The organism is Kitasatospora sp. NPDC054939 (assembly GCF_053610105.1).
On record NZ_JBSGXP010000032.1, the window covers coordinates 1 to 57,123 of the forward strand.

Sequence of the window (57,123 nt, forward strand, 5' to 3'; positions counted from 1 at the left end):
ACATTCCGAACCCGGAAGCTAAGCCTCACAGCGCCGATGGTACTGCAGGGGGGACCCTGTGGGAGAGTAGGACGCCGCCGAACAATCATTCAGAAGAGCCCCCGCCGGGTGAACCGGACGGGGGCTTTTCTGTTGTAAGGTCATCGTGCAAAGTCGTCGTACCGTACAGGAGGCCCCCGGGTGGAGGTCCAGGAGACGCGGGTCCAGACCGATCGCGTCCTCACCATCCCCAACCTGCTGAGCATGGGCCGGCTGGTCGGCGTGCCGGTCTTCCTGTGGCTGATCCTGTGGCCGGTGTTCGGCGGGCCGAACAACGACGGCTGGGCTCTGCTGATCCTGATGCTGAGTGGGATCAGCGACTACCTGGACGGCAAACTGGCCCGCAGGTGGGGGCAGATCAGCCGGGTCGGGCAGCTGTTGGACCCGCTCGCGGACCGGCTGTACGTGCTGTCGACGCTGCTCGGCCTCACCTGGCGGGAGATCCTGCCGTGGTGGCTGACGGCGATCCTCCTCGCGCGCGAGCTGTTCATCGCGGCGCTGCTGCCGATTCTCAACCGGTACGGGTACGGGCCGTTGCAGGTGAGTTTCCTGGGGAAAGCCGCGACATTCAATCTGATGTACGCGTTTCCGCTTCTCCTGCTGGGGACCGGCGACAGCTGGATCGCCGAGCCGGCGGAGACCGTGAGTTGGGCGTTCATCTGGTGGGGGACGGTGCTCTACTGGTGGGCCGCCATTCTGTACGCGGTGCAGGTGCGGCAGATCGTCCGGGCCGCGAGTGCCCGCCCGTCGGCGGCCTGATGTCCACCCCCTGAGACGCGTGCGCTGAGAGAAGTACCACGACGCCACGGTGAGTCGGACGAAATCTTCCGGGTAGACAACCTCTGGAACGGTTTGATGGACCTCTAGGTCCACCACCGCGAAGGAGGACGCACCCGTAATGAAAGCCGTTGTGATGGCAGGGGGCGAGGGCACCCGACTCCGCCCGATGACGTCGAGCATGCCGAAGCCGCTGCTTCCGGTGGCCAACAGGCCGATCATGGAGCACGTCCTGCGGCTGCTGAAGCGGCACGGCCTGTCCGAAACCGTCGTGACCGTCCAGTTCCTGGCCTCGCTCGTGAAGAACTACTTCGGCGACGGCGAAGAGCTGGGTATGCATCTGACCTATGCCAATGAGGAGACCCCGCTCGGTACGGCCGGGAGCGTCAAGAACGCCGAGGACGCGCTCAAGGACGACTCCTTTCTGGTGATCTCCGGCGACGCGCTCACCGACTTCAATCTCTCGGAATTGATCGCCTTTCACCGGGAGAAGGGCGCGCTGGTCACGGTCTGTCTGACCAGGGTGCCGAATCCGCTGGAGTTCGGAATCACGATCACCGACGAGGAGGGCCGGGTCGAGCGCTTCCTGGAGAAGCCGACCTGGGGCCAGGTCTTCTCGGACACGGTGAACACCGGTATCTACGTGATGGAGCCCGAGGTCTTCGGCTACGTCGCGGCCGGCGAGTCGGTGGACTGGTCGAGCGACGTGTTCCCGCAACTGCTCAAGGAGGGCAAGCCGGTCTACGGCTACATCGCCGAGGGCTACTGGGAGGACGTGGGCACCCACGAGAGCTACGGCAAGGCCCAGGCGGACGTGCTGGAGGGCAAGGTCGAGGTCGAGCTCGACGGCTTCGAGATCTCGCCGGGCGTCTGGGTGGCCGAGGGCGCGGAGGTGGATCCGGAGGCGGTGCTGCGCGGGCCGCTGTACATCGGGGACTACGCCAAGGTCGAGGCCGGGGTGGAGATCCGCGAGCACACCGTGCTGGGCAGCAACGTGGTCGTCAAACGCGGTGCCTTCCTGCACAAGGCCGTGGTGCACGACAACGTGTACGTGGGCCCGCAGAGCAACCTCCGCGGGTGCGTGATCGGCAAGAACACCGACGTCATGCGGGCGGCCCGGATCGAGGACGGCGCGGTCATCGGGGACGAGTGCCTGATCGGCGAGGAGTCGATCATCGCGGCGAACGTCCGGGTGTACCCGTTCAAGACGATCGAGGCCGGTGCGGTCGTCAACACCTCGGTGATCTGGGAGTCGCGCGGGCAGGAGCACCTGTTCGGGGTGCGCGGGGTCTCCGGCATCCTCAACGTGGAGATCACCCCCGAGCTGGCCGTCCGGCTGGCGGGGGCCTATGCGACGACCCTGAAGAAGGGCGCGACCGTCACCATTGCGCGTGACCACTCGCGTGGTGCGCGAGCACTCAAACGGGCGATGATCTCGGCGCTGCAGACCAGCGCGATCGACGTCCGGGACCTGGAGAACGTGCCGATGCCGGTGGCCCGGCAGCACACCGCGCGGGGGAGCGCCGGCGGGATCTTCCTGCGGACCACCCCCGGGGTGCCGGACTCGCTCGACATCCTGTTCTTCGACGAGCGGGGCGCCGACCTGTCGCAGGCCGGGCAGCGCAAGCTGGACCGCGTCTACGCCCGCCAGGAGTACCGCAGGGCCTTCCCCGGCGAGATCGGCGATCTGACCTTCCCGTCCAGCGTCTTCGACTCCTACGCCGGCAACCTGCTGCGGGCGGTGGACACCAGCGGGGTCCGGGAGGCCGGGCTGAAGGTGGTCGTCGACACCGCGCACGGCAGCGCCGGGCTGGTCCTGCCGAGCATCCTCGGCCGGCTCGGGGTGGAGACGCTCACCGTGTCCAGCGGACTGGACGAGGCGCGGCCCACCGAGGACGCCGAGGAGCGGCGGGCCGGCCTGGCCAGGCTCGGCGAGCTGGTGGCGTCCTCCCGGGCGGCCTTCGGGGTGCGGTTCGACCCGGTCGGCGAGCGGGTGGCCTTCGTGGACGAGCTGGGCCGCGTGATCGACGACGACCGGGCCCTGCTGGTGCTGCTCGACCTGGTCGCGGCCGAGCGCCGCAGCGGGCAGGTGGCGCTGCCGGTGACCACGACCCGGATCGCCGAACAGGTCGCCGCCTACCACGGCACCCAGGTCATCTGGACCACCACGACGCCGGACGACCTGGCCAAGGCGGCCGCCGCCGAGGGCACGGTGTTCGGCGGCGACGGACGCGGCGGCTTCGTGGTGCCGGAGTTCAGCGGGGTGCTGGACGGGGCCGCGGCCTTCGTCCGGCTGGTCGGCCTGGTGGCCCGCACCCAGCTGACGCTCAGCCAGATCGACGCGCGCATCCCGCAGGCCCACATCCGCCGCCGGGACATCGCGACCCCGTGGGCGGCCAAGGGCATGGTGATGCGCTCCGTGGTCGAGGCGGCGGGCAGCCGACGGCTGGACACCACGGACGGCGTGCGGGTGGTCGAGGCGGACGGGCGCTGGACGCTGGTGCTGCCGGACCCGGCCGAGGCGGTCACCCACCTGTGGGCGGAGGGCCCGGACGACGAGGCGACCGACGCCCTGCTCGACGAGTGGGCGGCGGTGGTGGACGGCGCCGGACGGTGACGGACGCGTGCTGACGGCGGGGTGGGACGGCGAAGGCCCTCCCACCCCGCTGTCCGTTTCGTGCGATTGGTCGCTTTTGAAGTGTTCGCAGGTCAGGGGCTGTGCGCCGGTCCGTCCGCGGGCATGGGACGATGGTCCGCATGCCAGCGACGCCGACGCCGAGTGCCCGCGACGGACGGTTCGACCGTCCGGACGCGTCGATGTCCCTGCTGACCAACGTGATGGACCACAGTCTCGACGAGGGCTACGCCGAGGCGGCCGCGGCGCGCGGAGGCGCGCGCGACAGCCGGATACCCACCACGACCCGCGGCCTGGTGACCCTCGGGGCCGGGCTGGCGCTGGTCGGCGGGATCCTCACGGTCGGCGCGGTGAACGCGCAGGAGGCGGCGCCGACGCTGGCCAAGGAGCGGGACGCGCTGATCCACCGGGTCAATGACGCCAACGGCTCGGTCGACCGCCTGCAGAAGCAGGTCCAGGACCTGCGGCGGCGGGTCGACACCACCCAGCAGCAGGCGCTGAACTCCGGCGACGGCGGGCTGGCCGGCCTGGCGGCCGGGGTGGGCCTCTCCGAGGTCAGCGGGCCGGGCGTGCGCCTGGTCCTGGAGGACGCGCCCGGTACCGGCGCCGGCGGGGCCGTCGATCCGCGCGCCGAGGGCTTCGCCAACAGCGGGCGGCTGCGCGACCGGGACCTGCAGCTGGTGGTGAACGGCCTCTGGCAGACCGGCGCCGAGGCGGTATCCATCAACGGACAGCGGCTCACCGCCCTCTCCGCGATCCGCAACGCCGGCGACGCGGTCCTGGTGGACAACCGGCCGCTGGTGCCCCCGTACACGGTGCTGGCGCTGGGCGACGGATCGAAGCTGGTGTCCGGCTTCGAGCGCAGCATGGCGGGGGAGTACCTGCGGATCCTGCAGGAGAAGTACGGCATCAAGTCGACGATCTCGACGCAGAAGAACCTGACGCTGCCCGCCGCGGTCGGCATGACGCTCCGCACCGCGCAGCCGGTGTCGCCCGAGCCCACCGAGGGGCCGGACGCCACGCCCTCCGCCGCCGGGAGCGCCTCGGGAACGCCGTCCGGGAGCCCCTCCCCGAGCCCGTCCAGAACCCCCGGCGGGACGGGCTCGCCGAGCCCGTCCGCCAGTAGATCGACGCGTCCTGCGGCGCCGCCCAGCACGCCGAAGAAGACCACCACCAGCCACGCGCCCCCGGCGACCACGACCGGGTCGCCCGCCACAGGGACAGGAGCAGCCAGACCGTGATTGCCGTACTGGGTCTTGCGATCGGGGTGGTCGTCGGCCTCTTCGTCCAGCCCGAGGTGCCGGACGCGTTCGTGCCGTACCTGCCGATCGCCGTCGTGGCGGCGCTGGACGCCGTGTTCGGCGGTGTCCGGGCGATGCTGGACGGGATCTTCAACGACAAGGTGTTCGTCGTGTCGTTCCTGTCCAACGTGGTCGTCGCGGCGCTGATCGTCTTCCTGGGCGACCAGCTCGGCGTCGGCTCGCAGCTGTCCACGGGTGTGGTGGTCGTCCTCGGCATCCGCATCTTCTCCAACGCCGCAGCGATCAGGCGCCATGTCTTCCGCGCCTGAGACGGGGCGGGGGCCCGCGGACGAGGGGAAGCCGGGGAACGGATCGCCGGACGAACGGGCAGGAGAAGCGGTGCGCGAGGGCACGGACCAGGCCACGGACGGGCGCGCCGGCGCGAGCGGGCGCCGGGACGGGGCGGCGGAGCAGCGGGCCGGGAAGCCGGACACCGCGTCGGCCGACGCGCCGGGCGAGCGCGAGCCGGGCGGGCCCGCGGCACCGGCCGCGGAGACCGCCGGGGCGGCGGAGCCCGTCGAGGAGGCCGCGGACCCGGCGGCGTCGACCGAGCGGGTCGAGGAGGTCGCGGACGCCCTGGAGGGCGCGGAGGCCGCGGAGGCGTCGAGGCCTGCGAAGGTCGAGCGGGCTGCGGCGGAGTCGGCCGGGGATCCGCGTGAGGGCGGCGGCGAGGAGGAGGTCCGGGTCGGGCCCGCGGCTGCGGCCGAGCCCGCGGAGCCGCGTACAGCCGAGCCGCGGACAGCGGAGCCCCGTACAGCGCAGCCCGTCCGCGGGCCGGAGCCCGTACGGGCTGCCGAGCCGGCGCGGCCCGAGCCGGACCCGGCGCTGGATCCGGCGACGCTGGTGCTGTCGAAGGCCGCGCCCAAGCCGATACCCGCTGCTGCGGCTGCTCCCGCTCCTGCACGGCGGCCCGAGCCTGCAGCGGCGCCCGAGGCCGAGCCCGATCGCGAGCCCGAGGGTGCGGCCGAGGCCCCGGCCGCGGACGCCGACGAGCCCGCGGCGGAGTCCGCGCCGGACCCGCGCAACGCCGGGCGGCGCCGGCTGCAGTCGGCGCTGTGGCCGCCGCGGCTGTCGCGCGGTCAGCTGGTCGTGGCGCTGCTGCTGTTCTCGCTCGGGCTGGCGCTGGCGATCCAGGTGCGCTCGACCAATGACCACCACAGTCAGCTGCGCGGGGCGCGCCAGGAGGACTTGGTGCGCATCCTCGACGAACTGGACAGCCGTCAGCAGCGTCTCCAACAGGAGAAGGCGGAGTTGGAGCAGTCCCTGGCCAAGTTGGAGAACAGCTCCAACCAGGCCAAGGAGGCCCAGGAACAGACCAGGAAGAAGGTGACGGAACTCGGTGTGCTCGCCGGTACCGTCAAAGCCACTGGTCCGGGCATCGTACTCACGGTCGATGATCCCCAAGGGCAGGTGAAGGCAGATATGCTGCTGGACACCCTGCAGGAACTCCGAGCGGCGGGGGCGGAGGCGATTCAGATCAACGATGTGCGCGTGGTGGTCAGTACCCACTTCACCGACGTCTCGGGCGGCGGTGTGCAGATCGACGGGAAGAAGGTCTCGCAGCCCTACCGCTTCACCGTCGTGGGCAACCCGCAGGACCTGACGCCCGCGTTGAACATCCCGGGAGGTGTGGTCCGGACGCTGGAGAGCAACGCGGCCAGGGCCACCATCTCCCAGCAGCAGAAGGTCGTCGTCGACGCCGTCGTCGAGTTGAAGACACCGCAGTACGCCAAACCGGCGCCGAAGTGACGGGGCACCCGCCGCACGGCCCGTCAGCTGAGGTCAGCCCCCGGTGGGGGTCACCGCAGTCGGGTCGGCGAGACTGGTCCCCGGCATCACATGCCGGAGCACCACCCGTCGGAGCACCGCTCCCGCCGGCCCGGTCCGCAACCGGGTCCGCAGCCTGTACGAGGTCCTCACCCTGCCCCGCGGGCGGGTCTGTCACACGCAAGGGGATTCGCCCGTGAGTTTCTTCTCCAAGTTGTTCGGTCGTAACAAGGACCGGGACGCGGCGGCGGTCGAGGCGCCGACCGCGTACCACCGCCAGCCGGAGGACCCGGCCGTGCCGGGCATGCGTCCCGCCCCCGAGGCGGCCGGCTACCCCGGCGAGCGGCCCCTCTTCCGGGACGGCGCCGGCGCCCAGTACGCGGGTAATCCGGTGGGCTACGGCGCGTCGGTTGACCCCTCCGCCGACCCGCGCATAGGTTTCCAGTCAGGACCCTCAACCTCTGGTGGAGGGTTTGCCCCGGACCCGTACGCCGGCCACCACCCGGCGGGTGTGCCGCGCCAGGAGGCTGCGAACATGGCTGGCTACGCTCCGTGTCCCCGCTGCGGGAACCAGAACCCGGCCTCGGCCCGATTCTGCTCCAACTGCGGAACGGCGCTGCGGGGCGGCGCGCTGCCCGAGGGGGCGGCGGAGACCACGTCGACCATCTCGATCTCCGGCCTGGAGTCGTACGACCCCAACGCCACCACGGGGACCGGCACCACGCCGGCGCTGTCGCCCGAGGTGCTGGCCGCGATCGACGCACTGCCCCCGGGCTCGGCCCTGCTGATCGTCCAGCGCGGCCCGAACTCCGGCAGCCGCTTCCTGCTGGACTCGGACATCACCACGGCCGGCCGCCACCCGCAGGGCGACATCTTCCTCGACGACGTGACGGTCTCGCGCCGGCACGTGGAGTTCCGCCGCACGCCGATCGGCTTCACGGTGGCCGACGTGGGCAGCCTCAACGGCACCTACGTCAACCGGGAGCGGATCGACGAGGTGTCGCTGAACAACGGCGACGAGGTGCAGATCGGCAAGTACCGGCTGGTCTTCTTCGCCGGCCACAACCGGGGGTACTGACCACGACTTCGGCAGGAGCCCGAGTGAGCGCGCATACTCCTTCGTCTCTCGGGGCGGCCAACCCCGCGCCGTCCGGCCCGCAGACGGGCCAGGCACGCGGGGTGGTCGCGGCCCCCAGGCAGCCGGTCCGGGCAGTGGACCGGCTGGCCGGGGAGGCCCGCCGGCGCGGCGGCAACGAGCTGCTGAGCATCGGTGCGGTGCTGGCCTTCCTGCGCGACGACTTCCCCGAGGTCACCATCTCCAAGATCAGGTTCCTGGAGTCGGAGGGCCTGGTCGAGCCCCAGCGCACCCCCTCGGGCTACCGCAAGTTCAGCCCGGCCGACGTCGAGCGGCTGGCGTACGTGCTGCGCATGCAGCGCGACCACTACCTGCCGCTGCGGGTGATCCGCGAGCACCTGGACGCCATCGAGCGCGGCGAGAACCCGCCCGCCCTGCCGCCCGCCGAGGCCAGGCCCGGCCCGCTGGAGGAGGCGGACCGCGAGCTGGTCGCCGCCGCCGAGTCCGCCGCGGGTGTCCGGCTCGGCCGGGCGGAACTCCTCGCGGCGGCCGAGGCCGGCGAGGGCGAACTGGTCGAGTGGGAGGCCTACGGACTGCTCCGGTCCGGCCCGGACGGCGGCTACGACGGCGAGGCGCTGCAGGTCGCCCGGCTGGTGGCGGAGCTCGGCCGGTACGGGTTCGAACCGCGCCACCTGAGGGCCATGAAGGCTGCCGCGGACCGCGAGGTCGCCCTGGTTGAGCAGGTCGTGGCGCCGCTGCGCCGCCACCGCAACCCGCAGACCCGGGCACACGCCGAGGCCACCGCGCGCGAGCTCGCCACCCTCTCGGTGCGGCTGCACGCGGCCATGGTCCAGGCCGGTCTGAAGACCCGGTCGTAGCGCATCGCCGGGTGCGGTCCGCAGGGGCCCCCGCCGGCCGCCCCGGGGGCGCTGACCTGCACCGTCGGGCCTGCGCTTTCATATCCGGGTTGTGGGCCATAGGGTTGCCTGTGTGAATGAGCTCGACGTCGTGGGTGTCCGGGTGGAGATGCCTTCCAACCAGCCGATCGTGCTGCTGCGGGAGGTAGGGGGCGATCGGTACCTGCCGATCTGGATCGGCCCCGGCGAGGCGACCGCGATCGCCTTCGCCCAGCAGGGCATGACGCCGGTGCGCCCGCTGACGCACGACCTCTTCAAGGACGTCCTGGAGGCGCTCGGCCAGCAGCTCACCGAGGTGCGGATCACCGACCTGCGCGAGGGCGTGTTCTACGCGGAGCTGGTGTTCTCCGGCGGGGTGGAGGTGAGTGCCCGGCCGTCCGACGCGATAGCCCTGGCGCTGCGCACCGGTACCCCGATCTACGGGAGCGAGGAGGTGCTCGCCGAGGCGGGCATCGCGATCCCGGACGAGCAGGAGGACGAGGTCGAGAAGTTCCGCGAGTTCCTCGACCAGGTGTCGCCGGAGGACTTCGGCGGTGGCGGGCCGCAGTAGGCGGTGTGCGGTGCGTGACCCGGTGGCCGGTGGAGCCCGGCGACCGTCGTAGATCATTCCGTTTTGCCAAAAGACGTCCACCTACCCACACTGGGGGCACGAAAAACCACTCTCCTGAGTGATGCGGTTTGTGCGGCTCGGCGTGGCGATCGTTGACGGGTCATGGGCTACTGCCTACCGTCAGGAGTGGCTGCCCGGGTGCCTTCACCCGTGTGCCGGTTTGCCCGCAGCACGAGTGGACGGAGGTAGGCATGACCAGTACCGGCGACGAAGCGGCCGTGGGAGGCCTGTGCTCCGTGCACCTGCCCCGCGCCGCCCGTCCGGTGGCGGAGCTGCCGAGGCCCGAACTGCCCCGGATGGCCCGGTTCCCGGCCGTCCAGCCGGGCCAGCCCGCCATCGAGCGGCTCGCCCCGACCTCCGCGCTGATCGGCTACCGCGGCCCGACCGCCTGCGCCGCCGCCGGGATCACCTACCGCCAGCTGGACTACTGGGCCCGGACGGGCCTGCTGGAGCCGAGCGTGCGCTCGGTGTACCCGGCGAGCAGTCAGCGGCTGTACAGCTTCCGGGACATCCTGCTGCTGAAGATCGTCAAGCGGCTGCTGGACGCCGGGGTCTCGCTGCAGAACATCCGGGTGGCCGTCGCCCATCTGCAGGCCGCCGAGGTGGCCGACCTGGCCGGGCTGACCCTGATGTGCGACGGTGCGACGGTCTACGAGTGCACCACGCCGCAGCAGGTGGTCGACCTGCTGAAGGGCGGCCAGGGCGTCTTCGGCATCGCGGTCGGCGCGGTCTGGCAGGAGCTGGAGTCGGCCCTCGGCCGGCTGCACGCCGAGCGCACCGACACCGGCGAGACGCTGCTCGGCCACGACCCGGCGGACGAACTGGCGCAGCGCCGCAACCGCGCGGTCTGACCGCACCGCCGGTCCGCCGGCGCCACCGGATCCCGGCACGGGCCCGGACGGGGAACCGTCCGGGCCCGTCGCGTCGTCAGCCCTGGTGATTCGATCAAGGCCGTGGCGGGGATGCAGCCCCGGCGGGCGGATCGGTGCCCAGGCAGGCGGATCAGGGGAGGACGGGTGCGGTTCGGCACCGGGACGGGCGGCGCGTCAGGCACGGCGGACACCTCGGACACCTCGGACACCGCGGACACCGCGGACACCTCCGGCATACCCGCACTGCTCCGGCGGCGGGCACGGCGGCTGGTGCTGCGCGCGGCGGACCGGCTGCGGCGGCGCCGGGTGCAGCGGCGGCTCGTCCGGCTGGCCGTGCTGCTCTGCGTGCTGGCCCTGGCGCCGAGCGCCTGGCTGCGGTTCACCACCGACCGGCAGGTCGGCACCGTGGAGAGTGCGCCGCACGCCCCGGTGGCGGTGGTGTTCGGGGCCGGTCTGGTCGACGGCAGGCCCTCGCCCTACCTGGCGCACCGGCTGGACGCGGCGCTGGAGCTGTACCGGCTGCAGAAGGTGCAGGCGATCCTGGTCACCGGTGACAACAGCCGGGTGGCGTACGACGAGACCCGCGCGATGCGGGAGTACCTGATCGAGCGCGGGGTGCCGGGGATCCGGGTGGTCGGGGACCACGCGGGCTTCGACACCTGGGACTCGTGCATCCGGGCCAAGCGGGTCTTCGGGGTGGACCGGGCGGTGCTGGTCAGCCAGACCTTCCACGTCCGCCGGGCGGTGGCGCTCTGCGAGGCGGCGGGGATCGACGCGTACGCGGTCGGGGTGGAGGAGTGGCACGACCTCACCTGGCGGTACGGGGAGCTGCGGGAGATCCCGGGCGCCGGCAAGGCCGCCCTGGACGCGCTGCTGCGGCCGGACCCGGTGTTCCTCGGCCCGCGCGAGCCGGGCATCCCGCGGGCCCTCGCGGACGCCGCGGGGCGCTGACGGGGCGCTGACGCGGCGGGATTGTCGTACCCGTGCGGGATGATCGGCGGGTGCGGTCACTGCCCAGCATCATCCATCTCGACATGGACGCCTTCTTCGCCGCGGTGGAGCAGGCGGCCAAGCCGAGCCTGCGCGGGAAGCCGGTGGTCGTCGGGGGGCTGGGCGGGCGCGGGGTGGTCTCCACGGCCTCGTACGAGGCGCGCAGGTTCGGGGTGCACTCGGCGATGCCGATGGCCCAAGCGCGCCGGCTCTGCCCGAACGCGGCCTTCCTGTCGGGGCGGTTCGAGGCGTACCGGCAGGTCAGCGAGATCGTCATGGGCCTGCTGCGGGAGCTGTCGCCGCTGGTGCAGCCGCTCAGCCTGGACGAGGCGTTCGTCGACCTGGAGGCCGGGCCGTACGGGCCGGCGCTGGTGGAAGCCGAGCACGGGACGGGCGAGCGGATGGTGCTCGCCGTGGCGGAGGACCTCCGCGCCGACATCCGGTCGCGCACCGGGCTGACCGCCTCGGTGGGCGCGGCCGGGTCCAAGCTGATGGCCAAGATCGCCTCGGAGCGGGCCAAGCCGGACGGCCTGGTGCTGATCGAGCCCGGGCAGGAGCGGGCCGTGCTCGGCCCGATGCCGGTCCGGGCGCTGCCCGGGGTCGGCCCGGCCACCGAGCAGGTGCTGCGGCGGGCCGGGCTGAGCACGGTGGCGGACATCGAGGCGGCGGGGGAGACCGAGCTGGTGCAGCTGCTGGGCCGGGCGCACGGCGCGGGCGTGCACCAGATGTCGACCGGCTTCGACGACCGGCCGGTGGTGGCGGACCAGGACGCGAAGTCGGTCTCGGTGGAGGACACCTTCGAGGTCGACCTGGCGGACCGTGAGCGGGTGCTGCGGGAGGTGGACGAGCTGGCCGTGCGGTGCGTGCGGCGGCTGCGCGCGGCCGGGCGCTCGGGGCGGACGGTGGTGCTGAAGGTGCGGCGCTTCGACTTCTCCACGCTGACCCGTTCCGAGACGCTGCGCGGGCCGACGGACGACGAGGCCGTGGTGGTCGGGACGGCCCGCCGGCTGGCCGCGCAGGTGGACATCACCGGCGGGGTGCGGCTGCTCGGGGTCGGGGTCTCGCAGCTGGCCGACTACACGCAGGAGGACCTCTTCGCGCAGGCCGAGCGCGAGTCCGCGGCCCGGGAGGCGGCGGCTGCCGGCTCGGACACGGCGGACCCGGAGGCGCCGGCGGCGTCCGAGGAGGAGGCCGAGCACTCCGCGGGGGAGGCCGCCCCGGGGCGGCGCTGGTCGCCGGGGCAGGACGTGCGGCACGCCGAGCACGGTCCCGGCTGGGTGCAGGGCAGCGGGGTGGGCCGGGTGACCGTGCGGTTCGAGACGCCGTGGAGCGGGCCGGGCCGGGTGCGGACCTTCGCGGTGGACGATCCGGCGCTGGAGCCCTCCCGGCCGCTGCCGCTGCGCGGGGGCCCGGAGGACGGGTGAGCGCCCGGCGGGTAGGCCGGGCGCTCGGGGTACTGCGGTCGGGGGCGCCCCGGGGCGGCGGGCGGACCGCCGGAGACGTGCAGCGGCCCCGCCCGGAGGGGGTACCGGGCGGGGCCGCGTGTCGTGCCGGCCGTCGGCGGTCGCGATGCCCTCGTCGACCGCCGGGGCCGGCTGCCTCGCGCCCTGTCCCTGGGCGCGAGGGGGGACGCCTCGTCAGGCGTCGGTCTTGGCCAGCACGGGGCTGGGGGTCTCGGTCGCGTCGCCGACCACGGCGGGGGCCGGCTTGATCCGGCGGATCATGAACGGGACGGCGCCGGCGACCAGGCAGACCGCGGCGGCGGTCCAGAAGGCGTGCTCGTAGGCGTCCAGGGTGGGCAGCGAGACCGGGATCGGCAGCTTCATGGTGTCGCCGGTGAGGATGGCGGCCATGACGGCGGTGCCGATCGCGCCGCCGACGGTGCGCAGCACGGCGTTCATGCCGTTGGCGATGCCGCTCTGCTCGACCGGGACGGCGCCGTTGATGTAGGCCGGCATGGCGGAGAAGGCGAGGCCGATGCCGAGGCCGAAGACGGCGGCGGAGAGGTAGATGTCGCCCTCGGCGTCGTGCCGGACGGCGATGTAGGCCATCGCGGCCGCGCCGAGCACGCCGCCGAGGACCAGCGGCAGGCGGGGGCCGCGGCGGGCGATCAGCAGGGCGCCGACCGGGGCGGCGACCATCGAGCCGAGGGCGGACGGCAGCAGCATCACGCCGGCGTGCAGCACCGAGGCGGTGAAGCCGTAGTGGGCGAGCTTCTCCGGGGTCTGGGCGAAGTTGCTGATGACCATGAACGAGCCGTACATGCCGAAGCCGATGAGCAGGCCGGCCAGGTTGGTGAAGGCGACGGCCGGGCGGGACATCATCGTCATGTCGACCAGCGGGTGCTTGACCTTGACCTCGATGATGCCCCAGACCAGGGCGAGCACCGCGGCGACGGCGAACAGGCCGAGGGTGCGGTTGGAGGTCCAGCCCCAGTTGTTGCCCTGGCTGACGGCGACGAGCAGGGCGGAGAGCCAGCCGGCCAGGGTGAGCGCGCCGAGCGGGTCGGCGCCGCCGTCCTTGTCGGTGACCGGGTCGGTGGGCACCCGCAGGGCGACCAGGGCGACCGCGATCAGGCCGAAGGCGAGGCCCATCCAGAAGATCGACTTGTAGCTCCACTGCTCCAGGAGCAGGCCGGTGGCGACCAGGCCGAGGCCGCTGCCGACGCCCATCGAGGCGCTGATCGCGGCGACGCCGGCGGTGACCTTCTCCTTGGGCAGCTCGTCGCGGACGATGCTGATGGCCAGCGGCAGTACACCGCCGCCGGCGCCCTGGAGGACGCGGGCGACGACCAGCCAGGTGAAGGAGTGGGTGCTCACCGCGAGGGCGGATCCGAGGACCAGTCCGGCGAGCGAGATCAGCAGCATCGGCTTGCGGCCGCGCAGGTCGCCGAAGCGGCCCAGCAGCGGGGTCAGCACGGCGGCGGACAGCAGGTTCGCCGTCATCAGCCAGGTGATGCTGGAGCCGGAGACGTCCAGTTCCTTGGCGAGCGAGGGCAGGATCGGCACGACCGCGGTCTGCACGACGCTGAACGACAGCATCGCCACGAGCAGGGCGGGCAGGACCCGTGCACTGCTCTGGTTACCGGCCGCGACGGTGGGCTGTGGTGCCTCACTCACGGTTGGTTCCTCCCGTACATAGTGAATGAACTGAAATAACCATGCAGGGAGATACTTCAGTGTGTCAAATATCGATTGGTGAAGCTTTGGCAAAGTGGCGGGGCCCCGGACCGTGACCGGTCCGGGGCCCCGTGCCGCTCGCGCGCCGCGCCGTCAGACCAGCGGCCGCAGCGGCGCCGGCCGGCCCTCGCCACCGGTGGGCGGAGTGGACTCCGGGGCGCTGTGCCCGGACGCGGGCATGGGCGCCGCGGCGGCCGTGTTGTCGTGCACCTCGACGTGCTCGCGGCGCAGTTCGTCCCGCACCACCTCCTCCGCCGTGTAGCGCTCGACCACCAGGCGGACCCGCTCGATCGGGGCCAGGTACTTGCGCACCACCGGACGCTCCTCGCGCAGCGTGACCTCCTCGACCGCCTCGGCGATCTCCTTGTCGGTCAGCGCCGCCCGCTCGGCCTCGCCGACCGGCATCCGCTCCACCCGGACCCGCTCGCGGACCACCGCGACCCGGCGCTCCACCGCCTCGCTGGTGACGTACTTGCGCAGCTTGGCCGTGCCCAGGATGTGCCACTCGGTGGTGATGTCCAGCCGCTCCTCGCGGCAGGTGATCTCGACCGGGCCGCCGGGCGCGGACCCGGCCGGGCCGACGGCGTGCACCGGCTCGGCGGCCCGGACCGGTTCGGCGGTGCGGCCCTGCTCGGGGGCGGCGACCGGGCGGACGTTGGCCTCGGCGGGCCGGTCGAGACCGGGCTTGTCGAGGCCCGGCTTGTCGGTCAGGGGGACGGCGGGGGAGATCGGGGCGGACGCGGGCGGGGCGGTCTCGGTGACCTGGGGGACGGGCATGGTGGTCGCATTCGACGAGGTGGTGAAGGCCGCCGTCCGGGCGGTGGCGGCCGGGTCCGCGGCGCCGGCCGCGGAGTCGGAGGGGACGGAGCGGGGCGGCTCCGTCGGACGGGCGGCTGCGGCGGCGGTCCCCGCGGCCGCAGCGGCGGCGGGGACCCCGGTGCCGGAACCGAAGTCCAGGTCGGCGGGCTGCGAACCGGAGCCGTCGCCGGCCGCCGGGCGCCCGTCCGCGGGGGTGTCCAACCCGTAGTAGCGGTACAGCTGGAGCTCCTGGGCGGGCGACAGGTGCTGGCCGACCCCGAAGTCCGGGGACTCCTTGACCAGCGACTTGTCGTACGGCACCCGCAGTTCGTCGCCGGAGAACTCGCTGGTGGTCAGCGGGACGAAGGCGTCCCGGCCGAAGATGCCGGTCCGGACGGCGGCCCACTCCGGCTGGCCGGTGGCGTCGTCCAGGTACACCTCGTCGACCGTGCCGATCTTGTCTCCGTTGCGGTCGACCGCCTTGTGGCCGATGAGGTCCCGCGGGTCGATGTCGGTCTGCACTCTGTTCCTCCAGTGCGCTGCTCCTGCGGAACCCCCGCAGGCTGACGGCTGGAGGGCCCTTCCCATCCGCCACTTCACACCAAAAGCCATCAACCGGACGCGCGCGAGCCGGGAGCGCTCCTCGGGGCCGGGCACTGGGCCGTCCGGGTCACCCGCGGGAACGGCCGAGTGACGAGGCGCACCCGTGATCCGAGGGGCTTGCGCTGGTACCCTGGGCGCGACTGCCGAGCCCGCTCGGGAGAGTCCCCGCCGGCGGAAGCCGCTGGTCGGGGCGCCGAAGGAGCAAACCCTCCCCGGAATCTCTCAGGCATCCGTACCGTGCGGGGTAGGTCACTCTGGAAAGCAGGGCAGGACCGACGGCGAGGGAGCCGACGGCCACCACCCTCACCGACGGTGCAAGCCGGCGGCGCGCAGACCGTGCGCCGTGCGGGCGAAGCTCTCAGGTCCCGATGACAGAGGGGGAGGCCTGTCGGGTTCGTTCGCCCGGGTCGATTTGCCGCCCCCCAGCGGTGACGGCCGTCCGGCGTGCGTACCCCCGCCGGTCCGTGACCAGGAGGCCTCGACCACCATGAACGCCCAGCCGAACCCGGGACGTCCCACCAGCCCCGCGACCCTCAGCGAACTCGAACAGGCCAGCCCCTTCGAGAACCGCCACATCGGACCCGACGCCGCCGCGCAGGAGAAGATGCTGGCCCACATCGGCTACGGCTCCCTGGACGAGCTCGCCGCCACCGCCGTCCCCGAGGCGATCCGCTCCATCACCGCCCTGGACCTGCCCGCCGGCCGCAGCGAGGCCCAGGTCCTCGCCGAGCTGCGCGAGCTGGCCGGCCGCAACACCGTCCTCCAGCCGATGATCGGCCTGGGCTACTACGGCACCTTCACTCCGCCGGTGATCCTGCGCAACGTGCTGGAGAACCCGGCCTGGTACACCGCCTACACGCCGTACCAGCCGGAGATCTCGCAGGGCCGCCTGGAGGCGCTGCTCAACTTCCAGACCCTGGTCTCCGACCTGACCGGCCTGCCCACCTCGGGCTCCTCGCTGCTCGACGAGAGCACCGCCGCCGCCGAGGCGATGGCGCTCGCCCGCCGCGTCACCAAGGTCAAGGGCGGTGTCTTCCTGGTCGACGCCGAGACCCTGCCGCAGACCGTCGCCGTCATCGAGACCCGCGCCGAGCCGACCGGCGTCGAGGTCGTCGTCGCCGACCTGTCCGCGGGCATCCCGGCCGAGATCGCCGAGCGCGGCGTCTTCGGCGTGCTGCTGCAGTACCCGGGCGCCACCGGCGTGGTCCGCGACCTCACCGCCGTCATCGAGCAGGCGCACGGCCTCGGCGCGATCGTCGCCGTCGCCGCCGACCTGCTGGCGCTGACCCTGCTGAAGTCCCCGGGCTCGCTCGGCGCCGACATCGCCTGCGGCACCTCGCAGCGCTTCGGCGTGCCGATGGGCTTCGGCGGCCCGCACGCCGGCTACCTCTCGGTGCGCGCCGAGTACGCCCGCTCGCTGCCCGGCCGCCTGGTCGGCGTCTCCGTCGACGCGGACGGCAACCGTGCCTACCGCCTCGCCCTGCAGACCCGCGAGCAGCACATCCGCCGCGAGAAGGCCACCTCCAACATCTGCACCGCCCAGGTGCTGCTCGCCGTGATGGCCTCGATGTACGCCGTCTACCACGGCCCGGACGGCCTGGCCGACATCGCCCGCCGCACCCACCGCTACGCCGCCGCGCTCGCCGAGGGCCTGCGCGCCGGCGGGGTCGAGCTGCTGCACGGCGAGTTCTTCGACACCGTCACCGCGGTCGTCCCCGGCCGCGCCGCCGAGATCGCCGCCGCCGCCCGCGCCAACGGCGTCAACGTCCACCAGGACGGCGAGGACCGCATCTCGGCCTCCACCGACGAGACCACCACCCGCGAGCACCTGGCCGCCGTCTGGGCCGCGTTCGGCGTCGAGGGCGTCGAGGTGGCCGAGTCCGCCGACGCGCTGCCCGTCGGCCTGCTGCGCGAGGACGACTACCTCACCCACCCGGTCTTCCACAGCCACCGCTCCGAGACCGCCATGCTGCGCTACCTGCGCCGCCTGTCGGACCGCGACTACGCGCTGGACCGCGGCATGATCCCGCTGGGCTCCTGCACCATGAAGCTCAACGCGACCACCGAGATGGAGCCGGTGACCTGGCCCGAGTTCGGCCAGCTGCACCCGTTCGCGCCGGTCGACCAGGCCGCGGGCTTCCTCACCCTGATCCGCCAGCTGGAGCAGCAGCTGGTCGAGGTGACCGGGTACGACGCGGTCTCCATCCAGCCGAACGCCGGCTCCCAGGGCGAGCTGGCCGGTCTGCTGGCCGTCCGCGCCTACCACCGCGCCAACGGCGACACCGGTCGCGACGTCTGCCTGATCCCGTCCTCCGCGCACGGCACCAACGCGGCCTCCGCCGTGATGGCCGGCATGCGGGTCGTCGTGGTGAAGACGCTGGTCGACGGCGACGTGGACGTCGAGGACCTCAAGGCGAAGATCGAGAAGCACCGCGACGAGCTGTCGGTGCTGATGGTCACCTACCCGTCCACGCACGGCGTGTACGAGACCGAGATCACCGAGATCTGCGCCATGGTGCACGAGGCCGGCGGCCAGGTGTACGTCGACGGCGCCAACCTGAACGCCCTGGTCGGCCTCGCCAAGCCGGGCAAGTTCGGCGCGGACGTCTCGCACCTGAACCTGCACAAGACCTTCTGCATCCCGCACGGCGGCGGCGGCCCGGGCGTCGGCCCGGTCGCGGTCCGCGCCCACCTGGCGCCGTACCTGCCGAACCACCCGCTGCAGGCGGAGGCCGGCCCGGCCACCGGCGTCGGCCCGATCTCGGCCGCGCCCTGGGGCTCGGCGGCGATCCTGCCGATCTCCTGGGCGTACGTGCGCCTGATGGGCGGCGAGGGCCTCAAGCGCGCCACCCAGGTCGCGGTGCTGAACGCGAACTACATCGCCAAGCGCCTGGCCCCGCACTTCCCGGTGCTCTACACCGGCCCCGGCGGCCTGGTCGCGCACGAGTGCATCATCGACCTGCGCACGCTCACCAAGGAGACCGGCGTGACGGTGGACGACATCGCCAAGCGCCTGATCGACTACGGCTTCCACGCGCCGACGATGTCCTTCCCGGTGGCCGGCACGCTGATGATCGAGCCCACCGAGTCCGAGGACCTGCACGAGATCGACCGCTTCTGCGAGGCGATGATCGAGATCCGTGCGGAGATCGACAAGGTCGGCTCCGGCGAGTGGGCCGCGGACGACAACCCGCTGCGCAACGCCCCGCACACCGCCGCCACCCTGGCCGGCGACTGGGCGCACGGCTACTCGCGCCAGGAGGCGGTCTTCCCGGCCGGCGTCAACCCGGCCGACAAGTACTGGCCGCCGGTGAGCCGGATCGACGGCGCGTACGGCGACCGCAACCTGGTCTGCTCCTGCCCGCCGCTGGACGAGTACGGCGCCTGACGCCACCTGCCGCCCGACCCGGACGGCATGCGACAGGGCCCCGGCGGAACGTTCCGCCGGGGCCCTGCCCGTGTGCCGGTACTGCGGTCGCGGCCCCCTGTGGTGACGGCTGCCCCCGTCGGCGCGGCGCTCAGGCCGCGAAGGCGGCGGGGCGGCGCGGGGCGATCACCCGGCCGTCGGGCAGCAGCTCGCCGGTGTCCTCGAAGAGCAGGACGCCGTTGCAGAGCAGGCTCCAGCCCTGCTCCGGGTGGCAGGCCACCGGCTCGGCCGCCTCGCGGTCCTCGGACTCGGCCGACGGGCACTCAGGACGGTGCTGGCACATACGCGTACCCTCGCTTCGCGTTGCGATCCTCCCCGTGGACGCGGTCGCCGCCGGTTCAACCGTCGCCGCCGCCGCGGTAGTCGGACCTGTCCGGCCGGCCCAGGTGTGGACCGGCTCTCCTGTGGGTAGGACAGGTGGTCCTTCCACGCTGGTTCCCAGTGTCGGCATCCGGGGACGTTCGCGCAGCAATTTCGTGACATGCGCCACAACTCCCGGGCAGAGATCACCCGTTCAGATGGCTTTGGGCCGAAAGCAGTACCGGACGGGCCATCCGGTGACTGACCCCTTCGGGTCATACCGGATGGCCCGTCCGGGTGGCGGGCTCACAGGTGCACGGACGGGAGGGACTCCCGGGACTCAGGAGAAGCCGAGCAGCATCGGCTTTTCGAGCGCCGGACGGGCCAGCAGGGCGAGCAGATCGTCGGCGGGGTAGGCCCGGTGCGCGGTGACGCCGAGCGGGGCGGGCGCCAGCGGGATCAGCAGGTCGCCCTCGGTGCCGGTGTCCGGCCCGTGCAGCCACAGCGCGGTGGCGTACTGGCCGGGGAAGGTCAGCAGCCGGGGCTGCCGGCGCACCCGGGAGGACTGGGCGAGCTGCCAGGCCTGCCGCAGCGCCCGGACGGTGGAGTCCAGGTAGGGGCCGGCGGTGAAGTGGGAGAAGGCGTGCCCCTCGACGGCCTGCACCACCTCGGCCGCGGCGACCACCTCGGCGCCGTCCTTGATCAGGAAGCGCCAGCCCGTCCGCCGGGCCGCCGCGAGCGAGGGCCGCGGCCCCTCCAGGACGTGGACGGCGAGCGGGTGTGCGGGGAGCAGGGAGCCGACCGGATGGCGCAGCGCTGCGGCGGCCGGTTGGCGCAGGGCGGTCTCCGAGTCGAGCGCGGCGAGCACCGCGCGCAGGGCGCTGGGTGGGGGCTGGGGGGTCTGCAGAGTCATGGCGGGGTCGCCTCTCCGTGCGAGATCGGCGTGCGAGTGCGGCATACCGGCGTGGCGCGGTGTGTCTTCGGTGACGGGACCTGGCCGTGTCCGGTTGTGCATGATCGCGGTGCGGGCGCGGGGCTGCCGTCGACGAGGGTCTCGGATCGGCAGTGGGACCGGGCCGGAGCGCGCAGTGCGAATTCAATCGAACAGGTGCGCAGGGTGACCTGTTTATCACAGGCGGTGGCGTCGGGCAAGTCGGCAGTTGCGCTGAAACACCATCAGATTCCTTGCATTGCAAGCCGTTCGAAGCTCTCGGGTATCGATCTTCGGGGTGGGCATGATGCTTGCACGGTCGGCCGGTCGGCCGGCCCCGGAGGAGGGGACCCATGGGCGAGAAGGTCGTGGCGACGCGGGCGGACCTGTCGGACCGGCAGCTCTACCGGCGCAAGCTGCAGTCCTGTCTCGACGCGCTGGCACGGATGCTGCGCGAGGACCGCTTCGACCGACCGCGGGGCGTGATGGGGCTGGAGATCGAGCTCAACCTGGCCGACGAGCAGGGCCTGCCGGTGATGCGCAACGCCCAGGTGCTCAGTTCGATCGCCTCCAGCGACTTCCAGACCGAGCTGGGCCAGTTCAACATCGAGGTCAACATCGCCCCCCACCGGCTCTGCGGCCACGTGCTGGACGAACTGCGGGAGGAGATCGACACCGGCCTGCGCTACGCCGACCGCAAGGCCGCCGAGGTCGGCGCGCGGATCGTCATGGTCGGCATCCTGCCGACCCTGGAGAACGACCACACCGGGCTCGACGCGATGTCCCACAACCAGCGCTACAGCCTGCTCAGCGACCAGATCCTGGCCGCCCGGGGCGAGGACATCACGCTCGACATCGAGGGCGTCGAACGGCTCCAGCTGGAGTCCATCACGATGGTGGCCGAGGCCGCCGCGACCTCCTTGCAACTGCACCTCCAGGTCACCCCCGAGCGGTTCTCCTCGGTCTGGAACGCCGCCCAGGCGCTCTGCGCACCGCAGCTGGCACTGGGCGCCAACTCGCCCTTCCTGTTCGGCCGGGAGCTGTGGCGGGAGACCCGGCCGGTGCTGTTCCAGCAGGCCTGCGACACCCGTTCGGCGGAGCTCAAGGCCCAGGGCGTGCGCCCGATCACCTGGTTCGGCGAACGCTGGGTCGATTCGGCGTACGACCTGTTCGAGGAGAACCTGAAGTACTTCCCGGCCCTGCTGCCGATCTGCGACGACGAGGACCCGGTCAAGGTACTGGCCTCCGGCGGAGTGCCCCGGCTGGCCGAGATGCGGCTGCACAACGGGACCATCTACCGGTGGAACCGCCCGGTCTACGACGTCAGCGGCGGCGTGCCGCACCTGCGGGTGGAGAACCGGGCGCTGCCGGCCGGGCCGACGGTGGTCGACACCCTGGCGAACGCCGCCTTCTACTACGGGCTGGTACGGGTGCTGGCCGAGCAGTCCCGGCCGATCTGGACCCGGCTGCCCTTCGCCCAGGCCGACGCCAACTTCCAGCAGGCCTGCCGCCACGGCATCGACGCGGTGCTGCAGTGGCCGCGCTCCGGCCGGGGTGCGCGCGGCGCCGGACCGGCCGCCGTCCCCGCGGTCGACCTGGTGCTGAACGAGCTGCTCCCGATGGCGTACCAGGGCCTGGACGAGTGGGGCGTGGAGCCCGCGGACCGGGACCGCTACCTGGGCATCATCGAGCAGCGCTGCCTGCGCCGCACCAACGGCGCGGCCTGGCAGAGCGCCACCTTCCACCGGCTGCGCGAGCAGTTCGGGATGGACCGCCCGGCGGCGCTGGCGGCGATGACGCGCCGCTACATCGAGCACATGCGCAGCGGCGAGCCGGTGCACACCTGGCCGGTGGGGTAGCGCCCGCCGCGGGCCGCCGGCCGGCCGCGGGCGGTGTGGAAGGATGATCGCTCCGGCGGTCGGCCGACGGCCGGAGCGACACCGGCCCGCTGGAGCAGCCCGTGACCACCGCCTCGACCGAACCGGGGACCGCGAAGCCGACGCGCCGGCTGCTCGGCATCGAGCTGCTGATCGTCCTCGGGCTCTCGCTCGGGGCCAGCGGCATCGGCGCGCTGATCAGCTTCACCGGTTCGCTGACCGAGGAGTTGAAGCTCGGCCAGCAGGTCGCCACCCTGAACGCCTCGCGCGCCCCCGACCGGCCCTGGCTCGACCTCGCCTGGCAGCTCTACTACATCGGCCGCGGACTGATGCCGGTCGTCCTGGTCGGCTACCTGCTGGTGCGCGAGGGTACGGCACTGAAGGTGCTCGGCTTCGACCTCGGGCAGAAGCTGCGCGACCTCGGCCGGGGCGCCGTGGTGGCCGCCGCGATCGGCGGCTCGGGACTGGCGCTCTACCTGGCCTCCCAGACGGCCGGCTACAACCTCACGGTGGCGCCCTCCGGACTGCCCGACGTCTGGTGGCGGATCCCGGTGCTGGTCGCGGCCGCCTGGCAGAACGCCATCCTGGAGGAGGTCCTGGTCGTCGGCTACCTGCTGCGCCGCCTCGGGCAGTTGGGCTGGTCCTGGCCGGCGGCCGTGGTGGCCAGCTCGGTGCTGCGCGGCTCGTACCACCTGTACCAGGGCGTCGGCGGGCTGGTCGGCAACATGGTGATGGGCGCGGTGTTCTGCCTGCTGTACCGGCGCTGGGGGCGGGTGATGCCGCTGGTGGTCGCGCACGCGCTGATCGACACCGTGGCCTTCGTCGGGTACGCGCTGCTGGCCGGCCACGTCAGCTGGCTTCCGACGGACTGAACCCGCTGCGCAGCGCGTCGCCGCGCGGCGGGCGGGCGAGCAGCCGGTCGACGTGCCGGCGCTCCAGCCCTTGGCCCGGGTCGATCGGCAGCAGCAGCCGGTCGCGGCGCCAGAGCGAGCGGCGCACCAGCCGGGCCGGGATGACGTCGTCCACCCAGGCGAACGGCCGTCCGGCGGCGTGGCGCAGCAGCGGCGCCCACTTGTGCGCGGAGAACAGCTCCATCAGCGGCACCCGGGGGTCGCCGGGCTGCGGGACGTACCCGGTGAAGCGGACGTACGGCAGGTCGGGCAGGCCGATCGCCGGGGCGATGTGGGTGTTGGCGTGCTCCTCCCACGTGGTGGCCCACACCAGTTCGTAGGTGGCGGCGAGTTCGTGGAGCCACGCGCCGTGCCGGGCGGAGAGCAGCACGGTGTAGCCGAGCAGCGTGTGGCTGTCGAACCCGGCCTCGGGTCTGGGGCAGACCGGGTTGAGGGACCCCGTCGACATCCAGGAACAGCAGTGGCTTCGGCACCGGGAGCCCCCCACGTACGACAGTGTTGTCACCTGGTCGGACGAGCGCGACCCTCCGGAGGTTGCCCACCGGAGGGCGCACAAGGGGGCGCACGCAGGGCGCGCGGGCTCGGGTCGCCGGGGGTGCGGCTCAGCGGGCCCCGGCCGGCCGGGCGCTGTCGTCCGGGGCGGCGAGCGGCTGTACCGCGGCCGGGGCGGCCTTCCGGGACAGCCGGCGGACCTCGGGTTCCAGCAGCACCACGGCGCTCAGCAGCAGGCAGAGCGCGGCGCAGGCCCAGAGCGCCCCCGACAGCCCGAGCAGGCCCGCCAGCGGACCGGCCAGCGCGGTGCCCACCGGCGACAGCGAGAGCGAACCCAGGTGGTCGTACGCGGCGACCCGGGAGAACATCTCCGGCGGGATCTCCTGCTGCAGGGCGATCATCCAGTTCACGCCGAAGACCGTCACCCCGGCGCCGGACAGGAACATCGCCACCACCAGGACCGGCAGCGGCGCCGCCGGCGCGAGGGCCGCAGCCGGGACGCCGAACAGGAAGACGCCCCAGTTGCCCGCGTACAGCAGGCGGCGCGGCCGCCAGCGGGCCATCAGTACGCCGGTGACCACCAGGCCGACGCCGTGCGCCGCCAGCGCCAGGCCCCAGGCGCGCGCCCCGCCGAGCTCCTGCTTGGCCACGATCGGCCCGTACACCGCGTCGACGGCGGTGATGCAGGCCATCAGCACCGAGAACTGGAGCACGACCACCCAGAGCCAGCGGCGGGAGGTGAACTCGTGCCAGCCCTCGCGCAGGTCGCGGAGCATGCTGCCACCGGTGGCGGCCGGGGCCTGCTCGGGTTCCAGGAAGAAGCGCAGGCCGGCGGCGACCAGGAAGCAGCCCGCGTCGATGGCCAGCACCCAGCCCGGGCCGACCGCGGCGGTAAGCGCGCCGCCCAGCGCCATCCCGCCGATCTGGGCGGAGTTGAGCGCCATCCGGAAGACCGAGAAGGCCCGCGGGGCGTGCTCGGGGGCCACGCTCTGCATGATCATGCCCTCGGAGGCGGGCGCGTAGAAGGCGTGGCCCGCGCCGCCGGCCGCCGACAGCACGACCAGCTGCCAGAGCCGGGCGTCCCCGGCGAGGACGAGGACCGCCAGGACCGCCTGGGAGAGCGCGTTGAACAGGTTGGCCGCGACCATCATGTGGTGGCGCGGCAGGCGGTCGGCCAGCGCGCCGCCGACCAGCAGGAGCAGCACCACCGGGACCAGCCGGGCGGCCGTGACCCAGCCGACCTCGGTGGCGGTGCCGCCGTTCTCCAGGACGGCGAAGGCCGTCGCGATGGGGGCGCCCGCGTTGCCCAGCCCGCTGACCACGGTGGCGGCGGTCTGGATGCGGTAGTTGCGGCCGGCCCAGGGTAACCGGCGGCGGGGGTGGAAGGTTCGGCTGCGCACCACGCGAACTATGGCGCCGGGGCGGCCCGCTGTCCACCGGTTTTGCCCGCTACCCCATCTCCTCCAGGGCGCGGCCCTTGGTCTCCCGGATGCAGAAGGCCACGAAGGGGATGGAGAGCAGGGCGAAGCAGGCGTAGATGACGTAGGTGGCGGCCAGGTTCCAGTCGGAGAGGTCGGGGAAGGTGACGGTGATCGCCCAGTTGGCGATCCACTGGGCCGAGGCGGCCACCGACAGGGCCAGCGCCCGGATCCGGTTGGGGAACATCTCGCCGAGCAGCACCCAGACCACCACGCCCCAGGAGAAGGCGAAGCAGAAGACGAACACGTGGGCGGCGACCAGCGCCACCGTGGCGTAGGTGTCGTCGAGGGTGGCGGTGTCGCCGGTGCCCTGCCGGTAGGAGAAGGCCCAGGCGGCGGTGCCCAGCGCGGCGGCCATCCCGGCGGAGCCGGCCAGGGCGAGCGGTTTGCGGCCCACCCGGTCGACCAGCACCATCGCGACCACCGTGCCGATCACGTTGATGATCGAGGTGGAGAGGCTGATCAGCAGCGAGTTCGACTCCTCGATGCCGACCGACTGCCAGAGGAAGGACGAGTAGTAGAAGATCACGTTGATGCCGACGAACTGCTGGAACACCGAGGCGCCGATGCCCACCCAGATGATCGGCAGCAGCCCGAACCGTCCGCCGGTAAGGTCCTTCGCCCGGGGCTTGTGGGTGGACGCCAGCACCGCGCGGATCTCCGCGACCCGGGCGTCGAGGTCCACCGCCTCGCCCTCCACCTCGCGCAGCACTTTCCGGGCCTGCTCCTCGCGGCGGTCGGCGATCAGGTAGCGCGGGGACTCCGGGATCGCCAGCGCCATCAGCCCGTACACCAGGGCGGGGACGGTCTCGACGCCGAGCATCCACTGCCAGGCCTGGATGCCGGCCAGGTGGCCGGTCGACCGGCCGCCCGCCGCCTCGTTGAGCGCGTAGTTGGCGAGCTGGGAGACGGTGATGCCGAGCACGATCGCCATCTGCTGGAAGGACGCCAGCCGCCCCCGGTAGGCGGGCGGGGCGACCTCCGCGATGTAGGTCGGGGCGATCACCGAGGCGATGCCGATCGCGATGCCGCCGACCACCCGCCAGAAGCCCAGCACCCCGATGCTCGGCGGGAACATCGAGCCGATCCCGCTGACCGCGAACAGCAGCGCGGCCAGCAGCATCGTGCGCACCCGGCCGAGGTGGTCGGCCAGCCGCCCGGCCGCCACCGCGCCGGCCGCCGAGCCGAGCAGCGCGATCGCCACGACGAAGGCCGTCTCGCTGTTGCCGACCTCGAAGTGGTCCTGGATGCCTGTCACCGCGCCGTTGATCACCGCGCTGTCGTAGCCGAACAGGAAGCCGCCCATCGCGGCGGCGGCGGAGATGAAGACGACGTGTCCGAGGTGCGCCTCGCCGGAGGCCCTGAGGCCAGGGGATGGTGACACGCGCGCTCCCGGGGTCGACGGGCCCGACGGCACGGCCGAGGGCAGGGTTCGTCCCCCATTCCATCAGCGGGTCGGCCGCCGCGCGCGGTATGACGGTCCGTTCGGCGGAGCGCGGCGGGGGCGGGTGCGCGCCCCCGGGGGCGGGCGGGTCAGCCGCGCCGGGCGTTGCGGCGCAGGAGTTGGGCCCGCGCGCCCCGGTCGCCCGGGCCGCCCCGCTCGGCCAGCCGGTCGGCGAGGGCGTACTGGTCGGCCGGGGGCTTCTTGTCGTCGTACTTGAACTTGGCGCGCACCTCCCGGACCGTCAGGCGCAGACCGCGCAGGCCCGGGAGCAGCCGGGCGAACTCGCCCTCGCCCGGGGTGACCCGGACGTCCGGGGTCTCGGGCTGGAAGTGCGCGAGCTGGCGGTTGAGGATCTCGGCCTTGCCGGCGGCGTCCTCGACGACCTCGGCGGTGCAGTGGAAGTGGACGGAGGCGTAGTAGCTGGTAGGGGTGCCGGGCTCGCCGCGCCAGTGGCCGGGAGCGAAGGCGTAGTCGTCGGTCACCGCGAGGGTGACCTGCGGGTCGGCGCGGACGGCGGCGAGCAGCGGATTGGGCGCGGCGAGGTGGAGCAGGACCTCGCCGCGGTCGGCGTCCAGCAGGAAGTGGGTGGGGACGAGCAGCGGGCCCTCGCCAGGGCGCCCGTTGGCGGCGAGGAGGCCGAAGTCGCGGCCCTGCGCCAGCCAGGCGCGCCACTCGGCCTCGTCGCCGCGGTCCCAGGAGCGGATCAGCACCGGCGGGCCTCAGCCGCCGAGGGCGCGCAGGTGCGCGGGCAGCGGGACGGCGGTGGAGGGGTGCGGCTCGGGGGTGCCGTAGCCGCTGGTGAGGGGCACCACGCCGGCCCAGTACGGGAGGTCGCGGTCGGCCGCGTCGTCGTCGGCGTCGTCCGCGCGGGTCTTGGCCGAGACCTCGTCCAGGACCAGGCGGATCACCGCGGTGGCGGCGAGCTCCTTGGCGTTGGCCGGGCGGACCTCGCCGGAGCGGCCGGGCACGGCCTGGTCGACCAGCGCGTCCAGCGCGACCGCCAGCTCCTCGGGGTCGGTGACCTGGTGGGCGGTGCCGTGGGCGACCACCGAGCGGAAGTTGACGGAGTGGTTGAACGCCGACTTGGTCAGCACCAGGGCGTCGACCTGGGTGACGGTCACGCAGACCGCGAGCCCCTGGTCGGCGCAGGCGCCGCGCATCGGGCGGCTGCCGGTGGAGCCGTGCACGTAGAGGCGGTCGCCGACCCGGGCGTAGATGGTGGGCAGGACGACGGGGGCGCCGTCCGCGACGAAGCCGAGGTGGCACAGGTAGCCGCTGTCGAGGATCGCGTGGATGGCGTCCTTCTCCCAGGTGGCGCGGTCCCGGTAGCGGGTGGGGGTGGTGCGCGGGGTGCGGGGGTAGGACGCGGGTGCGTCCGGCGTGTCGGGCAGGCCTGACATGACAACCTCTATGTACTAGTGCATAATATGCTTTGTGCTAGGAGACTATCCGATCAAGGGGCGCCGTGCCAGCGAAATCGCGGCCGACGTCGAACAGGCGGTCGCCGACGGACGGCTCGCACCCGGCGCCGCCCTGCCCCCGCTGCGCGACCTGGCCGCCGACCTCGGCGTCAACGCCAACACCGTCGCCGCCGCCTACCGCCTGCTGCGCGACCGCGGCGTGATCGAGACCGCCGGCCGCAAGGGCAGTCGCATCCGCCCCCGGCCCGCACTCACCCCGCGCGACGAGATCCGGGTGCCCGTCCCCCCGCACGCCCGCGACCTCTCCGACGGCAACCCCGACCCCGCCCTGCTGCCCGACCTCACCCCCGCCCTCGTCGCCGCCGCCGAGCACGCCCGCCGCGAGCCCGTCTTCTACGGCCGCCCGCCCGCCGACCCCGAACTGCTCGCCCTCGCCCGCGACGCCTACCTCGCCGACGGCATCCCGGCCGGGGAGCTCGCCGTCTGTTCCGGCTCCCTGGACACCATCGAGCGGATCCTCGTCGCCCGGCTGCGCCCCGGTGACACCGTCGCCGTCGAGGACCCGGGCTGGGGCAGCCTGCTCGACCTGCTGCCCGCCCTCGGGCTGCGCACCGCGCCCGTCCGGCTGGACGACGCGGGCATGCTCCCCGGCGCGCTCGCCGAGGCGCTGGCCGCCGGGGCGCGCGCGGTGATCGTCACCAGCCGGGCGCAGAACCCCACCGGCGCCGCGCTCACCGCCGCCCGGGCGGCCGAGCTGCGCGCCGTCCTGGCCGAGCACCCCGAGCCGCTGCTGATCGAGGACGACCACGGGCACGGCATCGTCGACCGGCCGTACCACCCGCTGGTCACCGCCGGCCGGGCGTCCTGGGCGGTGGTCCGCTCCGCGGCCAAGGCGTACGGCCCCGACCTGCGGCTGTCGGTGGCGGTCGGCGACCCGGACACCGTCGGCCGGGTGCTCGGCCGGCAGCGGCTCGGCGCCGGCTGGGTCAGCCACCTGCTGCAGCGCACCGTCGCCGAGCTGTGGCGGGCCGACGCGGCGCCCGCGGACCGGGTGGCCGCCGCGTACCGGGCCCGGCGGGACGCGCTGATCGGCGGGCTCGCGGCGCACGGGATCGCCGCGCACGGCGCCAGCGGGCTGAACGTCTGGGTGCCGGTGCCGGACGAGACCACCGCGCTGGCCGCCCTGGTCCAGCGGGGCTGGGTGGCGGCGCCCGGCGCGCGCTACCGGCTGGACTCCCCGCCCGGCCTGCGGTTCACCGTGGCCCGGCTGGACCCGGCGGACGGGCGGCGGCTGGCGGACGACCTCGCGGAGGTGCTCGGCGCGGGGGGTGCCCTCGCCCGGCTGGTCTGAACCCGCCGGTAACACTTGAGAAACCTGCTGCAGATACCTAGCGGTAACTAACGCGGGCATGTCATCTTCGTCGCGCCACCGGCCGGCGGCCCTCCCTCACCTCCGTGTCTCCCCGCCCCCACATCGCGGCGAGACCGACCGCAGGAGTTCCGCCGTGCTCGCTCACTGTGTCAGCAGTACCCGAACCAGCAGGACGACCCGCTTCACCCGACGGCTGCTCGCCGCCGCGCTCACCCTCCCGCTCGGCGCCGCCGGCCTGCTCGGGGCCGCCGCCCCCGCCCAGGCGGCGCCAACCGCGGCCGGGCCCACCGCCAGCGTCACCCTCGGCGACAGCTACATCTCCGGCGAGGCCGGCCGCTGGAAGGGCAACTCCGTTGTCTCCGGCGGCAGTCGGGCCGGCACCGACCGGGCCTGGACTGGCAGCGCCTACGACCCGGCGCAGATCTACGGCAGCACCTACGCGAGCGGGTGCGACCGCTCCGACGTCGCCGAGGTCCACAGCGCCCCGACCGTCGCGCAGACCCGGATCAACCTGGCCTGCTCCGGCGCGGTCGCCGCCAACGTCTACCGCGCCGCCAGCGGCGGGCAGGCGTTCAAGGGCGAGGCCCCGCAGGCCGACCAGCTCGCCGGCGTCGCGGCGACCCACAACGTCAAGCTGATCACGCTGTCGATCGGCGGCAACGACCTCGGCTTCGCGGACGTCATCGAGACCTGCGTCAAGGACTACCTCATCTGGTGGTCCTACTGCCACGACGACCAGCAGGGCGAGGTGGACGCCCGGATGCCTGCCGCGATGGCCGGGGTCCGCAAGGCGATCGACGAGGTCCGGGCGGTGATGGCCGCGGCCGGCTACGGCTCCGGCGACTACCGCTTCGTCCTGCAGTCCTACCCCTCGCCGATCCCGCGCGCCGGCGAGATGCGCTACCCCGAGAGCGGCTGGAGCCGCGCCGACACCGGCGGCTGTCCGTTCTGGAACGCCGACGCCACCTGGGCCCGGGACACCCTGGTGCCGCGGATCTCGCGCGAACTCGCGGCCGTGGCGGCGGCGAAGGGCGTGCAGTTCATGGACCTGAGCGACATGATGCAGGGCCGCGAGGTGTGCTCCAAGACCACCCGGCAGGCCGCCGCCAGCACCCCGCCCTCCGCCACCACCAGCGAATGGGCACGGTTCGTGGACGCCGGGCTGAGTGCCTCCCAGGGCACCGTCCAGGAGTCCATGCACCCCAACCACTACGGCCAGCAGGCCCTCGGCAGCTGCCTCACCCTGCTGTACGGCAAGACCGGCGGCAACTGGTCCTGCCGCAACACCGCGGGCCAGGACGCGAGCGGGATGTACCTGGTCGCCAAGTAGCGTACGCGCCGGTGCCCCCGCCGGACGATCGGCGGGGGCACCGGTACGCGGAGCGCTGCGGGCATCGGCGCGACTGCGGGCGTCGGTGCGCGTGCGGGCGTCGGTGCGGGGCTCAGCCCTTGGCCAGCAACGCCTGGGCGTGCGCCTTGACCTGATCCTTCGTCAGGTACGCGTCGGTGTACTCGAAGTCGCGCAGCCGGGCGGGCTGGCGGGCGAGGAACCCGGTCCGGACGAAGTCGTCGCCCGCCGTGGCGTTGAGCAGCCAGTTGGCGCCCACCCGGAACTTCGCCGCATTGGTGCGCATCGCCATCAGGTGGTAGCCGCGCGCCACCACCTGGGCCGGGACGCCCTTCAGCTCCACCCCGATCGGCTTGGACACCGCGTCCTTGCCGCCGAGGTCCACCACCAGGCCCAAGTCCTTGTGGTAGTACGGCTCCAGCGGCTGGTGGCGCAGCGCGGCGATCACGTTGTGCGCCACCGCGCGGCCCTGCCGGGCGGAGTGCTGGGCGGTCGGCGGGCAGACCGCGCCGTCGCCCTTGGCGAGGTCCGGCACGGCGGCCGCGTCGCCCAGCGCGAAGACGCCCTCGAACTGCGGCACCCGCATCTCGGCCGTCACCGCCACCCGGCCGCGCACCGTCTCCGCGTCCAGGGTGCCGATCAGCGGGCTCGCGGCCACCCCCGCCGTCCAGATCAGGGTGCGGCAGGGCAGTACCCGGCCGTCCGTGAACTTGACCGACTCGGCGCCGACTTCGGCCACCGAGACGCCCAGCGACACCTCGATGCCCCGGCCGCGCAGCACCTCCAGCGCGGTGCTGCCGAGCGCATCGCCCAGCTCGGGCATCAGCTTCGGGGCGATGTCGATCAGGTGCCACTTGATCTGGTTGGCGTCCAGTCGCGGGTAGCGGCGGGCCGCGGCGGTCGTCAGGCGCTGCAGGCAGGCCGCCGTCTCGGTGCCCGCGTACCCGCCGCCGACCACCACGAACTGCAGCCGGGACTCCCGCTCGTGCTGGTCCAGGGTGGCCGAGGCGAGGTCGAGTTGGGCGATGACGTGGTCCCGGACGTAGGTCGCCTCGGCGAGCGTCTTCATGCCGCGGGCGTAGTCCGTCAGGCCCGGGATGTCGAAGGTGCGGGTCACACTGCCGGGCGCCAGGACCAGGTAGTCGTAGCGCTGGGCCACCACCTCGTCGGTGATCTTGCGGACCACGCAGACCTTGGACCGCGGGTCCACGCCGATCGCCCCGCCGGGGACGATGTGGGTGCGGCGCAGGCTGCGGCGCAGCGAGACCGCGACGGACTGCGGGGTCAGCACGCCGGCGGCGACGTGCGGGAGCAGGGGCAGGTAGAGCTGGTAGCTGAAGGGGGTGACCAGCGAGATCTCCGCCTCCGAGGGTGCGAGCTTGCGTTCGAGGCGGCGAGCGCACTCCAGTCCGGCGAAGCCGCCGCCCACGATCAGGATCCGAGGTCGTTCCATCGCTCATCCCTTACAGTGCGGGTCCTGCGTGCAGGGCCCGGGCCACTACTGCCCGCCACACTCGCACGGAGCAGCGGCCCCTGCCACCGGGGCGGCGCGGGAGGGGGAGCGGGACGGGGAGCCGCGCGGCTGGGTGGCGGCGGAGCGGCGGGGGAACGGCATGGGTGTGGGCGGGCCCGGGGTGGCCGTGCGGGGCGCGGGGCTCGGTAGGCTGTCGGGCGTGCTCCCCGAGGTGACGGCGATCCGGTACGTGACGCCACTGCGAGAAGGCGGCTCGATGCCGGGCCTGGTCGAGGCGGACGACCGCCGGCTCTACGCGCTGAAGTGGGTCGGTGCCGCGCAGGGCCGCAAGGCGCTGGTCGCGGAGGTGCTGGCCGGCGAGCTGGGCCGGCGGCTGGGACTGCCGGTGCCGGAGCTGGTCGTGGTCGACCTCGACCCGGTGCTCGCCCGCAGCGAGCCCGACCAGCAGATCCAGGACCAGCTGCGGGCCAGCGGCGGCACCAACCTGGGCATGGCCTTCGTCAGCGGCGCGCTCAACTTCGACCCGCTCTGCTTCGACGTCGACCCGGTGACGGCCGGCCAGGTGCTCTGGTTCGACGCGCTGATCGGCAACGTCGACCGCTCCTGGCGCAACCCCAACCTGCTGGTGGCCACCGGCGGGTTGCGGCTGATCGACCACGGCGCGAGCCTGATCTTCCACCACCACTGGCCGGGTGCGGCCGGATGGGTCCGCAAGCCGTACGACGCCTCCGACCACGCGCTGCTGCGCGCCGAGCCGGACCTCGCGGCGGCCGACAAGCTGCTGGCGCCGCTCGCCGAGGCGGCGGTGGAGGCGGCCGTCGCGCAGATCCCGGACGTCTGGCTGGCGGACGAACCCGGCTTCGACTCGCCCGAGGCGGTGCGCGCCGCGTACCGCACCCAGCTCGCCGAGCGGCTGGCCGGTCCCCGGGACTGGCTGCCGGAGCTCCCGGAGGTGTCCGCATGACCGAGTCGTCGCGGCCGGCCCTGCCGGCCACCGTCCAGCTGCAGGACTACGAGTACGCGGTGATCCGGGCGGTGCCCCGGGTGGAGCGCGGCGAGTGCGTCAACGTGGGAGTGCTGCTGTACTGCCGGCAGAGCTCGCACCTGGCCGCCCGGACCCACCTCGACCAGTCGCGGCTGCTGGCGCTGGACCCGGTGGCGGACGTGGCGGGGGTGCGGCGGGCGCTGCACGGGATCGAGGCGGTCTGCGCGGGCGGTGCGGCGGCCGGTCCGGCGGCGGGGGACAGCCCGGGGCAGCGGTTCCGCTGGCTGACGGCGCCGCGCAGCGCGGTGGTCCAGCCGGGTCCGGTGCACACCGGGCTGACCGGGGACCCCGGGGCGGAGTTGCGGCGGCTGTTCGACCAGCTGGTGCTGTAGCGGCTGCGGCGGGCCTCCCGGCCGGGGCGGGGGCTCCGTCCGGTCCCGTCCAGGCCGCTCTGCCCCGTGGGTCCCGGGGGCCTCGTCCGTCCCGTCCGCCTCGGGTGAGGACCTTTGCTGTGGTCAAAGCTTGAGCGCCTGAAGCTTCGAGTCGTACCCTGGCGTCATGGGATCGAGATCGACGGCGACCGTCCCGACGGATGCCGAACTGATGGAAGCACTGGCCGCGGTCGGTGCCGCCTACTTCCAGGACTTCGCGGCGGCGGCGGCCCGGCACGGGCTGTCCTCCTCCCAGGCCAAGGCGCTGGGTGCGGTGCAGGAGCCGGTGCCGATGCGGGCGCTGGCCGGGCGGCTGGGCTGTGACGCCTCCAACGTGACCGGCATCGTCGACCGGCTGGAGTCGCTGGGCCTGGCGCACCGCGAGGCGGCGGCCGGCGACCGCCGGGTGAAGATCGTGGTGATCACCGAGCGCGGCCGGGAGATCCTCGACCTGGTGCGCAGCGAGATGGCCCGGACCCACCAGGCGCTGGCGAGCATGAGCGACGAGCAGAAGGTCGCCCTGCACTCGATCTGTTCGCAGGTGCTCCCGGTGATCGGCGGCCGGTCGCTCTGACGGCCGGTCGCTCTGACGGCCGGTCGCGCCGACGGCCGCGGGGCCGGTCGGGTGCGCCCGCGCGGCGGTGCGCCCCGCCCGCCCGGGTGCGCCGCCGTTCCGGCTGACCTCGGCTGTTAGGCTTGCGAAGCGTGAGCGCGAAGCCCCAGATCCCCAATGTCCTGGCCTCCCGGTACGCCTCGGCGACCCTGGCCCAGCTGTGGTCCCCCGAGCACAAGGTGGTCCTTGAGCGCCACCTGTGGCTCGCCGTCCTGAAGGCCCAGCAGGACCTCGGTGTCGAGGTGCCGGCCGACGCCGTCGCCGACTACGAGCGGGTGATCGACCAGGTCGACCTCGACTCGATCGCCGCCCGTGAGCGGATCACCCGCCACGACGTGAAGGCCCGGATCGAGGAGTTCAGCGAGCTCGCCGGCCACGAGCAGATCCACAAGGGCATGACGTCCCGGGACCTGACCGAGAACGTCGAGCAGCTGCAGATCCGCCAGTCGCTGGAGCACGTGCGCGACCGTACGGTCGCCGTGCTGGTGCGCCTGGGCCGGCTCTCCGCCCAGCACGCCGAGCTGGTGATGGCCGGCCGTTCGCACAACGTCGCCGCGCAGGCCACCACGCTGGGCAAGCGCTTCGCCACCGTCGCCGACGAGCTGCTGGTCGCCTTCAACCGCCTGGAGGAGCTGATCGCCCGCTACCCGCTGCGCGGGATCAAGGGCCCGGTCGGCACCGCCCAGGACATGCTGGACCTGCTCGGCGGCGACACCGCCAAGCTCGCCGAGCTGGAGCAGCGGGTCGCCGGCCACCTCGGCTTCGACAACGTGCTCACCAGCGTCGGCCAGGTCTACCCGCGCTCGCTGGACTTCGAGGTGCTGACCGCCCTCGTCCAGCTGTCGGCCGGTCCGTCCTCGCTGGCCAAGACCATCCGCCTGATGGCCGGCCACGAGCTGGTCACCGAGGGCTTCAAGGAGGGCCAGGTCGGCTCCTCCGCGATGCCGCACAAGATGAACACCCGCTCCTGCGAGCGGGTCAACGGCCTGGCCGTCATCCTGCGCGGCTACGCCTCGATGACCGCCGAGCTGGGCGGCGACCAGTGGAACGAGGGCGACGTCTCCTGCTCGGTGGTGCGCCGGGTCGCGCTGCCGGACGCCTTCTTCGCCTTCGACGGCCTGCTGGAGACCTTCCTGACCGTCCTCGACGAGTTCGGCGCCTTCCCCGCCGTGATCGAGGCCGAGCTGGACCGCTACCTGCCGTTCCTGGCGACCACCAAGGTGCTGATGGGCGCGGTGCGCGCGGGCGTCGGCCGGGAGACCGGGCACGAGGTCATCAAGGAGCACGCCGTCGCCTCCGCCCTGGCGATGCGCGCCGGTGCCCGCGAGAACGAGCTGCTGGACCGCCTCGCCGCCGACGAGCGGATCCCGCTGGACCGCCAGGCCCTGGACGCGCTGCTCGCCGACCGGCTCTCCTTCACCGGTGCGGCCGGCGCCCAGGTCGCCGAGGTCGTCCGCCGGGTCGAGGCCGTCGCCGCGGCCTACCCGGAGGCCGCCAAGTACGCGCCGGGCGACATTCTCTGACGCTCCGTCGGAGCTGCTGTCAGCTCTTCGAGGGCCCCGCTGCCGGACCGGTGGCGGGGCCCTCGGGCGTCGGGGCCCGCAGGTGGCCGGGGTCCAGCGGCGGAGCGCCCGTACTGCAGGACCACTGGCAGTCGGGCTCGGCCACCGGGCGCTGCGGGTCGTCGGGCGCCAGCACGTTGCCCCGGACGGTGGCGGCGGCCAGCAGCCCGCCGGCGACCAGGAGTCCGGCACAGATCAGCATCGCGGTGCCGAAGGCCGCGTCCACCGCGGCGGGCACCTGGTAGGCGTCGCCGCTGAGCCCGGCGAGCGCGGGCAGGGCCGCCACCGCGAGCAGTCCGGCCGCCCGGGCGGCGGCGTTGTTGACGCCGCTGGCGATCCCCGCCCGGCGCACCTCGACCGCCGCCAGCACGGTCGCGGTGAGCGGTGCGACCAGCAGCACCATCCCGCAGCCGAGCACGGTGACGGCCGGCAGCACGTCCGCCCAGTACGAGGCGTCCGGTCCGATCCGCAGCATCAGCAGCACCCCGGCGGCGCAGATCAGCGGGCCGAGGGTGAGCGGCAGCCGGGGGCCGATCAGCTTGCCGAGTTCGCCGGCCCGCGCGGAGAACGCCAGCATCAGCACGGTCGTCGGCACCAGGGCGAGCCCGGCGGTGAGCGGGGAGAAGCCGGAGACCGTCTGCAGCTGCACCATGAGCAGGAAGAAGATCCCGCTGAACGCCGCGTACACGCAGAGGGTGACCAGGTTCACCGCGGTGAACAGCCGGGAGGCGAAGAGCTCCGGCGGCAGCATCGGTTCGGCGCGGCGCCGTTCGACCAGGACGAACACCGTGCCGAACAGCAGGCCGGCCGCCCCGGTGAGCCAGACCACGGGGGTCAGGCCCTCGCCGGCTGCGGTCAGCGCATAGGTGACGGAGCCCAGGGCGAGCGCCGCCAGGACCGCACCGGCCACGTCGAAGCGGCCGACGGCCCGTTCGTCCCGGCTCTCCGGGACGTGCCGGGCGGCCACCGCGATCACCAGCACCGCCAGCGGGACGTTCAGCAGGAAGATCCACCGCCAACCGGGCCCCTCCACCAGCCAGCCGCCGAGGAAGGGGCCGACCGCCGCCGACACCCCGCCGAGGCCGGACCAGAGCCCGACCGCCCGGGAGCGGTCGTCGGGGTGGAAGGCGGCCTGGAGGATCGCCAGCGAACCCGGGGTGAGCAGTGCCCCGCCGATGCCCTGGAGGGCGCGGGCGGCGATCAGCACCTCGACGGTGGGGGCGGCGGCGCAGGCCGCCGAGGCGGCGGCGAACCAGGCGACGCCGAGCAGGAAGATCCGCCGCCGGCCGTAGCGGTCCCCGAGCGCCCCGCCGAGCAGGATCAGCCCGGCGAGGGTCAGCAGGTAGGAGTTGAGGGTCCATTGGAGGGCGGCCATCGAGGCGCCGAGGTCGGCGCCGATCCGGGGCAGCGCGACGTTCACCACCGTGCCGTCGAGCATCGCCATGCTGGAGCCGAGCACGGTCGCCAGCAGGACCCAACGGCCCTGCGCGGTGCTCAGGCGCAGGGTGCCTGCCTCGTCATTCGCCACGGCCCGATCGTGCTCCCCGGGGGCCTACGTGACAAGGGTCACCGGTGGTGTGTCGGGGGATGGCCCTGCGTGTGTGATCGCATGCGCACGGATGAGGAAATGGGCGCTGCGGAATCGCCCAACTGCACGGCGTAATCGGATTGTGTACATACTGTGCAGCCGATCATTCGGAGCGTCACGGCATTTCCCGATCTTGCGCCGGAATTCGGAGATCGACATTGCTTCGGTTCGGCGGATGGGTTTTAGTTCAGCGACCGCCCGGCCATCCCGGGTGGATCCACCGGGTAGAACGCCTAGTCCTGCCGCTGCCCGGAGGTTCGAACTGAGCTCTGTACGGCAGGAGCGGGGGACCCACAGGTAAGTCGCCGGACCGTCATTTCGGTTCGGCTAGGGGTGAAGCCGCGCTTGCGGCCGGGCAACTCCAGCCCGAACCCGACAGCTCACCTCGCAGGCGTCGGAGAGGAAATCTTCCATGCCCGCACAGGCTCGTCGTATCGCCCTGCCCCGCGCCGCCCGCATCGGTATCGCCACCGCCGTCACCGGCGCCGCGTTCGCCCTCCCGCTGGTGACCGCCATCAGCGCCTCGGCCCACACCGCTCCGGCCGCGAAGACCCAGCCCGCGCAGACCTCCACCTGGACCGGCGCCACCAGCGTCGACGCCGTCGCCCCCGCCGAGAAGCCGGCCGAGGCCGCCAAGCCGGCCGTCGCCGAGAGCTACAAGGTCGTCAGCGGTGACACCCTCTCGAAGATCGCCTCCGCCAAGGACGTCCAGGGCGGCTGGCAGGCGCTGTACGAGCAGAACCGCTCGGTCGTCGGTGCCAACCCGAACCTGATCTTCCCCGGCCAGCAGCTGTCGCTGGGTGCCAAGGCCGCCGCCGAGGCCCCGAAGCCGGCCGCCCCGGCCGCAAAGCCGCAGGCCTCGCAGGACTCCGCGAAGCCGGCCGCCAAGCCCGCCGCCAAGCCGGCCGAGGCCCCCAAGACCGCTGCCCCGAAGCCGGTCCAGGCCGCCAAGCCCGCCGCTCCGGCCGCCAAGCCCGCCGCCGCGCCGGCCACCCAGGCCCCGAAGCCCGCCGCCCCGGCCCCGGCCGCCGCCGCGTCCGGCTACGTCGCCCCGGTCAGCGCCAAGCAGGGCACCGCGTACGGTGTCGCCGGCTCCATGTGGTCCTCCGGCCACCACACCGGCGTGGACTTCGCGGTCCCGACCGGCACCAGCCTGAAGGCCGTGGCCGCCGGTACCGTCGTCAAGGCGGGCCCGGGCGGTGCGTACGGCAACGAGGTCGTCATCAAGCTGGCCGACGGCAAGTACGCCCAGTACGCCCACCTGTCCTCGATCAGCGTCTCGGCCGGCCAGGCCGTGACCGCCGGTCAGCAGGTCGGCCTCTCCGGTGCCACCGGCAACGTGACCGGCCCGCACCTGCACTTCGAGATCCGCACCACCGCCAACTACGGCTCGGACGTCGACCCGATCGCCTACCTGCGCGCCCACGGCGTCAGCATCTGAGGCGACCCGGTCGCACCGTCCGCGTCGAACGGACCACCGCTGGGTGCGGGGCGAACGACCGCCCGGGATGGTCATGTCGGGTGACCGCCCGACCGGGTGATCGCCGCGCCGAGTGGCGTTGAGAAGCCGGGCCGGCTCCGCGAGGGACTTCCTCCCTCTCGCGGGGCCGGCCCGGCTCTTCGTGTTGCGGCTCTTCGTACCGCGGCTCGCGTGTTCGGTGGTGCGTGGTCCGTGTCGCATGCCCCGTGCCCCGTGCCCCGTGTTCCGCTCGCAGGAGTGTGCCGGAGTCGGCGGGTCAGGGCCGGTGGGCGGGCACCGCGCTCCGGGCGGCGGTCAGCAGCTGGTACACCCGGTGGCCGAACTCGTCGGCGTCGTCGGCGGGTTCGGGGAAGACCAGGCGGATGTCGCGGTGGCCGTGCGGGTGGTCCAGGCGCAGCACCAGGCCGTAGCGGTCCAGGGCGAGCGGGCGGACCTCCGGCCGGTCGGCGAGCAGGTTCGGGTCGATCAGCCGGGTGAGCATCGCGAGGGCGTCCGGGTGATCGTCGGCGAGGTGGGTGAGCAGCCCGGCCTCGTAGCGGGCGAGCGGGTCGGGCTCGGCGAGGGCCAGGTCGGCGCCGAGCATCGCGGTGGTGCCGTACGGGGTGGAGATCACCGCGTGGGCGACGTCCAGCGCGAGGTGGACGCCCAGGCCGTCGTCGGAGAGGTGGGCGGGGTGCAGCCGGCCGGCCAGGGTGAGCCGGGCGCGCACACGGTCGCGGACGGCGACCGGGGCGATGTCGGTGATGTCCAGGACGACGGCGAGCCCGGCGGGTTCGCGGGCGGCGAGGAGGGTGAGGGGGGCGTCGAGCGGGGCCGAGAGGCGGAGCCGGGAGCCGTGGACGGAGACCGGGGTGTCCAGTTCGTGGTGTTCGCCGCAGGCCCGGACCACCACGGAGGCGGTGGCGGTGAGCAGGCTGCAGACGCGCTCGGCGGCGGTGGGCTCGGGGACCTCGGCCGTCGCGGACGCGTCGGACACCTCGGTCACCTTGTCGGCGAACGGGCTCATGGCTGACCTCCGGTTAGTTAGGTGAGGCTAACCTAAGCCGATTGTGGGTTCACGGCAAGCCCTGCCGGGCGCGGCGCGGCGGGCCCGCGCCGTCGGGCGGAGCCGTCCGGAACGGCGGAGGGGCCCGGACCTCGTGCGGTCCGGACCCCTCGTCGTCAGCCGTGCCGATCAGCCGATGACCGCCTGCGCGTCGATCTCCACCAGCATGGGCTCCTGCGGGAGTTCGACGAAGATCGTGGTGCGGCAGGGCTTCACCCCGCCCGGCGCGATGTTCTCCTCGATGAACTCGGCGTAGACCTCGTTCATCAGCGGGAAGTCCGAGCGCTTGGTGAGGTACACGCGGAACATCACCACGTCCTCGACCGTGGCGCCGCCCGCCTCGACGATCGCCTTGACGTTCTCCAGGGTGCGGCGGGTCTGCGCCTTCACGTCGCCGGGGTACAGGTACTCGCCGGTCGCCGGGTCCTGCGGGCCCTGGCCGGAGACCTGCAGGATCGGGCCCTTGCGGACGCCCTGGGAGAACATCCAGGCGGGGGCGGGGGCGCCGTCGGTGCGGATCTCGGTCTTGTCGCTCATCTGCGGCGTTCCTCGTTCGTGGTGACGGGTGGTTCGGTCGGGGCGGCGGTGCCGTGTGCTTCGGGGCGTCGGTGCTTGCGGTTCGTCGGGGGTGGTTCGTCGGCGGCGGGTCGATGGTGCGTTCGGCCGGGCGGCGGGCGGCGGGCGGCGGGCGGCGGGCGGCGGGCGGCGGGCGGTGGGCGGGCCGGGGCCGGGGGGTCAGCCGGACTGGGGGTGCTGGCCGCAGTCGGCGGAGACCGCCCGGGTGGTGGCGAGCAACTGGGGCAGCAGCTCCAGCACCTGCTCGTACGGCAGGACGACGTCCGGCACCGAGATGGACGCCGCCGCGACCACCCGCCCGGTGGCGTCCCGGATCGGCGCCGCGATGCAGTTGATGAACGCCTCGTGCTCCGCGTGGTCCTGCGCCCAGCCCTGCGCGGCGACCCGCTCCAGCTCGGCGAGCAGCGCCTCGGGCGTGGTCAGGGTGTTGGCCGTGTGCGGGGCGAAGTCGATGCCCGCGACCACCCGGCGGCGCTCCGGCACCGGCAGGTCGGCCAGCAGCACCTTGGACACGGCCGCGCTGTGCAGGACGGCGCGCAGCCCGATCCGGGAGTACATCCGGACCGGGTGCCGGGAGTCGTACTTGTCGATGTAGACGACCTCGCCGCCCTCGTACGCGGCCAGGTGCACGGTCTGTCCGGTGGCGGCGTTCAGTTCGGCGAGCCGCGGGGCGGCGATCCGGCGCACCCCGCGCTGCTCCAGGGCCAGGCCGGAGAGCGCGAACAGGCCGGCGCCGAGGTGGTAGCGGTAGGCCGGATCGCGGTAGACGAAGCGCTCCTCCTCCAGGCTCTGCAACAGCCGCAGCACCGTGGTCTTGTGCACGCCGAGCACCTCGGCCAACTGGTCGAGGGAGCGCTCGCCCTCGCCCAGCTCGGCGAGGATGCGCAGGGCGCGGGTGACGGTCTGGCTCATCGTGCTCCAAAGGACGCGGCCGGTCGGTGGCCAGGCGCGGGCAGTACGGGGGACACGATGCCATCCGCGGAGACCCTGGTCGCCGACCAGTCCCCGGCGGAGGCGCCGAGCAGTGCGGCCACCACCGGCTCGGGCGGCAGCTCGCCCTGGTCGCCGTGCGCCGTCAGCGCGCAGGCCGCGCTGAGGTGGCCCAGCCGCAGGCGACCCCGCTGGTCCAGGCCGCGCAGGGTGCCCGCCAGGTAGCCGGCCGCGAAGGCGTCGCCCGCGCCGGTCGCCTCCACCACCTCGACGGCGAGCGCCGGTTCGGCCACCGCGCCGCCGTCCGCGTCGAGCGCGGTGACCACCCGGGCGGCGTCCTTCACCACGACGGTCGCCGGGGAGGGGAAGCGGCGGCGCAGCTCGTGCGGATCGCCGGTGCCGAACGCCGCCTCGGCCTCGTCCGCGCCGAGCAGCAGCAGGTCGGCGGCGTCCAGCAGCGGCGGCAGCACGGCCGGATCGCGCTCGTGCCAGAGGGCCGGCCGCCAGTTCAGGTCGAAGCTCACCAGCCGGCCCGGCCGGCGGGGCGCCGCGAGCAGCGTGCGCAGCAGGGCCAGGCAGTCGTCGGAGAGGGCGGCGGTGATCCCGGACAGGTGCAGCAGCCGGGCGCCGTCCAGCAGGCGGGCCGCCACCGGATCGTCCAGCAGGGCGGGGGAGAGCGCCGACGCCGCCGAGCCCCGGCGGTGGTAGTGCAGCCGGCTGCGGCCGGGGCCCAGATCGTGGCGCCGGCCGGTGGTGCCGCCGACCTCCTTGAGGTAGACGCCGGTCGGGCGGTGCGGATCGACCGCGACCGCCGAGACGTCCACCCCGTGGTCGGCGACCTCGGTGACCAGGCGGCGGCCGAAGCCGTCGTCACCGACCCGGCTGATCCAGGCGCTGCGCACGCCCAGGGCGGCCAGCGCGCCCGCCACGTTGGACTCCGCCCCGCCGACGGAGAGCCGGAAGCCCTCCACCGACTCCAGCGGCCCGGCCCGGTCCGGCAGCAGGACGGCCATCGACTCGCCCACGCACACCGCCTCGGGCGTGGTGGCGGTCTGCTGTGCTGCCATCGTGGGGGGCTCCTCGCGTCCTGCGGCCGGTTCGGGGCCGCTCGCGTCCTGTCGGTGGTGCGGCTTCGGGTGTCCTGTCGGGTGGGGCGGGCGGGTTCGGCCGTTGACCTTCGTCCGGCGCCGATGCTAGAACCGGGGTGCCAGCATGTGCAACCCTCGTTGCACATGCTGCAACATCGGGGTCAACGGCCTCGGCAGCACTCAAGGAGGACGACGGTGGACCAGACGTTCGCGGGCGGATACGCGACCGGCGCCGACGGGCCCGGCATCGACGACGCCGGGATCGCCGCCCTCGCCGACGAGGTGCTCGACTGGCGCTTCAAGGCCCTCCCGCCCACCGCCTGGGGCCGGACCGTCCGCGACTGGACCGCCGAGCGGCCCCGCCTCGACGACCTCGGCACCCCGCTGCTCACCCTCGACGCGGGCGCACTCGACCACAACCTGCGCACCATGGCGACGTGGTGCGCCGACGCCGGCGTGGCCCTCGCCCCGCACGGCAAGACCACCATGGCCCCCGCCCTCTGGCAGGCCCAACTGGCCGCCGGCAGCCACGGCATCACCCTCGCCACCCTGCCGCAGGTCCGGGTCGCCCGCGCCTTCGGCGTCCGCCGGATCCAGCTCGCCAACACCCTCCTCGACCCGGCCGGACTGCGCTGGCTCGCCGACCGGCTCGCCGCCGACCCCGGCTTCGCCTTCGCCTCCTGGGTCGACTCCGCCGAGAGCGTCCGGCTGATGGACGAAGCCCTGCGCACCGCCGGCGCCGAACGCCCGATCGAGGTACTGGTCGAACTCGGCGGCCTGGGCGGACGCACCGGCGCCCGCAGCATCGACGAGGCCGTCGACACCGCCCGCGCCGTCCACGACGCCCCCACCCTGCGGCTGGCCGGCACCGCCGGCTACGAGGGCGCGCTCGCCCACGACGCCACCCCCGCCGGACTCGACGCCGTCCGCGGCTACCTGCGCCGGCTCGCCGAACTCCACGCGCGGCTCGCCCCCTGGTACGCCGACGACCGTGCACCGGTCGTCACCGCCGGCGGCAGCGCCTACTTCGACCTCGTCGTCGAGGAGTTGGCCGCCCTGCCGGACACCCTGGTGGTGCTGCGCTCCGGCGCCTACCTGGCCCACGACGACGGCTTCTACCGCGGGATCTCGCCCCTCGCCCGCGGCGCCGCGAGCGCCGGAGCCGACCCGGCCGGCGCCGCGCCGTTCCGCAGCGCCCTGCACGGCTGGGCCCGGGTGGTCTCCCGCCCCGAGCCCCGACTGGCCCTGCTCGACGCCGGGAAGCGCGACCTGCCGTTCGACGAGGGGCTGCCCGAACCGCAGTCCGTCCGCGGCGGCGCCGCCCTCGTCGGCACCGGCGCCCGGATCACCGCCCTCAACGACCAGCACGCCTTCCTGCGGGACGCCGGCGACCTCGCCCCGATCGGAGCCGTCGTCCGGCTCGGCGTCTCCCACCCCTGCACGGCCTTCGACAAGTGGACGCTGATCCCCGTCCTGGACGACGCCTCCGCCGCCGACCCGCGCGTGGTCGACCTGGTCAGGACCTTCTTCTGATGGCCGGGCCGATCGTCTTCCGCGGCGCCACCGTCGTCGACGGCAGCGGAGCCCCCGGCCGGACCGCGGACGTCCGGATCGCCGACGGACTGATCGCCGAGATCGGCCCGCGCCTCGGCGGCGGCACCGGCGTGGACGCCGACGGGCTCGTCCTCGCCCCCGGGTTCATCGACATGCACGCCCACTCCGACCTGCGGCTGCTCGTCGAACCCGAGCACCCCGCCAAGGTCACCCAGGGCGTGACCTGCGAAGTCCTCGGACAGGACGGCCTCTCCTACGCCCCCGTGGACGACACCACCCTGCCCGCGCTGCGCCGCCAGATCGCCGGCTGGAACGGCGACCCCGAGGGCTTCGCCTGGGACTGGCGCACGGTCGGCCAGTACCTCGACCGGCTCGACCGCACCGGCGTCGCCGTCAACACCTGCTACCTGGTCCCGCACGGCAGCCTCCGGACGCTCGCCATGGGCTGGGCGAACCGGCCGCCGAACGGCACCGAACTCGACCGGATGCGCGCCGAGTTGGCCGCCGGCCTGGAACAGGGCGCGGTCGGCATGTCCAGCGGCCTCAGCTACACCCCCGGGATGTACGCGGACACCGGCGAACTCGTCGACCTGTGCCGGGTCGTCGCCGCGTACGGCGGATTCCACGCACCGCACCAGCGCTCCTACGGCGCCGGAGCGCTGGAGGGGTACGCGGAAATGGTGGAGATCGCCCGGCGCTCCGGCTGCCCGCTCCACCTCACCCACGCCACGATGAACTTCGGCGTCAACCGCGGCCGCGCCGGGGACCTGCTGGACCTCGTCGACCGGGCGCTCGCCGACGGCGTCGACCTCACCCTGGACAGCTACCCCTACCTGCCCGGATCCACCACCCTGGCGGCGCTGCTGCCCAGTTGGGCCACCGAGGGCGGACCGCAGGCCACCCTCGACCGGCTCGCCGACCCCGCGGCGTGCGAACGGATCCGGCACGAGGTGGAGGAGAAGGGCAGCGACGGCTGCCACGGCGTGGTCACCGACTGGGAGACGATCCAGATCTCCGGCACCGGCACCCCCGAACTGTCCGCCGCAGTCGGCCGTACGGTCGCCGAACTCGCCGCCGACCAGGGCCGGTCCGGGACACAGGTCTTCCTCGACCTGCTCCGCCGGGACGCCCTGGCCACCACGATCCTGCAGCACGTCGGCCACGAGGAGAACGTCCGGGCGATCATGCGCCACCCCGCCCACACCGTCGGCAGCGACGGACTGCTGGTCGGCGCCCGCCCGCACCCCCGCGCCTGGGGCACCTTCGCCCGCTACCTCGCCCACTACACGAGGGAGTTGGGCGTACTCACGCTGGAGGAGGCGATCGCCAGGATGACCGGCAGGCCCGCCCGCCGGCTGCGCCTCGACCGGCGCGGCCTGATCCGCCCCGGCCACCACGCCGACCTGGTGCTGTTCGACCCCGAGCGGATCAGCGACCGGGCCACCTTCGAACACCCCCGGCGACCCGCCGCCGGCATCGAGCACGTCTACGTCAACGGCACCGCCGTCGTCCGGCAGGGGCGGACCACGGGCGCGACGCCCGGCCGCACCCTGCGCCGCACCGACCGAGGAACCCGAGCCGCATGAACCCGAGCCGCACGAGCCTGAGCCGTATGAGCCCGAGCCGCATGAGCCCCGCAGCAGCCGTACTCGCCACCGTCCGGGCCGAACTGGCCGCCGACCCGGTGATCGCCGTGGTCCGCGCCCCGCGGATACCCGACGCCGCCGCACTCTGCGCCGCACTCGCCGAGGGCGGCATCGGCTGGACCGAACTCACCTTCACCACACCGGAGGTGACCGAGCACCTCGCCGTTGCCGCCGCGGCCGGCCACCGGGTCGGCGTCGGCACCGTGCTGACCGCCGAGCAGGCCGAACAGGGCATCGCGGCCGGCGCCTCGTTCCTGGTCACCCCCGGCTGCCGGCCCGAGGTCGCCGAGGTGGCGCACGCTGCCGGGGTGGCCGTCGTGCTCGGCGCGCTCACCCCCACCGAGGTCGCCCAGGCGGTCGACCTCGGCGCCGCGGCCGTCAAGATCTTCCCGGCGAAGGCCTTCGGGCCCGGCTACTTCAAGGACCTCGGCGGCCCCTACCCCGGGGTGCCGCTGGTCGCCTCCGGCGGGGTCAACGCGGGCAACGCGGCCGCGTTCCTCGCCCACGGCGCGCTCGCGGTCTGCGCCGGGACGGACGTGGTGCCGCCGGCGGCGGTGGCGGCGGGGGAGTGGGCGGAGATCACCCGGCGGGCCCGGGCGTTCACGGCCGCCTGCGGGCGGGGGTAGCGGGGGCGGGGGACGGCGGGAGACGGGTTCGGCGGCGGCGCGGCGTGGCGGGGTGCCGGTGGGTGCGGCGGTGGGCAGGCGTGAGGGTGCGGCGGCGGGTGCCGGTGGGCGCGAAGGTGCGGCGGCGCGTGCCGAGGCGGACTGTCGGGACGGCGGGGATTGGACGAGAATCTGAGGCCCGGCCCCCGCACGGACGGCCCCGGGCGTACGGACCCGGCCGTCCTGCTCCCCGCAGGAGGATCCGCCGCCATGACCTCGACCCGCCCCGGCCCCGCCTGGCTCGCCGACGCCGTCCTGTACCAGATCTACCCCCAGACCTTCGCGGACTCCGACGGCGACGGCATCGGCGACTTCGCCGGCATCGCCGCCCGCCTGGACCACCTCGCCTGGCTCGGCGTGGACACCGTCTGGCTGAACCCCTGCTTCGACTCGCCGTTCCGCGACGCCGGGTACGACATCAGCGACTACCTCGCCCCCGCGCCCCGCTACGGCACCGCCGACGACCTGGCCGCGCTCGTCGACGCGGCCCGCCGCCGGGGCATCCGCATCCTGCTCGACCTGGTGGCCGCGCACACCTCCGACCGACACCCCTGGTTCCTGGCCTCCGCCGACGACCCCGACGACCACCGCTACATCTGGTCCGACCGCCCGGTGGACGGCTTCGTGGCCTCGCCCGGCGGGCGGTCCGGCTGGTACCGGCCGAACTTCTTCGACTGTCAGCCCGCCCTCAACTTCGGCTACGCACGAGGCCGTTCGGACGAACCCTGGCGCCAGCCGGTGGACGCCGAAGGCCCGCGCGCCAACCGCGCCGCGCTCCGCGAGATCATGGCGCACTGGCTGGCCGTAGGCTTCGCCGGGTTCCGCGTCGACATGGCCTCCTCGATGGTCAAGGACGACCCCGGCTTCACCGAGACCGCCAAGCTCTGGAGCGAACTGCGCGACTGGCTCGACCTCACCCACCCCCATGCCGCGCTGTTCGCCGAATGGGGCGACCCGGCCACCGCCGTCGCCGCCGGCTTCCACGCCGACTTCTTCCTCCAGTTCGGCGGCCCCGACCACGGCCTGCCGCTGCGCTCGCTCTGGAACAACAACGCCGGCACGGTCGAGGAGTTCTGGCAGCAGGGCCCGTGCTACTTCGACGCCGAGGGCCAGGGCTCGCCGCAGGCCTTCCTGGACGCCTGGCACTCCGCCGCCGAACTCAACGCGGGCGCCGGCCACATCGCGCTGCCGACCGCCAACCACGACTTCTCCCGGCTCGCCACCGGACCGCGCACCGCCGACCAACTCGCCCCCGCCTTCGCGCTGCTGCTCACCTGGCCGAGCCTCCCGGCGATCTACTACGGCGACGAGATCGGCATGCGGTACGTCCCCGGCCTGCCCGACACCGAGGGCAGCGTGCTGGGCCCCCGCTACAACCGGGCCGGCTCGCGCACCCCCATGCAGTGGACGCCGGGCCCCAACGCGGGCTTCTCCACCGCGCCCGCCGAACGGCTCTACCTGCCGGTCGACCCCGACCCGGCCCGCCCCGACGTCGCCACCCAGCGGGCCGACCCGACCTCGCTGCTGCACACCGTCCGCCGACTGATCGCCCTGCGGCGGGCCCACCCCGGACTGGGCGCGCGCTCCGGGGTGAGCGTCCGGCACGCCGGGTACCCGCTGGTGTACGTCCGGGGTGCCCGGTACGTGGTGGTGGTCAACCCGCGACGGGAGCCGGCCGCCGTACCGTTCAGGCCCCGGGTCCGGCCGCTCGACGTCCAGGGCGTGCGGGCGGTGGACGGCGAACTGCGGGCGGAGGGCTTCTCGTACGGGGTCTTCGAGCTGGGGTGAGCGGAGGCCGTCCGGGTGCGGGCGCTGGCGGTACGGCGCTTACGGGTGCGGGCGTCGGGGGGATGGGGCGCCGGCGGTACGGAAGGCGCGGGCGTCGAGGGGCGGGCGCTGCGGTCCGTGGGCGCGGGCGTCGGGGTCAGCGCGGCGGGCGGTCGAAGCAGCAGTCGCCGCAGATCCCGGCGCCCGGGCCGACCCGGTAGTAGAGGCAGCAACTGGTCCGGCGGAACGGCAGGGTGTGGGTGCCGGCCAGTGGCTCCCGGGCGAGCAGCCGGACGGCGAGGGCCTCGGCCGTCCGGCCCGCCGCGGGATCGGGCAACCCGCTCCGCAGCACCTTCACCGCGCCCACCAGGGCGGAGGCGGCGTTGCCGCGGAGCAACCCCGCGGACACCGGGGCCGCTGAGCGTACGGCCGCCGCGAGCGGGGCCAACTGGCCGAGCAGTACGGTCCGGTGGAGCGCGTCGGCGAGGTCGGGGGCGGGGCCAGGTCCGGGGTCGGGATCCGCTCCGGGTGCGGCGGCGGCGGCCCGGGGCGCGTACGGCAGCCACAGGTCGACCGGTCCGCGCTCGGGCACCCGGACCTGCGCCCGGTCGGGGTGGAGGTCGGGGACGGTGCCGAGCAGCACCGCCGCGCCGAGGCCGACCGACCAGAAGCGCGCCGCCAGCCCGAGGTGCAGGATCGACGCGGCCACCCGCGGCTCCGCGGTGCCGAGTTGGCGTCCGACCTCGCGGACGCGTCCGGCGAGCAGCCCGTCCGGCCCGGTCGCGTACAGCTCGCGCAGCGGGCGGAACCCCGGCGGCGGGGTGTCGGTCGGCGCGGCGGCGGCGAGGAGGGCGAAGTACGGTCCGACCTGTGCGAGTCGGTCGTACCCGGGGCCCGGGTCTGCGGAGCCCGTCGGGGCGGCTCGGTGGCTCACGCGCCGGTGGGCGTGTCCGCGGGCGAGAACACGGCCGGTACGACCGGCCCATGCAGGTCCCAGCCCAGGGCGAGGTAGAGGGCCCGGCCGTCCTCGGTGGCCACCAGCACCCCGCGCCGGGCGCCGCGGGCCCGGGCGGCCTCGGCCAGCGCGCGCATCACGGTGCTGCCCAACCCCCGGCGGCGGTGCTCCGGTTCGGTCACCACCTGGTCGAACACCGCGTCCGTCCCCGCGCAGCCGACCCGGCCGGAGGCCGCCGGACTGCCGTCCGCGCTCACCACGCGCACGTCGATCGCCGAGCCGTCGGCGATCGTCTCGACCCGGTAGCCGGCGGGCGCGTCGGCCGGCGCCCCCTGCGAGGGCGCGATCACCTCCAGCGGCGCGGCCATCAGGTACTCGGTGTCGCCCGTGCGCCAGCCGGGACCGAGCAGCGGCACCACGTCCGCGGGCTCCGCGCACACCTTCAGCCACACCCCGGGCGCGGCGGCGGTGGCCGCCAGCCGGCGCAGCACCTCGGGTTCGGCGGCGGGCAGCACATGGCGCACGGTGTGGCCGGGGAGGCCGACGTCGATCCGGTGCCCGCCGTTCGCCGGGACCGGTTGGGCCGTCCGCCGCGACACCGCCCAGCCGTGGACCCAGCCGCTGACCAGTCCGGGGTCGGGCGCCGAACCGCTCCGGGGCGCCGGCGCGGAGACGGCGGTGGCCGCTGCGGCCGCAGGTGCGCGAGGTGCCGGGGTGGCCGTGGTCGCCGGTGCTGTGGGTGCGGGAGGTGCGGGGGTGGCCGTGGCCGTGGACAGGGGCAGTGGTTCGGCCATCGGTTCGGCGCTCCTCGGACGGGTCGGCGGCGATCTCCACGAGGCAGCGACCGGTCGGTGACCGGTCGGCGCCGCTGCGGAGGCGATCAGCATCGGATCGTACGCTGTCCGACGAACCGAGAGCGAGACACCCGTCATGCAGCGCACTGAGCACCACATGACCGCGGAATGGCCGGCCGAATGGCGCCGCGAGCTCGCCGCCGTGGCCCCGACGCAGGCGGTCCGGGCGGAGGTGGCCTCGGCTGAGGCTGTCCCGGCGGAGGTGGCGGACGCAGGTGGGCTCGTGGTGTTCGGTAGCGACGGAGGCGGGTTGCTGTTCGCCGCGGACCGGGGCGGCCGGGTCCACCGTTCGCTCGCGGCCTCGTCCGACGTCGGGTTCGAGCCCTGGGCGGAGAGCCTGCCCGACTTCCTGACCGCGGTCCTCCGGGCGGTCGTCACCCGGGACGGCTTCGGGTCGTGACGCCCGGGCGGCGGAGGCTCACCGCCCCCGCCGCCCGCCCCCGTGTTCCCCCGTTCCCACCGCCGGCCGGTCGCGGCTCAGACGCGCCCGACCGGCGGCGGGTCCCCGTCCGGACGGCGAACGCAGCCGCCGCCCGGTGCCGGACGGCGAACGGAGCCGCCGCCCGGTGGTCGTGCCGTACGACGGCTGCTCAGCCGTGCACGGTGAGGGTCCCGCTCGACGTGCGGATGAACGGTACCGTCCCCTGGCAGTCGGCGACCGGCGCGCCGAACGCCCCCATCACCCAACCCACCCGGTCCACCCGGCCGTTGTCCTGCACGGTCACCGCGACCCGGGAGCCCACCACCGTCATGTCGGGGAACCACGGGGCCTCGCCCGCGGTGACCACACCGGTGACGATCGCGTCGCGTCCGGCCGCCACCACACAGCCGACCTTGATCTCCAGATCGGCCACCAGCCGTCCGTCCGGGCGCAGATGGGTCACGTGCATGCGGCCCCGGGCGTGTTCGGGCGAGCCGTTCACTCCCGTACGGGCATCGACCTCGAACCGCACCGGATCACCCTTGAAGGCGGGGAAGTCGTCGTTGAGGACGACGCCGAAGCTGCCGCGCACCCGGGTCGGTGCCGCGGTCCGGTCGGCGGGGGTGTCGTTGTCGTCGTGGGCAGGCTGCGCCGTCTGCACGGTGTGCGCCGCCCGGGGTTCGGGCGCGGAGGGCGTCACGGCGACGGCCGACGCAGGCTGGACGGCGACGGCTGCGACCGCCAGGCAGAGCGCGACGGCGGCGCCGATGCGCAGGGTGGTGGTGCGGCGGTTCATGGCGGCGACTCCTCTTCCGGCGGGGCCGGCCCCTGGTTCGGCCGGCACGGACCACTCTGCTCGCTGACGTGGCGTCAGTCATCCCGCATCCGAGGGGTCCGCGGTCCTCCCGGCGGATGATCCGCGCCTCCCCCGTGCGAGCGGTGCCGGCGCCCTCCCCGGCCGTGACGTACCGACCCTGTGCGGGCGGGGCCGGTGCGGGCCCGCGTTCTACGCTCGGGCGCATGCAGAGTGAACCCGCGCGCCGACCGGCGCTCCTCCGTGCGGTCCGCCGACTCGTGTGCGGCACGGCGGTGTTGCTGGTGCTGGCGCCCGTCCCGCTGGCGAAGCCCGGCGAACGGGCCGCCGCCCTGCTGCTCGCCGGCTCGGCCGCGCTCGCCGTGGCGGTCGCGGGGATGCGGTGGCGGCGTGCGCCCGACGGGCCGCCGCCGGGTGGCCGGTGGCGGCAGGGGCGGCGGGTGACGCTCGGGGCGGTGGCGGGCGTCGTGGCGGGCGGTTCGCTGCTGCTCGACGCGGCGTACCCGGGGCCGTACCGACTCGTCGGACTCTGGGCACCGTTCGAGTGGGCGGCGTTGCTGGTGCTGTGCGGGCGGGTGGTGCGCGGGGTGCCCGCCCGGCAGGTGGGGGCGGTGGGTGCGCTGACCGGTGCGGCCGTTCTGCTGCTGCCCCTGCGGTTCACCCTGGAGGCGCCGCAGGCGGGTTGGCAGGGTTCGCTGCTGGCCGTCCTGCTCACGCTGCCACCGGCCGTCGCCGTCGCGGGGGCCGGCCTCTACCTGCGCACCCTGGACGTCCGGCGGGAACGCGCCGTGGTCCGAGCCCGCCACGAGCAGCGGCTCGACGTGGCCCGGGGACTCCACGACTTCGTCGCCCACGAGATCACCGGCATCGTGCTGGAGGCCCAAGCCGCCCAGGTCTCCGGCCATGCCTCCGGCCAGGACCCGGCCGAGACGGTCGCGCTGCTGCGGCGTCTGGAGGAGGCCGGCCTGCGGGCGCTGGACTCGATGGACGAGATGGTGGGGGCTCTGCGCGAACCGGGGGCGGCGGACGGGGACGCGGGCCCGGCGGTCGGGGTGGTCGGAGTGGTCGGGACGGTTGGGGTGGTCGGGACGGTTGGGGTGGCGGGGGGCGCGGGGGCGTCCGGGTCGGTGGTCGGTCCGCGGGTGTACGGGCTTGCGGACGTACCGGAGCTGGTGGAACGTTTCTCGGGTTCGGGTTCGGGTTCGGGTTCGGGTTCGGGTTCGCGTTTGGGTGGCGACTCGGGTCCGGGTGGCGGTGCGGGAACGGAACCGTCGGCCGTCGGGGTCCGGGCGACCACGTGGCTGGCGCCCGGGGTCGTCGGGTTGCTCTCCGGAGAGGCCGAGGCGACCGCGTACGCGGTGGTGCTGGAGGCGCTCACCAATGTGCGACGGCACGCGCCCGGGGCGCGCGAGGTGGCCGTGCACATCGACACGACGACGGCGGCTGCCGTAGACGGGACCGCGGTACTGGTGACCGTGACGGACGGCGGCGCCGCGGGGCGAGCGGGCGGGGCGATCGGCGTGCGCCGCCTGCTCCGGCGGCGCGGTGCGGGTGGTACCGGGCTGGCCGGCCTCGCCCACCGGGCGGCCGCGCACGGCGGGACGCTGGAGGCCGGGCCGGACGCCCTTGCGGACGGCTGGCGCGTGGCCTGCGTGCTGCCGGTGCGGCGCCGCTGAGACGCGCGGTCGCGGGCCCGTCCGCGCAGTCCGTCCGGCGTTTCGGGCCGGGTGTGCACTCTCCGGATATCTGCCGAACGGCAGATGGCAGCGACCGGCTCGGCGGCGATGCTCGTAGGGCAGCCGTGACCGACCAGCCGCTTCCGGAGGAGCGTCCACTATGTCCAGGACCCGCACCACAGCCATGCCCACCGTTCTCGGCTCCGCCGTACTTGTCCTGGCGGTGGCCGTCAGCGGCTGCGCCTCGGTGTCGAAGGCGACCCCCGAGGAGAAGACCTTCAGCTACGCCGGCCCGACCCTCGACGTCCGTGCCCACGAGGTTGCCACCGACCTCGTGGCGGCGGACCGCCAGGACATCAAGGTGACCCGCTGGTTCGACGCGAAGAACATCGGGAAGAAGGAGGTCTCCTGGACGCTCGACGGCAACACCCTGGACCTGCGCGCAGGTTGTACCGGCTTCGCCAACTGCGACGCCCGCTTCCGCGTCGAAGTCCCGCGCGGCCTCACCGTCCTGCGGGACGGTCGGCCGACGGACCTCAAGGGCGGTGGTGTCTGATGCTGGGCCTGACTCCCCGGACCGGACCGGCCGTTGCGCCTCCGCCCGGCGCACCGCCACGGCCGACGCGCCGTCCGTCCGTGCCGCCAACGGTGTCGCCGCTGCGCCGTGCGAGACTGCGAGGCGTGACGAGCACCGAAGCCGCCGCCTCCCCGGGCCCCGAAGCAGCGCCGCCGGACGGGGAGTTCGACCGGCTGTCGGCGGATCCCGCCGCGACCGCCGCTAACGCTCCGACCGCGACCGCCCCGATCCGCGTGCTGATCGCGGACGACCAGGAGGCGGTGCGCCGGAGCGTGCGGCGCATCCTGGAGCAGCAGGCCGACATCGAGGTCGTCGGCGACGCCGAGGACGGTCTGGTGGCCCTCGAACTCGCCACCCGCCTGCGCCCGGACGTCGTGCTGGTGGACATCCGGATGCCCCGCATGGACGGTCTGGAACTCACCCGCCGACTGGTCCGGTTGCCGGATTCGGGCGTGCCGGCCGGACTGCCGGCCCGCCTGTCGCTCGGACCGGGCGCCGGGCCCGGGGGAGCGGAGGCGGATCCGTGGCTACCGGCGCCGGGGGATCGGCGTCCGGCACCGGACACAGGGGTGCCGGTGCCGGACGCGACGGGGACACAGTCGGACCGGGCCCGGCCAGTACCTGCGGAGCCGCCGCCGGTCCGGGTGGTGGTGCTGACGACCTTCGACCTCGACGAGTACGTCTACCCGGCGCTCCAGTACGGGGCCTGCGGCTTCCTGCTGAAGCGCTCCGGTCCGGCCCTGCTGGTCGAGGCGGTCCGGGCGGCGGCGAGCGGCGAGAGCCTGATCAGCCCGTCGGTCACCGTCCGCCTGCTGCGCCGGGTGACGGCCGCACCGCAGCCCGTCGCGGCGGCACCGGCGTCGCGGTGGGGGCGGAGGCCGTCGCCGAAGCCGGCCGCGGTGTCCGGGGCGGCGTCGTCGTCGCGGCGACTCGTGGTGGAACTCACCGAACGGGAGGTGGAGATCGCCGGCCAGGTGGCGGCTGGGCGCACCAACGCGGACATCGCGGGGGAGTTGTTCATCTCGCCGGGGACGGTGAAGACCCATGTCGCCAGCATCCAGCGCAAGCTGGGTGTGCAGAACCGGGTGGGCATCGCCATGCACGCCTGGGAGATGGGTTACCCGCGCCCGGAGTCCTGATCTCCCGCACCCGGAGTCCTGGCCCCCGCTGCCTGGCGTCCTGGCGCCCGGGCCCCCCGGTGCTCTGGCCGCAGGCATACGGAACCTGCGAGGCGGGGGTGGCCTCCGGACTCTCGTACGTCCTCCGGCCTCACAGTTCGATCGTCGACCGAGGTACCAGCGGCAGACCCTGATCCGTCTCGATCTGTCGCCACTGCCTCCTGCGGTCGAACTCCCTCAGCTACCTCGCAGGTCCACTACTCATGATGCGCCTCCCGACCCGTCTGCACCAGAGTTTTCCCGCACGATTTACGGCGATTTGCGAAGGAATCGCTTCAGCCGTTGCCAGGTCCAGGTGTTGATCACGTCGTCGCCGGTCAGCCAGGCGCGCTGGGCCGTTCCGATGCCGTACCGGGGGTAGGCCAGGTGCCGGGTGGCGTGGGCGTCGCTGTCGATCGCGAAGCGCACGCCGAAGCGCTTGGCGCGCAGCACGTCCTCGTCGCGCAGGTCGAGCCGCTGCGGGGAGCTGTTGATCTCGATCGCGGTGCCGGTCCGGGCGGCGGCCTCGAAGACCGCGTCCAGGTCGACGTCGATCGGGCCCCGCCGGCCGATCCGGCGCGTCGTGAGGTGCCCGATGACGTGCACGTGGGGGTTCTCGCAGGCCCGGACGAGCCGCCTGGTCTGGGCGGCCCGGTCCAGGCCGAAGTGCGAGTGGACGGAGGCCACGCAGACGTCGAACCCGGCCAGGAACTCGGCCGGCCAGTCGACGCCGCCGTCCGGCCCGATGTTCAGCTCCGTCCCGTGCAGCAGGCGCATCCGCCGGTGCCGCCCGGCGAGTTCGCGCAGCCGGGCGCGCTGGGCGAGCATCTTCTCGTCCGTCATCCGCTGCATGACCAGGTCCGGCGCGTGATCGGTCACGGCGAAGTACGCGTAGCCGCGCGCGGCGGCCGTGTCGATCATCTCCTCCAGGGTCGCCAGACCGTCGGTCAGATCGGTGTGGGTATGCAGGTCGCCGCGCAGGTCGGCCTCGGTGACCAGCTCCGGGAGCTCGCCGCGCAGCGCGGCCTCCACCTCCCCGCGGTCCTCGCGCAGCGGCGGTGCGATCCACGGCATGCCGAGTGCCGCGTAGACCTCGTCCTCCGTCGCCGAGACCACCTTGGCGCCGCTCGCGGCGTCGAACAGCCCGTACTCGGAGAGCTTCAGGCCCGCGCGGACCGCCATCGTCCGCAGCTTGATGTTGTGCGCCTTCGAGCCCGTGAAGTACAGCAGGGCCGCTCCCCAGTCCTCCTCGGGCACCACGCGAAGGTCCACCTGCAGGCCCTTCGCGGTGCGCACCGAGGTCTTGGTCGGCCCGCTCGCGATCACCTCGGCCACGTACGGCAGTGCGGTGAGTGCGGCCATCAGCGGCGCGGAGTCCTCGGCGGTCGCGAGCACGTCGATGTCGCCGACCGTCTCGCGCATCCGCCGGAGCGACCCCGCGTAGGCGCAGCGGGTGCACCCGGGTACGGCGCTCAGCGCGGCGACGATCTGCTCGGCCTGCTCCGTCGCGGTGTCGACCAGTGTCCGTCCGCCGGACTGCCGGAGCAGCTCGATGCCGTGGAGGATCTTGTCGCCGCTGCGCTCCCCGAACCCCGGCACTTCGCGCAGCCGGTCGGCGCGGATCGCCGCGGCCAGCTCGTCGACCGAGGAGACCCCGAGGTCGCGGTGCAGGAGCAGGGCCCGCTTCGGCCCCACGCTGGGGATCGCCATCACCTCGCGCACCCCGGAAGGGATCTTGGCGCGCAGTGCCTCCAGAGCCTCCATCCGGCCGCTGCGCAGGTACGCCTCGACCTTCTCCGCCGTCGACTTCCCGACGCCCGGGATCTGCTGCAGTCCCTTGGCATCGAGCCCGGCGATGTCCTCCGGGTACCCGCCCACGGCGCGGGCGGCCTTCTCGTACGCGCGGGCGCGGAAAGCGTCGCCGCCGGTGATCGAGATCAGGTCGGCGTACTCCTGGAGCAGCTCCTGTACCTGGTCGTTGAGCCGGGCCATGGGCTCAGTCTAGGAGCGCCGCACCGGTGCCGCCGGGGCGCGCGGAGTTCCCGCCAGGGGCGCACCGGGGCGCGTACAGGGCGCGTACAGGGGTGAGCGCGGCAGGGTGCGGGCGGGTGGCGGCGTGGTTGCGCAGGTCGGGCCGGTGGCCGGCGGCGGCCGGCACCCCCCGTCGTTCGACGGTGGCCGACCCCGCCGAACGGCGGGTAGGTGCGGGGTGGCCCCGACCCGGCGCCGGATTGTCGACGGGCCCGGGCGGGCGCAGGCTGGGCCGCAGGGGCGGGTCGAGCCCGCCCGGTGCGTCGCGGCGGGACCGCGGCGGCCAGGGGCGGCCGGCGAGGCATGAGGGGTAGGGGCATGGCACTGGGACGGATCTGGGACTACGTCGCATCGGGTGCCCGGGTGTCCGGCGGGCGCGGGTTCGGCCGATCGGGCGAGGCCGCCCCGGGCGGGGGCACGATGGCGGGCCCCCGCCCGCTCTCCCGGGCGGAACTCGACCAGCTGCGCTGGACCGACCGCCCGGAGGGCTGCTCCGCGCAGTCCCGGCACGTCCAGGTCGCCGAACTGGTCCAGCGGGTGCTGCGCGGGGGCGGCCGGGCGGCGTCGGTCGTGGTGGAGGTGCCGGCGGGGCTGCCGGTGGTGGTCGCCGACGGACGGCGGCTGGAATCCGCCCTGGCCGGGCTGGTCGACCACGCCATCCGGCGCAGCC

Annotated in this window: 49 protein-coding genes, 1 rRNA gene and 2 riboswitches (1 of these 52 only partly in view); of the genes, 31 read left to right on the top strand and 19 right to left on the bottom strand. The window is 74.0% G+C overall.

Going from position 1 to position 57,123, the window contains the following annotated elements; all coding sequences use genetic code 11:
- The 12 genes from rrf to ACWGB8_RS12260 form a co-directional block, all read left to right on the top strand.
- A 5S ribosomal RNA gene (gene rrf / locus ACWGB8_RS12205) occupies positions 1-83 on the top strand; the annotation flags it as partial.
- Between the two features lie 97 nt (positions 84-180).
- Positions 181-798 (top strand): CDP-alcohol phosphatidyltransferase family protein, encoded by a 618-nt coding sequence (locus ACWGB8_RS12210; protein WP_452212785.1) that lies wholly within the window; start codon positions 181-183, stop codon positions 796-798.
- A gap of 139 nt (positions 799-937) precedes the next feature.
- Positions 938-3,433, top strand: a complete 2,496-nt coding sequence (locus ACWGB8_RS12215; protein ID WP_452212787.1) for a sugar phosphate nucleotidyltransferase — start codon at positions 938-940, stop codon at positions 3,431-3,433.
- 140 nt (positions 3,434-3,573) lie between these two features.
- Entirely contained in the window at positions 3,574-4,692 is a 1,119-nt protein-coding gene (locus ACWGB8_RS12220; RefSeq protein WP_452212789.1) for a DUF881 domain-containing protein, read from the top strand.
- Positions 4,689-5,021 (top strand): small basic family protein, encoded by a 333-nt coding sequence (locus ACWGB8_RS12225; protein ID WP_452212791.1) that lies wholly within the window; start codon positions 4,689-4,691, stop codon positions 5,019-5,021. The genes ACWGB8_RS12220 and ACWGB8_RS12225 overlap by 4 nt, the downstream gene beginning before the upstream one ends.
- Positions 5,022-5,091: 70 nt before the next feature.
- On the top strand, positions 5,092-6,501 hold the full coding sequence (locus ACWGB8_RS12230; RefSeq protein WP_452212792.1) for a DUF881 domain-containing protein: 1,410 nt from the start codon (positions 5,092-5,094) through the stop codon (positions 6,499-6,501).
- 553 nt (positions 6,502-7,054) lie between these two features.
- Positions 7,055-7,597: an FHA domain-containing protein gene (locus ACWGB8_RS12235; RefSeq protein ID WP_452212793.1), complete on the top strand. Its 543-nt coding sequence runs from the start codon at positions 7,055-7,057 to the stop codon at positions 7,595-7,597.
- 182 nt (positions 7,598-7,779) lie between these two features.
- Positions 7,780-8,472, top strand: coding sequence for a transcriptional regulator FtsR (gene ftsR, locus ACWGB8_RS12240; protein ID WP_452212872.1), 693 nt, complete (start codon positions 7,780-7,782; stop codon positions 8,470-8,472).
- A gap of 112 nt (positions 8,473-8,584) precedes the next feature.
- Positions 8,585-9,061 (top strand): bifunctional nuclease family protein, encoded by a 477-nt coding sequence (locus ACWGB8_RS12245; protein WP_452212795.1) that lies wholly within the window; start codon positions 8,585-8,587, stop codon positions 9,059-9,061.
- Between the two features lie 251 nt (positions 9,062-9,312).
- Positions 9,313-9,972, top strand: a complete 660-nt coding sequence (locus ACWGB8_RS12250; protein WP_452212797.1) for a MerR family transcriptional regulator — start codon at positions 9,313-9,315, stop codon at positions 9,970-9,972.
- A 255-nt stretch (positions 9,973-10,227) separates the two neighbouring features.
- Positions 10,228-10,944 (top strand): SanA/YdcF family protein, encoded by a 717-nt coding sequence (locus ACWGB8_RS12255; RefSeq protein WP_452212874.1) that lies wholly within the window; start codon positions 10,228-10,230, stop codon positions 10,942-10,944.
- Positions 10,945-10,994: 50 nt separating this feature from the next.
- Complete coding sequence (locus ACWGB8_RS12260) at positions 10,995-12,407, top strand: DNA polymerase IV (protein WP_452212799.1); 1,413 nt, start codon at positions 10,995-10,997, stop codon at positions 12,405-12,407.
- Positions 12,408-12,620: 213 nt separating this feature from the next.
- Here ACWGB8_RS12260 and ACWGB8_RS12265 read toward each other — a convergent pair whose 3' ends face one another.
- Both ACWGB8_RS12265 and ACWGB8_RS12270 read right to left on the bottom strand, forming a co-directional pair.
- Positions 12,621-14,102, bottom strand: coding sequence for an MFS transporter (locus ACWGB8_RS12265; RefSeq protein WP_452212801.1), 1,482 nt, complete (start codon positions 14,100-14,102; stop codon positions 12,621-12,623).
- 153 nt (positions 14,103-14,255) lie between these two features.
- A complete protein-coding gene (locus ACWGB8_RS12270; protein ID WP_452212802.1) occupies positions 14,256-15,482 on the bottom strand; it encodes a PRC and DUF2382 domain-containing protein in 1,227 nt (408 codons plus the stop codon).
- Positions 15,483-15,707: 225 nt separating this feature from the next.
- Positions 15,708-15,811, top strand: a riboswitch (glycine riboswitch).
- 239 nt (positions 15,812-16,050) lie between these two features.
- Between ACWGB8_RS12270 and gcvP the strand changes: the two genes are divergently transcribed.
- Positions 16,051-18,951 (top strand): aminomethyl-transferring glycine dehydrogenase, encoded by a 2,901-nt coding sequence (gene gcvP, locus ACWGB8_RS12275; protein WP_452212804.1) that lies wholly within the window; start codon positions 16,051-16,053, stop codon positions 18,949-18,951.
- Positions 18,952-19,081: 130 nt separating this feature from the next.
- On the opposite strand, the gene ACWGB8_RS12280 is transcribed toward gcvP, so the two are convergent.
- A complete protein-coding gene (locus ACWGB8_RS12280; protein WP_452212805.1) occupies positions 19,082-19,273 on the bottom strand; it encodes a DUF5999 family protein in 192 nt (63 codons plus the stop codon).
- A gap of 357 nt (positions 19,274-19,630) precedes the next feature.
- Positions 19,631-20,203, bottom strand: a complete 573-nt coding sequence (locus tag ACWGB8_RS12285; protein ID WP_452212807.1) for a hypothetical protein — start codon at positions 20,201-20,203, stop codon at positions 19,631-19,633.
- Positions 20,204-20,574: 371 nt separating this feature from the next.
- Here ACWGB8_RS12285 and ACWGB8_RS12290 point away from each other — a divergent pair, with 371 nt between their 5' ends.
- Together ACWGB8_RS12290 and ACWGB8_RS12295 are read left to right on the top strand one after the other, a co-directional pair.
- On the top strand, positions 20,575-22,080 hold the full coding sequence (locus ACWGB8_RS12290) for a glutamate--cysteine ligase (RefSeq protein ID WP_452212809.1): 1,506 nt from the start codon (positions 20,575-20,577) through the stop codon (positions 22,078-22,080).
- 101 nt (positions 22,081-22,181) lie between these two features.
- Positions 22,182-22,970, top strand: a complete 789-nt coding sequence (locus tag ACWGB8_RS12295; protein WP_452212811.1) for a CPBP family intramembrane glutamic endopeptidase — start codon at positions 22,182-22,184, stop codon at positions 22,968-22,970.
- On the opposite strand, the gene ACWGB8_RS12300 is transcribed toward ACWGB8_RS12295, so the two are convergent.
- The 5 genes from ACWGB8_RS12300 to ACWGB8_RS12320 form a co-directional block, all read right to left on the bottom strand.
- The gene (locus tag ACWGB8_RS12300) at positions 22,948-23,457 is read right to left on the bottom strand and encodes an HAD domain-containing protein (RefSeq protein WP_452212813.1); all 510 of its coding nucleotides are present in this window, start codon (positions 23,455-23,457) and stop codon (positions 22,948-22,950) included. The genes ACWGB8_RS12295 and ACWGB8_RS12300 overlap by 23 nt on opposite strands.
- A 154-nt stretch (positions 23,458-23,611) precedes the next feature.
- Positions 23,612-24,904: an MFS transporter gene (locus tag ACWGB8_RS12305; RefSeq protein WP_452212815.1), complete on the bottom strand. Its 1,293-nt coding sequence runs from the start codon at positions 24,902-24,904 to the stop codon at positions 23,612-23,614.
- 46 nt (positions 24,905-24,950) lie between these two features.
- Positions 24,951-26,363 carry a sugar porter family MFS transporter gene (locus ACWGB8_RS12310; protein WP_452212816.1) on the bottom strand — a complete coding sequence of 471 codons (1,413 nt, stop codon included), beginning with the start codon at positions 26,361-26,363 and terminating at the stop codon, positions 24,951-24,953.
- Between the two features lie 149 nt (positions 26,364-26,512).
- Positions 26,513-27,133, bottom strand: coding sequence for an FMN-binding negative transcriptional regulator (locus tag ACWGB8_RS12315; protein ID WP_452212818.1), 621 nt, complete (start codon positions 27,131-27,133; stop codon positions 26,513-26,515).
- Between the two features lie 9 nt (positions 27,134-27,142).
- Positions 27,143-27,823: a pyridoxamine 5'-phosphate oxidase family protein gene (locus ACWGB8_RS12320; protein WP_452212820.1), complete on the bottom strand. Its 681-nt coding sequence runs from the start codon at positions 27,821-27,823 to the stop codon at positions 27,143-27,145.
- A 34-nt stretch (positions 27,824-27,857) separates the two neighbouring features.
- On the opposite strand from ACWGB8_RS12320, the gene ACWGB8_RS12325 reads away from it, so the two are divergent.
- Both ACWGB8_RS12325 and ACWGB8_RS12330 read left to right on the top strand, forming a co-directional pair.
- Complete coding sequence (locus tag ACWGB8_RS12325; RefSeq protein WP_452212822.1) at positions 27,858-29,195, top strand: aminotransferase class I/II-fold pyridoxal phosphate-dependent enzyme; 1,338 nt, start codon at positions 27,858-27,860, stop codon at positions 29,193-29,195.
- Between the two features lie 154 nt (positions 29,196-29,349).
- Positions 29,350-30,546 (top strand): GDSL-type esterase/lipase family protein, encoded by a 1,197-nt coding sequence (locus ACWGB8_RS12330; RefSeq protein WP_452212823.1) that lies wholly within the window; start codon positions 29,350-29,352, stop codon positions 30,544-30,546.
- 112 nt (positions 30,547-30,658) lie between these two features.
- Here ACWGB8_RS12330 and ACWGB8_RS12335 read toward each other — a convergent pair whose 3' ends face one another.
- Positions 30,659-32,017 (bottom strand): NAD(P)/FAD-dependent oxidoreductase, encoded by a 1,359-nt coding sequence (locus tag ACWGB8_RS12335; protein ID WP_452212825.1) that lies wholly within the window; start codon positions 32,015-32,017, stop codon positions 30,659-30,661.
- Between the two features lie 220 nt (positions 32,018-32,237).
- On the opposite strand from ACWGB8_RS12335, the gene ACWGB8_RS12340 reads away from it, so the two are divergent.
- The 4 genes from ACWGB8_RS12340 to purB all read left to right on the top strand — a co-directional run bounded on the left by ACWGB8_RS12340 (position 32,238) and on the right by purB (position 35,590).
- Entirely contained in the window at positions 32,238-33,002 is a 765-nt protein-coding gene (locus ACWGB8_RS12340) for a HipA family kinase (protein ID WP_452212827.1), read from the top strand.
- Positions 32,999-33,415 (top strand): DUF3037 domain-containing protein, encoded by a 417-nt coding sequence (locus tag ACWGB8_RS12345; RefSeq protein ID WP_452212829.1) that lies wholly within the window; start codon positions 32,999-33,001, stop codon positions 33,413-33,415. The genes ACWGB8_RS12340 and ACWGB8_RS12345 overlap by 4 nt, the downstream gene beginning before the upstream one ends.
- 166 nt (positions 33,416-33,581) lie before the next feature.
- Positions 33,582-34,028, top strand: coding sequence for a MarR family winged helix-turn-helix transcriptional regulator (locus ACWGB8_RS12350; RefSeq protein ID WP_452212831.1), 447 nt, complete (start codon positions 33,582-33,584; stop codon positions 34,026-34,028).
- Positions 34,029-34,159: 131 nt separating this feature from the next.
- The gene (gene purB, locus ACWGB8_RS12355; RefSeq protein WP_452212833.1) at positions 34,160-35,590 is read left to right on the top strand and encodes an adenylosuccinate lyase; all 1,431 of its coding nucleotides are present in this window, start codon (positions 34,160-34,162) and stop codon (positions 35,588-35,590) included.
- Positions 35,591-35,609: 19 nt separating this feature from the next.
- On the opposite strand, the gene ACWGB8_RS12360 is transcribed toward purB, so the two are convergent.
- Positions 35,610-37,157, bottom strand: coding sequence for an MFS transporter (locus ACWGB8_RS12360; protein WP_452212835.1), 1,548 nt, complete (start codon positions 37,155-37,157; stop codon positions 35,610-35,612).
- A gap of 315 nt (positions 37,158-37,472) precedes the next feature.
- A riboswitch (cyclic di-AMP (ydaO/yuaA leader) is annotated at positions 37,473-37,626 on the top strand.
- Positions 37,627-37,629: 3 nt separating this feature from the next.
- Between ACWGB8_RS12360 and ACWGB8_RS12365 the strand changes: the two genes are divergently transcribed.
- Positions 37,630-38,658, top strand: coding sequence for a M23 family metallopeptidase (locus ACWGB8_RS12365; RefSeq protein WP_452212837.1), 1,029 nt, complete (start codon positions 37,630-37,632; stop codon positions 38,656-38,658).
- A 295-nt stretch (positions 38,659-38,953) separates the two neighbouring features.
- Here ACWGB8_RS12365 and ACWGB8_RS12370 read toward each other — a convergent pair whose 3' ends face one another.
- The 4 genes from ACWGB8_RS12370 to ACWGB8_RS12385 all read right to left on the bottom strand — a co-directional run bounded on the left by ACWGB8_RS12370 (position 38,954) and on the right by ACWGB8_RS12385 (position 42,315).
- Positions 38,954-39,703: a DUF2470 domain-containing protein gene (locus ACWGB8_RS12370; RefSeq protein ID WP_452212839.1), complete on the bottom strand. Its 750-nt coding sequence runs from the start codon at positions 39,701-39,703 to the stop codon at positions 38,954-38,956.
- A gap of 168 nt (positions 39,704-39,871) precedes the next feature.
- Positions 39,872-40,279: a RidA family protein gene (locus ACWGB8_RS12375; protein ID WP_452212841.1), complete on the bottom strand. Its 408-nt coding sequence runs from the start codon at positions 40,277-40,279 to the stop codon at positions 39,872-39,874.
- Positions 40,280-40,477: 198 nt separating this feature from the next.
- Complete coding sequence (locus ACWGB8_RS12380) at positions 40,478-41,230, bottom strand: IclR family transcriptional regulator (protein ID WP_452212843.1); 753 nt, start codon at positions 41,228-41,230, stop codon at positions 40,478-40,480.
- Positions 41,227-42,315, bottom strand: a complete 1,089-nt coding sequence (locus tag ACWGB8_RS12385) for a sugar kinase (RefSeq protein WP_452212845.1) — start codon at positions 42,313-42,315, stop codon at positions 41,227-41,229. The genes ACWGB8_RS12380 and ACWGB8_RS12385 overlap by 4 nt, the downstream gene beginning before the upstream one ends.
- Positions 42,316-42,531: 216 nt before the next feature.
- On the opposite strand from ACWGB8_RS12385, the gene ACWGB8_RS12390 reads away from it, so the two are divergent.
- From ACWGB8_RS12390 to ACWGB8_RS12405, 4 genes are all read left to right on the top strand, one after another.
- Complete coding sequence (locus ACWGB8_RS12390; RefSeq protein ID WP_452212847.1) at positions 42,532-43,869, top strand: alanine racemase; 1,338 nt, start codon at positions 42,532-42,534, stop codon at positions 43,867-43,869.
- Positions 43,869-45,476 (top strand): N-acyl-D-amino-acid deacylase family protein, encoded by a 1,608-nt coding sequence (locus ACWGB8_RS12395; protein ID WP_452212849.1) that lies wholly within the window; start codon positions 43,869-43,871, stop codon positions 45,474-45,476. Before ACWGB8_RS12390 ends, ACWGB8_RS12395 begins: the two co-directional genes overlap by 1 nt.
- 41 nt (positions 45,477-45,517) lie before the next feature.
- The gene (locus tag ACWGB8_RS12400) at positions 45,518-46,162 is read left to right on the top strand and encodes a bifunctional 4-hydroxy-2-oxoglutarate aldolase/2-dehydro-3-deoxy-phosphogluconate aldolase (RefSeq protein WP_452212850.1); all 645 of its coding nucleotides are present in this window, start codon (positions 45,518-45,520) and stop codon (positions 46,160-46,162) included.
- A 249-nt stretch (positions 46,163-46,411) separates the two neighbouring features.
- Positions 46,412-47,989 carry an alpha-amylase family glycosyl hydrolase gene (locus ACWGB8_RS12405; RefSeq protein ID WP_452212852.1) on the top strand — a complete coding sequence of 526 codons (1,578 nt, stop codon included), beginning with the start codon at positions 46,412-46,414 and terminating at the stop codon, positions 47,987-47,989.
- 136 nt (positions 47,990-48,125) lie between these two features.
- On the opposite strand, the gene ACWGB8_RS12410 is transcribed toward ACWGB8_RS12405, so the two are convergent.
- Positions 48,126-48,902, bottom strand: coding sequence for a (2Fe-2S)-binding protein (locus ACWGB8_RS12410; protein ID WP_452212854.1), 777 nt, complete (start codon positions 48,900-48,902; stop codon positions 48,126-48,128).
- Positions 48,899-49,717 (bottom strand): GNAT family N-acetyltransferase, encoded by an 819-nt coding sequence (locus ACWGB8_RS12415; protein ID WP_452212855.1) that lies wholly within the window; start codon positions 49,715-49,717, stop codon positions 48,899-48,901. The genes ACWGB8_RS12410 and ACWGB8_RS12415 overlap by 4 nt, the downstream gene beginning before the upstream one ends.
- Positions 49,718-49,853: 136 nt before the next feature.
- Here ACWGB8_RS12415 and ACWGB8_RS12420 point away from each other — a divergent pair, with 136 nt between their 5' ends.
- Complete coding sequence (locus ACWGB8_RS12420; RefSeq protein ID WP_452212856.1) at positions 49,854-50,177, top strand: hypothetical protein; 324 nt, start codon at positions 49,854-49,856, stop codon at positions 50,175-50,177.
- A 190-nt stretch (positions 50,178-50,367) separates the two neighbouring features.
- Here ACWGB8_RS12420 and ACWGB8_RS12425 read toward each other — a convergent pair whose 3' ends face one another.
- A complete protein-coding gene (locus ACWGB8_RS12425) occupies positions 50,368-50,994 on the bottom strand; it encodes a hypothetical protein (RefSeq protein ID WP_452212858.1) in 627 nt (208 codons plus the stop codon).
- A 224-nt stretch (positions 50,995-51,218) separates the two neighbouring features.
- On the opposite strand from ACWGB8_RS12425, the gene ACWGB8_RS12430 reads away from it, so the two are divergent.
- From ACWGB8_RS12430 to ACWGB8_RS12440, 3 genes are all read left to right on the top strand, one after another.
- Positions 51,219-52,688 (top strand): histidine kinase, encoded by a 1,470-nt coding sequence (locus ACWGB8_RS12430; protein WP_452212860.1) that lies wholly within the window; start codon positions 51,219-51,221, stop codon positions 52,686-52,688.
- Between the two features lie 160 nt (positions 52,689-52,848).
- Positions 52,849-53,244 carry a hypothetical protein gene (locus ACWGB8_RS12435; RefSeq protein WP_452212861.1) on the top strand — a complete coding sequence of 132 codons (396 nt, stop codon included), beginning with the start codon at positions 52,849-52,851 and terminating at the stop codon, positions 53,242-53,244.
- Positions 53,245-53,438: 194 nt separating this feature from the next.
- On the top strand, positions 53,439-54,404 hold the full coding sequence (locus ACWGB8_RS12440) for a response regulator (protein ID WP_452212876.1): 966 nt from the start codon (positions 53,439-53,441) through the stop codon (positions 54,402-54,404).
- Between the two features lie 288 nt (positions 54,405-54,692).
- Here ACWGB8_RS12440 and polX read toward each other — a convergent pair whose 3' ends face one another.
- Positions 54,693-56,414, bottom strand: a complete 1,722-nt coding sequence (gene polX / locus ACWGB8_RS12445) for a DNA polymerase/3'-5' exonuclease PolX (RefSeq protein ID WP_452212863.1) — start codon at positions 56,412-56,414, stop codon at positions 54,693-54,695.
- 357 nt (positions 56,415-56,771) lie between these two features.
- On the opposite strand from polX, the gene ACWGB8_RS12450 reads away from it, so the two are divergent.
- Positions 56,772-57,123, top strand: the 5' portion of a protein-coding gene (locus ACWGB8_RS12450; RefSeq protein WP_452212865.1) for a hypothetical protein. Its footprint extends 374 nt past the window's final position; only the first 352 of its 726 coding nucleotides appear in the window; it begins with the start codon at positions 56,772-56,774; its stop codon lies beyond the right edge, outside the window.

Excerpts from the sequence above, each read along its gene's own strand:
- ACWGB8_RS12380 (WP_452212843.1), bottom strand. The coding sequence starts at position 41,230 with ATGAGCCAGACCGTCACCCGCGCCCTGCGCATCCTCGCCGAGCTGGGC.
- ACWGB8_RS12420 (WP_452212856.1), top strand. The coding sequence starts at position 49,854 with ATGCAGCGCACTGAGCACCACATGACCGCGGAATGGCCGGCCGAATGG.
- ACWGB8_RS12215 (WP_452212787.1), top strand. The coding sequence starts at position 938 with ATGAAAGCCGTTGTGATGGCAGGGGGCGAGGGCACCCGACTCCGCCCG.
- ACWGB8_RS12400 (WP_452212850.1), top strand. The coding sequence starts at position 45,518 with ATGAGCCCCGCAGCAGCCGTACTCGCCACCGTCCGGGCCGAACTGGCC.
- ACWGB8_RS12250 (WP_452212797.1), top strand. The coding sequence starts at position 9,313 with ATGACCAGTACCGGCGACGAAGCGGCCGTGGGAGGCCTGTGCTCCGTG.
- ACWGB8_RS12395 (WP_452212849.1), top strand. The coding sequence starts at position 43,869 with ATGGCCGGGCCGATCGTCTTCCGCGGCGCCACCGTCGTCGACGGCAGC.
- ACWGB8_RS12220 (WP_452212789.1), top strand. The coding sequence starts at position 3,574 with ATGCCAGCGACGCCGACGCCGAGTGCCCGCGACGGACGGTTCGACCGT.
- ACWGB8_RS12435 (WP_452212861.1), top strand. The coding sequence starts at position 52,849 with ATGTCCAGGACCCGCACCACAGCCATGCCCACCGTTCTCGGCTCCGCC.
- polX (WP_452212863.1), bottom strand. The coding sequence starts at position 56,414 with ATGGCCCGGCTCAACGACCAGGTACAGGAGCTGCTCCAGGAGTACGCC.
- ACWGB8_RS12430 (WP_452212860.1), top strand. The coding sequence starts at position 51,219 with ATGCAGAGTGAACCCGCGCGCCGACCGGCGCTCCTCCGTGCGGTCCGC.
- ACWGB8_RS12235 (WP_452212793.1), top strand. The coding sequence starts at position 7,055 with ATGGCTGGCTACGCTCCGTGTCCCCGCTGCGGGAACCAGAACCCGGCC.
- ACWGB8_RS12285 (WP_452212807.1), bottom strand. The coding sequence starts at position 20,203 with ATGACTCTGCAGACCCCCCAGCCCCCACCCAGCGCCCTGCGCGCGGTG.
- gcvP (WP_452212804.1), top strand. The coding sequence starts at position 16,051 with ATGAACGCCCAGCCGAACCCGGGACGTCCCACCAGCCCCGCGACCCTC.
- ACWGB8_RS12300 (WP_452212813.1), bottom strand. The coding sequence starts at position 23,457 with ATGTCGACGGGGTCCCTCAACCCGGTCTGCCCCAGACCCGAGGCCGGG.
- ACWGB8_RS12365 (WP_452212837.1), top strand. The coding sequence starts at position 37,630 with ATGCCCGCACAGGCTCGTCGTATCGCCCTGCCCCGCGCCGCCCGCATC.
- ACWGB8_RS12280 (WP_452212805.1), bottom strand. The coding sequence starts at position 19,273 with ATGTGCCAGCACCGTCCTGAGTGCCCGTCGGCCGAGTCCGAGGACCGC.
- ACWGB8_RS12370 (WP_452212839.1), bottom strand. The coding sequence starts at position 39,703 with ATGAGCCCGTTCGCCGACAAGGTGACCGAGGTGTCCGACGCGTCCGCG.
- ACWGB8_RS12350 (WP_452212831.1), top strand. The coding sequence starts at position 33,582 with ATGGGATCGAGATCGACGGCGACCGTCCCGACGGATGCCGAACTGATG.
- ACWGB8_RS12425 (WP_452212858.1), bottom strand. The coding sequence starts at position 50,994 with ATGAACCGCCGCACCACCACCCTGCGCATCGGCGCCGCCGTCGCGCTC.
- ACWGB8_RS12290 (WP_452212809.1), top strand. The coding sequence starts at position 20,575 with ATGGGCGAGAAGGTCGTGGCGACGCGGGCGGACCTGTCGGACCGGCAG.
- ACWGB8_RS12415 (WP_452212855.1), bottom strand. The coding sequence starts at position 49,717 with ATGGCCGAACCACTGCCCCTGTCCACGGCCACGGCCACCCCCGCACCT.
- ACWGB8_RS12405 (WP_452212852.1), top strand. The coding sequence starts at position 46,412 with ATGACCTCGACCCGCCCCGGCCCCGCCTGGCTCGCCGACGCCGTCCTG.
- ACWGB8_RS12345 (WP_452212829.1), top strand. The coding sequence starts at position 32,999 with ATGACCGAGTCGTCGCGGCCGGCCCTGCCGGCCACCGTCCAGCTGCAG.
- ACWGB8_RS12320 (WP_452212820.1), bottom strand. The coding sequence starts at position 27,823 with ATGTCAGGCCTGCCCGACACGCCGGACGCACCCGCGTCCTACCCCCGC.
- ACWGB8_RS12385 (WP_452212845.1), bottom strand. The coding sequence starts at position 42,315 with ATGGCAGCACAGCAGACCGCCACCACGCCCGAGGCGGTGTGCGTGGGC.
- ACWGB8_RS12375 (WP_452212841.1), bottom strand. The coding sequence starts at position 40,279 with ATGAGCGACAAGACCGAGATCCGCACCGACGGCGCCCCCGCCCCCGCC.
- ACWGB8_RS12335 (WP_452212825.1), bottom strand. The coding sequence starts at position 32,017 with ATGGAACGACCTCGGATCCTGATCGTGGGCGGCGGCTTCGCCGGACTG.